This window comes from Bacillus sp. Y3 (genome assembly GCF_008123875.1).
GTDB lineage: Bacteria > Bacillota > Bacilli > Bacillales > Bacillaceae > Bacillus > Bacillus altitudinis.
The window spans coordinates 171,898-229,568 of the sequence record NZ_VSSC01000003.1 but is presented as its reverse complement, the minus strand read 5'-3'; the positions used below and the strand labels follow the sequence as shown (position 1 = coordinate 229,568).

Below are 57,671 nucleotides of genomic sequence, written 5' to 3'. Positions count from 1 at the left end.
CGCAGAAGCAGGCGGGGGTGATCTTGTGGCATTTATTAACTGGCTGTCACTTGCTTTGATTCCACTGATCATCGCAGGAATATTGATTGCAGGGACGATTAAAAAAGTACCGACGTACGAAACATTTGTAGAAGGCGGGAAAGAAGGCATTCAAATTGCCTTTTCAATCATTCCGTATTTAGTCGGTATGCTTGTCGCCATTACGATTTTCCGAGCATCAGGTGCCCTTGACTTTGTCATGGAATTATTGAAACCTGTGTTTACAGCGATTGGTATTCCTACAGAAGTGGTGCCGCTAGCTTTGATACGCCCTATATCAGGAACAGCGGCGCTTGGTATGACATCAGACTTAATTGCGACTTATGGTCCAGATTCTTTTATCGGCAAGCTTGCCGCCGTTATGCAAGGGTCAACAGATACGACCCTTTATATTTTAACCGTCTATTTTGGAGCAGTTGGTATTAAAAAAATGGGAGATGCACTGAAAGTGGGGCTGTTAGCAGACCTGATTGGGATCATTGCATCGATTATTATCGTCAGTTTGTTATTTAGCGGCGCCTAATCAGGTGCTTTTTTTATTTCGTGGATGGAAAACAGCTTTTTTGTTGAAATTAGACAGATGAAACGCTTATTTTTCCACGAATGCTTGTTTGTTTCAAGCCAAGCAAGTAAGATAGTACATGAGGTGAAAGACAAATGGAACGTTTACAGAAAGTAATTGCCCATGCCGGCGTCGCTTCTAGACGAAAGGCTGAAGAATTAATTAAAGAAGGACGAGTTACCGTTAATGGTGAAACAGTGACAGAGCTCGGAGTAAAGGTGGGCTCTTCAGATAAAATTGAAGTCAATGGCTTAAAGCTTGAAAGAGAAGAACCGGTTTACTTTATGCTTTATAAACCGCGCGGCGTCATTTCAGCTGCCGAGGATGATAAAGGACGCAAAGTCGTGACAGACTTCTTTGATGATGTTCCGCAGCGTCTGTATCCAATCGGCCGGTTGGATTATGATACGAGCGGTTTAATTTTGATTACAAATGATGGTGAATTTGCCCATAAGCTCATGCATCCGAAATATCAAATTGATAAAACGTATGCAGCGAAACTAAAAGGCATCCCTTCAAAAGAATTGCTTAGAAAGTTAGAAAAAGGAATCATGTTAGACCATAAAAAAACAGCACCTGCCCGTGCCAAAATGCTTTCGATTGATAAACGAAAGCAAACATGTATTGTGCAATTAACCATCCATGAAGGCAGAAACAGACAGGTTCGCCGCATGTTTGAAGCAATCGGCCACGACGTTCTAAAACTCAAAAGAGAGCAATATGCTTTCCTTCATATTGAAGGTATGAGACCAGGAGATCGCAGAGAATTGACGCCGCATGAAGTAAAACGCCTAAGAGCGATTGCGGATCATGGGAAAAGCGCTTTTTAATTTTCACATAAACTTCAAAAAATGAAGAAGCATCAAAAGAAGGAGAATGCTATAATTTACCTGAATGTCTATGGGGAAGGGGTACTTCAGATGAAGAAAAGACGATTTTTCATACGGACGGGCATTCTCCTCGTGATGCTTGCTGCACTATGTTATACGATGTATAACTCAGTATTTGCCAAACAGGATCAAGTCAAAGAAGGATCTATTGCGCCGAACTTTGTCCTTCAATCGGTAGATGGGGAACGGATTGAATTAAAGGACTTAAAAGGCAAAGGCGTCTTTCTCAATTTTTGGGGTACATGGTGCGGTCCATGTAAGCAGGAATTCCCTTATATGGCAAATCAGTATGAAGTGTTCAAGGATCGCGGTGTCGAAATTGTTGCCGTGAATGTGGGGGAATCCAATATTGCTGTGAAGAACTTTATGGATGCTTATGGCGTGAATTTTCCTGTTGCCATGGACAAAGATCGTCAAGTGACAGAGGCATATGATATTACGCCGCTGCCAACCACATTTTTAATTAATCCTGAAGGCAAAGTAATCAAAGTCATAAAGGGAACGATGACAGAACGTAATGTCTATGAATATATGAATTTGATTAAACCAAAGGGGTCATAGAATGAAAGAGGTAAAGTGCGAGTGTGGACATATTAATCCAATCGGTACTGTTCTATGTGAATCATGCGGGAATCCCATTGCAGCAAAAGAGAAAAATTCATCAAAGCTGCTTGATATGAGATATGACGGCAGTGCAAGACGCTCGCAAACATACAACAAAACGATTGTTGATAAAGTATGGAACTTTTTTTCTTCCGTAAAAGTGGGTGTGTGGCTCATTGTCATCACACTGTTGGCTTCTTCGCTAGGAACTATTTTTCCGCAGGAGCGGTTTATTCCGCCAGGTGCATCAGCTTCCACTTATTATGAGGAACAATATGGGTCGTTTGGCAAGTTATATTACATCCTTGGATTCCATGATCTTTATAATTCTTGGTGGTTTTTAGCCCTTGTCGCATCTATCGGAATTTCCCTTGTGATTTGCAGCCTTGATCGAGTGATTCCACTTTATCGCGCACTCAAAAATCAAGGGGTTGTCAAAAAAGAAGGCTTTATGAGAAGGCAGCGTCTTTTCAGCGAAACAAATCAAACATTAGATCAACATACATATGAAGGCATCGTTAGTAAAATGAAACAAAAGCGTTACCGCATAAGAGAAGAAGATGGACATATTTTAGCTGAAAAAGGCCGCTTTTCCCGCTGGGGACCTTACGTCAATCATATTGGATTAATTATATTTCTCATTGGCTCCATGCTTCGGTTTGTCCCGGGAATGTACGTGGATGAAACATTATGGGTAAGAGAAGGCGAAACGGCACCAATCCCAGGGACGGGAGGCCAATACTTCTTAAAGAATAATGCGTTTTCAATTGACCGCTATGAATCTGAAAAAGAAAAAGAAGTCTTTGAAAATGCGATTGAAAAGGCTGGCGATGGTCAAGTCGTCAAAAGTTATAAAACCGATGCCGTTTTATACAAACGTGAAGGGGAAGTTGTTTTTGGTGAAAAGCCCAAGCTGAAGCAGGTAACAGAACACGATATTAAAGTGAATGAACCGCTTAAGTTTGACAATTTCTCATTATATCAAGTGGATTTTAAACAAAATGAACTCGATCAAATGGTCTTTCAGCTGATTCGAAAAGATACTGAGAAATCTTTCGGAACAGTGAAGATTAATCTGCTGGAGCCTAAGTCAGAATACGATCTTGGTAGCGGTTACAAAGTCAAGGTGATGAGTTATTTGCCTGATTTTTATTTTGACGAAGATGGCACACCTAGTACGAAAACGAGGAATCCGAATAATCCTGCGTTCGTATTTGAAATGATCTCTCCTGAAAAACCAAAAGGTGAAAAAAGCTTTGTCGCAATTCAAGAGACAGTAGAGGGTTCTGATAACAATCTTTATAAAATGAAATTTGACCGGGTTGAAACAAAAAACGTGACAGGTTTAACGGTTCGAAAAGACTTAACACTCTGGGTACTTATTGTTGGCGGAATGATCTTTATGATTGGTGTCGTACAAGGGATGTACTGGCAGCATAGAAGAATCTGGCTATCGGCAAAGGATGGAAAAGTATTTGTGGCAGGACATACAAACAAAAACTGGTTCGGCTTAAAGTCTGATCTTAAGGTGTTACTGCACGGCAGTGGCATCAAACAGCCAGTGGATCAAAAAGAACTGCCTGATACAACAAGTATCAGCAAAAGCAAGGGGGAAGGGTTAGATGGCGGCAGTCAGTGAAAACCTGTTATTTGCAGCTTTTCTATTTTATTTAGCGGCAGTTCCTTTTTTTGGAGGAGCCATTAAAGGAAAAAAGAAGGAAGATGGTCCGCGCAAAAACAAGGCGGCACTTATCGGCATAACGCTCACCATTATCGGTTTTTTGAGTCAATTTGGCTATTTTATTTCAAGGTGGATCGCGTCTGGTCACGCACCAGTCAGTAATCTGTTTGAATTCACCACAGCCTTTGGCATGATGCTGGTGCTCGCATTTATTATTTTATATTTTGTCTATCAAGTGTCTGTGCTAGGTTTATTCACACTTCCAATCGCTTTATTAATCATTGCTTATGCAAGCATGTTTCCATCGGATATTTCACCGCTGATTCCTTCGCTTCAAAGTAATTGGCTATATATTCACGTCACGACAGCAGCGCTTGGTCAAGCCATTTTGGCGATCAGTTTTGTGGCAGGTGTGATTTTTCTTTTGAAGCATGTCGATCAAACAAAACCGGGGAAGAAAACCTTTGGCTTAGAGCTGGTCATGTTTATGATTGTGGTCACCCTTGCATTTATCGCTGTCACGTCCATCTTTAGAATGACAGGGTATGAAGCAAAATTTAATTGGGTAGATAAAAATAAAGAAGAGAGCGTCATGGTCTATGAGCTGCCTGCCTTAGTAGGACCTCATAAAGGAGAGCTTATCACAAAAGATCGTTTAGAGCCTGTAGTTGATCTGCCGCCTGTTTTTTCAGGTAGAAAGGTGAATACAGTGCTGTGGTCATTTGGCGTTGGGCTGATTATTTATGGATTGCTGAGATTGATCATTCGCAAACGACTAAGTGCGCTGCTTCAGCCGCTCGTAAGACAGGTGAATCTCGATTTAGTCGATGAAATTGGATACAGGGCTGTTTCCATAGGATTCCCTGTATTTGCGTTAGGCGGCCTTATTTTTGCGATGATCTGGGCGCAAATTGCTTGGACGAGATTCTGGGGATGGGACCCGAAGGAAGTATGGGCTTTAATTACATTTTTATTTTACGCCGCCTATCTCCACCTTCGGTTATCACGAGGCTGGCATGGTGAAAAGTCCGCTTGGCTTGCTGTAATCGGATTTGCGATCATTATGTTTAACCTCATCTTTGTCAACCTAGTGATTGCGGGGCTTCATTCTTACGCGTAATCGCATGAAAAAGGCCAACTTTTATGATTCGATTCGGCTTTTTGTTAAAATGTATGTAACAACGGAGAAAGCAGGAGGATTGTCTAATGGAACACACAACTCAAACGAAAATATTAGTCGTCGATGATGAGGCAAGAATTCGCCGCCTTTTAAAAATGTATTTAGAAAGGGAAAATTATGAAATTGATGAAGCGGAAAATGGGGATGAAGCCATTCAAAAAGGACTTCAAACCGATTATGACCTCATTTTGCTTGATTTAATGATGCCTGGGACAGATGGGATTGAAGTGTGTAATCAAATCCGAGATAAAAAAGCTACACCAATTATTATGCTGACAGCAAAAGGTGAGGAAGCTAACCGTGTGCAAGGCTTTGAGGCAGGAACGGATGATTATATCGTCAAACCTTTCAGCCCGCGTGAAGTGGTTCTTCGTGTGAAAGCACTGCTAAGAAGATCGTCTCAAACGTCATACCTTAATACTGGAACAACCACAAAAGATGTTCTTGTGTTTTCTCATCTATCCATTGATCATGACGCACACCGGGTCACAGCAGATGGAAAAGAAGTCAGCCTCACGCCGAAGGAATACGAACTTTTGTACTTCTTGGCAAAAACGCCGGATAAGGTCTATGACAGGGAAAAGCTTCTCAAAGAAGTGTGGCAGTATGAATTCTTTGGGGATCTGAGAACAGTGGATACTCACGTCAAAAGGCTTCGCGAAAAACTGAATAAAGTGTCACCAGAAGCAGCGAAAAAAATCGTGACAGTATGGGGTGTCGGGTACAAATTTGAGGTCGGCGCTGAATGAAGCTGTGGAAAAGTGTCGTAGGAAAGCTATGGTTAACCATTCTTTTCCTCGTGCTCATTGTTTTATCGATTTTAACTGTGCTTCTTTTAGAGTTCATTGAGAATTACCATGTGGAAGAAGCAAAGTCTGATTTAACACAAATGGCCAACAAAGTAGCAGTCATTTTAGAAAGCCATGAGGATCAATCACTTGCAAGATCGATTACATCAGAACTAGCTGATAAATTGACAAGTATCGCGATTGTTCAAGAGGATGGACTAGAATGGTATTCGTCTGAAAAAGGCGGGAAGCTTCCTGCGATCACAAAAGAACAAATTGAAGCAGACAAAGATTTGAACAAAGCACTGACACAACGAAAAAAAATCAGTAAACGAGCTGAATCTGATACAGGCAATCAGAAGGATGAACGCATTGTAGTAGGTGTTCCTTACGAGGCGAACGGAAAGAAAGGGATGGTCTTTCTTTCTCAATCCCTCCTCGCTGTAGAGCAGACAACAAAACATACGACGCGTTATATCTTCCTCGCAGCCGGAATTGCGATTGTGCTCACCACGATTTTCGCTTTCTTCTTATCCACTCGTGTCACCTACCCTCTCAGAAAGATGAGAGAGGGAGCACAAGATTTGGCGAAAGGGAAATTTGATACAAAGATTCCTATTTTAACGCAAGATGAAATTGGGGAACTGGCGATCGCCTTTAATCAAATGGGTAAGCAGCTTAAATTTCATATAACCGCTTTAAATCAAGAAAAAGAACATTTGTCCAACATTCTCAGCAGTATGGCAGACGGTGTCATCACGATCAATATTGATGGAACGATCCTCATGACAAACCCTCCTGCAGAAAGATTCTTGCAGGCTTGGTATTACGAGCAAAATATGAAGATCAAAGATGGGGATGAACTGCCGCCAGAAGCGCGTGAATTGTTTCATACTGCCGTCAGTACGGAAAAAGAGCAAATGATCGAAGTCACGCTGCAAGGGCGTACTTGGGTTCTTCTTATGTCTCCACTTTATAACCAGCAAGATGTCAGAGGTGCGGTTGCGGTGCTTCGCGATATGACAGAAGAGAGAAGACTGGATAAGCTAAGAAAAGACTTCATTGCAAATGTCAGCCATGAACTCCGCACACCTATTGCTATGCTGCAGGGCTACAGTGAAGCGATTGTCGATGACATTGCCGGATCAGAAGAGGAAAAGAAAGAGATTGCCCAAATTATCTATGATGAATCACTTCGAATGGGGCGTCTTGTGAATGATCTTCTCGATCTCGCACGTATGGAAGCTGGTCATATTACACTGAATCTTGAATCAACTGATACAGAAGAGCTGACTGAAAAAATCTACCGTAAATTCCTTGGAATTGCAAAAGAAAAACAAATCAACCTGACGTATGAAATTCAAGTAGAAGAACCGTATTTTGTATTTGATCCAGATAAAATAGAACAGGTTTTTACAAATCTCATCGACAATGCCATTCGTCATACACCAGAAGGCGGAGAAGTTCACTTCTCAGTTCAATCGGTGGAAAATGGGCTCAAGATGGATGTGAAAGATTCGGGAAGCGGCATTCCTGAAGAGGATCTCCCATTTATTTTTGAACGGTTCTATAAAGCAGATAAAGCAAGAACAAGAGGACGTTCCGGTACGGGGCTGGGCCTTGCGATTGTGAAGAACATCGTAGAAGCGCATCAAGGCTCCATTCATGCACATAGTAAAGCTGGAACAGGTACTCACTTCACTTTCTATATTCCGAAAAAAAAGCAGGAACTCGTCTAATCTTGACGAAGAATCTTGTTACATGAGAAACACTTCTTTTCGAAAGAAAATGAAGTGTTTTTTCTATTTTCATATTTTTAAGGAGAAGTTAAACAAAAAGCCCTTTCCAAATTGTCGATCTTGTAATATATTTGTCATAAAGTTGTAATGTAACGTTTTGTGAGAGTCACTCGACAAAAATAAGTGAACGGAGGGGTTTCCTATGCATGAAACCTTTCAAAAAATATATGATTCGTACCATCAAGATTTGTACCAATTTTTATTTTATATGGTAAAAGATAAAAATCAGGCAGAGGATCTCGTGCAGGAGGTTTACATTCGGGTACTTCACTCATATAAAACTTTTGAAGGAAGAAGCAGCGAGAAAACATGGCTGTTTTCAATTGCAAGGCATGTGGCAATTGACTGGTTTCGAAAACAGCAAACCATCAGACAACGGGTGCTCGGCACGTTTGATTGGGATAAACAGGATGTAAAAGATCCAGACCTGCTCCCAGATGAATTGGCTGTACAGGATGAAAATATCAAAGAAATTTATGCCGCACTTGATCATTGCACCATTGATCAACGAGCCATCATCATTTTAAGGTTTATCCAAGGCTACTCAATCATGGAGACGGCCAAGGCGCTAAAGTTCTCGGAAAGCAAAGTCAAAACAACGCAGCACCGAGGCCTGAAAGTGCTCCGAAAACATATGGAGCTTTTGAAGGAGGAGCTAGTGAATGAAAACGAACAGGTCCAATTGGAGCGAAGAACGAATTAAAGTATTACTCAGTCAGCTTCCAAAGGTGGAGGACAACCGTTCATCTAAGCAGATTTACCAGCAAATGCTGATGGCAAGCGGGAAGAAAAAGAAAAGTGCCAGATGGATCGGTCCAGCGGTCGCAACCGTTGTGGTCTTATTTATGGCGTTTTTGATTTCTCCTCATTTATTTCAGCCGGCTGCTCAAGATATAAAGAAAGTGAAAATGGACTCGAGTGCTGAAAAAGGACAGGTGAATGCTACATTAGAGGCGGTAAAAAACACAAATGATCCTTCACATGTTGCTTACGCATCTGACAAAGAAAAGTATATGACGATTTCATACATAGATGAATCGACTTCTCAAGTTGTCCCAATCAGTATTCAAAAAGAAAATAAGCATGATAATGTGCAGGCGCTTCTTGATACATATGAAAAACTGGAGCTGCCTGAAATGACAAAACCTCTTCAAGCCTATATGGATATGGTGGATGTGAGTGAAAAAGGGGATACACTGATTTTTCAGCTGAAAAATGATTTGTCTCTTGATACATTAAAAGAAGCCAATCGTTTTAAAGACATGGTCAAAGAAACGTTAAAATGGAGCCAATATAAACAAGTACAGGTCAAGTCTGTCAATGGCTCGCACCTTCAATTAGGGACGAATGGCCGTCTTGGTACCATTTCAATTAATAAACAAACAAAGCACGCTTACTACGTTTTAGAAAATAAGAGCGGGACATTTTTGGTGCCGTCAAAAGATGATTATCCTTCTTATAAAGATGCAGTAGAGGCGATGAAGCGGGCGAATGATGCAGGACTCGATCCACTCATTAAAGAAGAGCCTGTTCAAAAGGTGACAACAAAAGGAAAACATGCAACCATCACGTTTGGAGCATCAGCACAATTAACGGACTCAATTGATCATATTTTACTTATTGAAGGGCTGCTGCTCACAGCGAAAGATTTCGGTTTTACAGATGTCACGATACAAAATGCAGGAACAGATCAAGTAGGCCCATATGAATTAAAAGAACCGCTAGAGGTACCGGCACTGCCAAACCCAGTTGTTATCAAAGAACGCTAAAGGACGCAACTTATTGCGTTCTCAGCGTGTAGACAAACCCTCGCATTCTTTGTCAGTCCTGCGCTCCGGTGCTCGTCCTTCCTAGACTGCAAAGGTTTTCTATCACACTGAAAAGAACACAAAGGTCTAAAATCAAGTTCATTTTATCCCTTTGTCAACAATCTGAGGACGCAACTTATTGCGTTCTTTTTTCATGTATAGAAAAGGGCTTCCTTGAGGTATACTAAGCTGTCATGAAAAGAACTTCAAAGAAGGGAAGTCACTGATGAAAAGGTATTGCTACATATGTGCTAGCTGTTTCTTGTTCTTGACCTTATCACCGTTTGCCCATGCAGAGAAAACAACCGAGTGGGTGGAACCAATCAAAGGTGAAGTCACTGATTTGTTTGGGACAAGAGGTGGTTCGCATAAGGGGTTAGACATTGCTGCACCAGAAGGAGAATCCATTTTGGCTGCTAGCGAAGGTGTGGTTACTCGTTCCTATGTATCTGCTACATATGGAGAAGTTGTATTTATTCGGCATCCAAATGGATATGAAACCGTCTATGCGCATTTAAATGCGCGTTTTATGAAGAATGGTGACCATGTACAAACAGGGCAGCCGATCGGCATCATAGGCAACACAGGCGCCTCTAGGGGCACTCATTTGCATTTTGAGGTGCACAGGGGTAATTGGTCAGTTAGTAAAGAAGATGCAGTAGATCCGCTCACAATCATTGCAAGAGATCGTTTCCAAGAGCCAGCCCTTCATGTAGATGGATATGAGAAACATACATATGTCATACAACAAGGGGACACGCTCTGGTCCATTGCTAAAGCACATCAAATGACCGTTGATCAATTAAAGAAAATCAATGCACTGACAACGCATCTCATACGTACAGGTGAACGTTTAATCGTTTCAACAAAATAAACCTCATGCTTTTGCATGAGGTTTACCATTTTTTATAGGTCAATCAGACGTACAGAAAGAATATCGCTTACTTCAGTTAACGTTTGGACAATTTCATCTTCAAGGTGCTTATCAAAAGAAAGCATCATGATGGCTTCGCCGCCTTTTTCTTTACGGCCTACTTGCATTGTCGCAATGTTCACATCGTGGTCGCCTAAAATCTTTCCAACTTGACCGATCACACCAGGTGCGTCAGTATGCTGAATATAGACAAGGTGTCCATCTGGGTAAAAGTCAATATTGAAACCATTAATAGAAACGACACGTTCACCTAGATGCGGGATATACGTTGCTTTTAATGTAAAGGTGGAAAGGTCACCTTTGACTTCAATGGAAATGCTGTTCTCATAGCCAGATTCGCTTGAAGAAATTTTCTCGCTAAAGCTAATGCCACGTTCTTTTGCCACCATACCTGCATTGACTTCATTTACAGTCGAATCGACACGCTCTTTCAAAAAGCCAGAAAGCAGACTTTTTGTAATAAATGATGTTTCGAGTTTTGCGATAGATCCTTCATATGAAATGCTGACTTCTTTTACAGGTTCTCTCATCGATTGAGAAACAAGACGTCCAAGTTTTCCCGCAAATTGATGATAAGGCTGGATTTTTTTGAACTCGTCTTTTGTCATCGCTGGTAGATTAATAGATGACATAACCGGGAGTCCTTTTGCAAATTGAAGAACTTCTTCAGAGACTTGTGCCGCCACATTTAATTGTGCTTCTTTTGTAGATGCACCAAGATGCGGAGTGGCAATGACGTTTGGATGATCCACAAGTGGATTCTCAGTAGGTGGTTCTACTTCAAATACATCGAGAGCAGCCCCTGCGACATGACCATTTTCAAGTGCTTCAAGAAGGTCTCGTTCGTCAATGATGCCGCCGCGTGCACAGTTCACTAGACGAACACCTTTTTTCGTTTTTGCGATTGTTTCTTTATTGAGAAGTCCTCTAGTTTCTTTTGTTAAAGGTGTATGTACCGTAATAATATCTGATACTTCAAGCACTTCATCAAGTGATTTTGCATTGACACCAATTTTTTCGGCACGTTCTTTTGTGAGGAAAGGGTCAAATACGTTGACCGTCATGCCAAATGCTCTTGCACGCTGGGCGATTTCACTTCCAATTCTGCCTAAGCCAACAATCCCAAGAGATTTTCCGTAAAGCTCAGCACCAACATATGCGCCTCTGTTCCATTCTTTTGATTTCACAGAAATATTCGCTTGAGGAATATGACGCATGAGAGATGAGATCATCGCAAACGTATGCTCTGCCGTTGAAATCGTATTCCCATTTGGTGCATTGATGACAATCACACCGTGTTTTGTCGCTTCATCAATGTCAATGTTGTCGACTCCCACACCGGCACGGCCAACAATTTTTAATGAAGTCATTTTTTCATAAAGTTCTTTTGTCACTTTTGTGGCACTTCTGACAAGTAAGGCATCAAACGTGTGTAATTCATCTTCTGCTTCTGTTACATTTTTTTGAACAATTTCAACAAAATCTGATTCTAATAGTGGTAAAAGACCATCATTGCTCATCTTATCTGAGACTAATACTCGAAACATCGTAAGATTTCCTCCTAAAATAAACGTCATAAATATCTGATAATTTACCATATTCCTTTTCACTGTGTCAATCAAATTAAAGCAGTAAAGCGAAAAAGAAAACACGAACATTTTTTGGTGTCTTGATCAAGAATGGACACCTTTAAACAAAAGATAACCAATTTTTACGCATTTGTCATTATAAATTTTAGGTTTTTTACGATTTCTTAAAACTGATGAATTTGCTCAGGATTTTTATCTGTACAAATGCTCATATATCATATATAATGATGTCGAATTGAATAATGATCAATCTTCGGGGCAGGGTGTAATTCCCTACCGGCGGTGATGAGGCATAGTCTCTAAGCCCGCGAGCCTTTTTTGGCAGGATTCGGTGTGATTCCGAAGCCGACAGTATAGTCTGGATGGGAGAAGATGGAGGTTCGTAAACGTTGAAAACATGTCTGTTTATACGTTTATTTGTGTAGCCTAAATTTCCCGCTCCTGTGTATGTATTCAGAGCGGTTTTTTTGTGGCTAAAATTGAACAATCCTCTTTTCGAAAGATTTGATCGAAAAGGAGAGAGAATATTGAATCAAAGTAAAGTAAAACGTTTAGTTGTCATCAGCATGCTTAGCAGTATCGCATTTGTATTAATGTTATTGAATTTCCCTTTCCCTGGGCTTCCTGGGTATTTAAAAATTGATTTTAGTGACATTCCTGCGATTATTGCGATTTTAATTTATGGGCCAGGTGCTGGGATTGCTGTTGAAGCTTTAAAGAATCTACTGCACTACCTCATTCATGGTAGCATGTCCGGTGTGCCTGTGGATCAAGTAGCGAATTTTACAGCAGGTGTACTATTCATCTTACCGGTGGCTTTTATTTTTAAAAAGATTAAATCAGCAAGAGGGTTAGCGTGGTCCATGATTCTCGGAACATTACTCATGACAGTCATGATGAGCATCTTAAACTATTTCTTGTTCCTTCCTGCTTATACATGGTTTTTGAATGCACCCGTCCTGTCAGATCATGTGCTAAAGGCAACCATTACAGCAGGGATCTTGCCTTTTAACCTGATTAAAGGAATCATCATCACCATCGTCTTTAGTTTCATTTTTGTCAAAATGCGTCCATGGTTTGAAAATAAACGCCGACTTCAAAATAGTTAATATAAAAAAAGCCCCTTTTAAAGGGGCTTTTATCCTATTCATGCTTAAGTGGATCACCATCGAAAGTTTCGTCCGCAACTTTGATTGAGTCAGTTGGGCAACCTTCAAATGCATCAAGCATATCTTCTTCAAGTACTTCTGGAACTTCTACAGTCCCCTGATTGTCATCAAGCGTGACAAATGCAATGCCTTCATCATCATAATCATAAATGTCTGGAGCAGCTGCACCGCATGCGCCGCAAGCAATACATGTGTCTTTGTCTACAATTGTATATTTTGCCATGTTAAAAAAATACCTCCCAGATTGTTCGATGGAACAAATGGTTTAACCTTTTTAGTTTCACCGATAAAAAACCAATTTCCTCAAACCTTATTGTAATGATTTTAAATTCACATTTCAACTGTAAAGTGATTGAGAATGCTTATCACATAAGGGTTTGTTCATAACTTTCCCCCATTAATTGAGTTTAAACATTTCTTCTTCAATGAAATCTGTTAAAATAAAGGGAGAAAATATTCGAATTTTGTCAGGAAGACAGGTGCTTTGGTCAATGACGATTCATTACTTGGATGTCATGTTGATGGACAGCGTACATAAATTGAACGGCGAACGCTCCATTAGTGCTGTCTACCATCTTTTTAAAGGAAAAAAATCATCACAAACGATACAGGATGCAAGTTTGTTTCAGCTTTCTAGCTACTTCGGCTGCTATCCAGCTTTTACGAGGGATCAGTTGAACCACTCTGTACAAAGGCTAAAAGAGCAGCACTTCATCAGAAAGACAGGGAATACATTCATTGCCACAGATGCAGGAATAAGTATGCTCAGGCAGTGTTTCACTGAAAAACCGATGCCAGTTTATTTTGATGGTGCCAAGTATCATGATAAAGCAAAGGTGTTATGGATGAGACTGTCTTTACTTGTGCAGGTCCTTTCACATCATGCAGCGGGGTCACAACACTATGTGCCGATTCAAAGAGATATATCGGTTCAAAACTGGACAAAATCCTTCTTCTCGCAATATCACCAGAAGAAAAAGCTTTCTGAAGATATCCATCATGAGCTTGAAACACTTCTTGCTCATTTAACTGATCAAGAGGCACTGCTTTTTGTTTATTCATTGACTTCCAATGAAAGAATCGGACGGACGTACCAGCAAATGGCGGAATGGATGAAAGAAGATGTATGGTATGTTTACTTGCTTTTTTGGAATGTGCTCCATTATTTTATTCAATGTGCGCAAAAAGGTGAGGCACCGATCATCCAGCGAATGATAGATGATCTTCAATTCAAACGTGTGCTGACCACCTCTACCCATAAAACGCTTGAGCTTGTACAAAAAGGGTTCAGTATTGATCAAATTGCTCATATTCGTTCATTAAAAAAAGCGACAATTGAAGATCATATTGTGGAGCTCTCGATACATGAGCCGAGCTTCTCGATCGAACCATATGTCAGCAGTGAAGCTCAAAAGGCGATACATGAGGTAGCCGGTCAGCTCCAAACCAACAAGATGAAGCTGATCAAAGAAAGTCTCGAGCATTCATTTACTTATTTTCAAATACGATTGGCATTGACAAGGATGGTGAAAGCAAGTGGATAAGCTTCATCAGACGCTGATGCGATACTTTGGTTATGATGCCTTCAAAACAGGTCAGGAGGACATTATTCGAAGTGTACTTCAACAAAAAGATACGGTTGCCATGCTTCCTACTGGTGGCGGGAAGTCCCTTTGTTATCAAATTCCGGGCTATTTGACAGACGGGTTAGTGCTGATCATTTCACCTCTTTTATCACTCATGGAAGATCAAGTAGAACGCATGAAAATGCGCGGTGAAAAGCGAGTGGCTGCGCTTAACAGTACACTGTCCTTTCAGGAAAGAAGACATATTATTCGGCATTTGCCATCATATAAATTTTTATTTGTCGCACCTGAAGCGCTTATGTCAGAGGTATTGGTAGAGCAGCTCAAAGCGATGCATGTGGGTCTATTCGTTGTAGATGAAGCTCACTGTATATCGGAATGGGGACATGATTTCCGCCCGGAATACTCCAAGCTTGGAGAATGGAGAGAAGCGCTCGGCAATCCTGTCGCCTTAGCACTAACGGCAACTGCGACGAAACAAACCTTAAAAGATACTGTGCAAACGTTGCGGCTAGAGCATCCAGATGTTCATATTCATTCAGTCAACCGGCCGAATATTGCACTATTAAAAGAGGCGCATGAAACGAAAGAAGCAAAAGAGAAACGAGCACTTGAGCTTGTGGAAACCCTTCAAGGGCCTGGGCTGATTTATTGTCCGACCCGGCAAATGACAGAAGATATTTCACGTTTGGTGAAACAAAAAACGCATCAACGTGTAGAGTTTTATCATGGCGGAATGGAGTCAGGGGACCGCATGCTGATCCAGCAGCAATTTATCAGTGGTCAAATTGATCTCATTTGCTGTACAAGTGCTTTTGGAATGGGAATTGATAAAGCAAATATACGCTTTGTGATTCATATGAGTCCGCCTCAGTCAATTGAAGCATTTATGCAGGAAATTGGAAGAGCTGGACGGGACGGGAAAAATAGTGTGAGCGTTCTTTTATATACAGAAGAGGATGCGGATATTCAAAGTCATTTGATTCAAGCAGAAGGTTTTGATGATCCAGAAATTGATTTTTTCTTAGCCAGAGTATCACAAATGCCGATAAATGATGAAAAGAAATTACGTGAACAATTGATGGAAGCAGGGCTTCAGGAGACGCGTGCGCGAATGCTCTCGCATTATTACATGATGTACCAAACTGAACAGCCCCGTTTGCTCATGAAGAAGCTGAAAGAAAAGCTGCAGGATAGACAAACAGAGAAGCTAAAAAAAGTGTGGCAGTTTAAAGAGCATATCACTGGTCATCCCTGCTTTAGGCAATCTCTGTTATCATACTTTGATGAGCAGCTTGATCTAACGGAGGACGCTTCATTTGGGAACTGCTGCTCTTCATGCGGACTTGACCTATCAGATTACGAAAAAAAAGATCAACCATTGGAGCTGAATGAAATGAAACACTGGAAGACCGAGCTGGATCGTCTGTTTCACCTGACAAAAGAGGCGCAGCATTGATTGAACAACATCGCCGTATTATTGAAAAATTAACCGATCGACAAGTAGTAGAACAGTTGTATTTCACACAGCTGCTCATGCTGATTGTCTCTTTTTTACTAGGGATGTTTATGTTTGATCATTGGACTGATTTTACAGCCCTATGGCAGATCCGAGATATGCGTATCCTGACTTATGGAATTGGCGGCGCTTTGCTTGTGATTATTGTCGACGCTATTGTCATGAAGGTGTTTCCGGCTCATATGTATGATGATGGCGGATTAAATGAAAAAATGTTCAAAAACCGCAGCATCCCGCATATTGTTTGGTTAACGCTGCTCATTGCCTTTTCAGAAGAAATTTTATTTCGCGGGATCGTTCAGCAGCAATTTGGACTGGAGATTGCAAGCATTGTGTTTGCACTTCTTCACTTTCGCTACTTGTCAAAAATACTCTTGTTTATCCTTGTGGTTTCTATTAGTATTTTTTTAGGACTTTTATACGAGTGGACAGGGAATTTATTCGTTCCTGTCATGACACACTTTGTCATTGACCTAGTCTTTGCATGTCAAATTCGTTTTAAATATTGGGGGAGGGATGAACATGGAAGAAATGTCGAGAATGAAGAGAAAAAAGCAGCAGCTGACAAACATCCATGATGATGATGTAGAGGAAAATCTTGAAGAAGAAAAAGTGCATCCTTCAGATGACTCTCACTTTCCTACACGAGAAGATTTTCATGAATATAAAAAGCAGCGAACCAAAAAGGTGCGTAATCCATTGTTTACGACACTGGCTATTATCTTTCCTATTATTGTCGTCACGGTTTTCTTCCTGTTGATTTATTACACATCAAAGGAAATTAACGATAATAACAATCAAGGTGTATATATTGATAAAACATCGAGTGCTGACACAGATCCAGTCCCGTCAGCACTTGTTGAAACAAAAAATGATTCAAGCGCTGACAAAGCGGATGCATCTGATGACGAGAAGAAAAAGAAAGATGCTGATAAAGAAAAGCAGCGTTCAAAAGAAAAAGCAGAGCAAAAGAAAAAAGAACAAGCCGCTAAAGAGAAGGCTGAGCGTGAAAAGGCCGAAGCTGCAAAAAAGCGTGAGCAGCAGCAGCTCGCTCTTCAAAAACAGCAAGAAGAGAAAAAGCGAAAAGAAGCAGAAGAGAAGAAGAAGCAGGAAGAAAAGCCTGTTCGTGTCGTGCAGCATACTGTTGGACCAGAGGAAAACTTGTATCGAATTTCCATGAAGTATTATCAAAACCGATCAGGGGAAGAGAAAATTCGAGCTTACAATCATTTAAAAGGAAATAGCGTGTACAGCGGACAAGTATTGAATATCCCATTAGAAAATTAATATTTGACATGAATGAATCGAAAAGCACATACATATGTAGAAAAAAGGGACAAGGGTGTATGTGATGACATTGCACGCAATCAGCCGCTATATGGATCAGCCGACACAGAAAATGATTGAAACATTGATCAAAAGGAAGCGCAAATACGAGGGGTTTGCAAAACAATGCAAAAGGTGGCAATGGACAGCCCTTTTATCACTTGCGATTCTTCTGTTTTATTTTGTGATAACAGCTAATAGCGGGGGCTCCCTGCAGCCGGAAGCGATGATTGCCACATTGCTTGGCCATGAGGTGTTTCTGTTTTGGATCATGGCTGAAGTGTTTGCTTTTTACGCATCGTATTATTATAAGAAAAAAGAAGAAAAGGCTGAGGATGAATATCATAAGCTCAGATGTGAAATTATACAGAAAAGCACAGATTTATGGCCTCAATCAAATCAATGGAAAGAGCGCGAGGCCGTTTTCCACTTCATGCAGACGCAATATGATATCAATCTCTATTATGAAAGTAAATAAATGAGCAAAAGACGTTTAAACAGTTGAAACGTCTTTTTTCATTCAAGCGTCTTATAAAAGAAAGCTGATACAAGGGAGTCATTCATAATGAAATATGCCATCGGATTTACTGCTGCCATAGCGGCTGTGACAACAGGTGTGTGTGTAACAGCGAAAATGGTGAAAACGGCAAAACAAAACAACATCAAAAAGCATTACTTTACAATAGAAGGACTTCAGTCAGATCGACCTGCAGTCATTTTCTTTATTTCTGATACCCATCGCCGTCTAATTAGTGATACTTTATTAGCGGAAGTAAAAGAGCAGCAGCCTGATGTCATTATGATCGGCGGGGACTTAGCTGAAAAGGGAGTCCCTTATGCTAGAGTTGAAGAAAATGTGAAACGTTTAGCAAGGATTGCCCCGGTGTATTTTGTGTGGGGGAATAACGACCATGAGCTGCATCAGCAAAAACTCAAAGACATCCTCCATACCTATCAGGTGACGACATTGCAAAATGAGACGGCTGTGTGGAATTTTGAAGGACAGCCCATTAAAATAGGCGGAATCGATGATATCCGGCTTGAAAAAGCAGATTATGAAGCGATACGGCCGGAGTTTGTCAAAGAAGACGTGAATATCCTTTTATCACACAACCCAGATGTGCATCATTTGATGAGTGAAGAAGAGGGAATTGATCTTGTTTTGAGCGGTCATACCCATGGGGGTCAAATTCGTATTGGGAAATTTGGTCCGTATGAAAAAGGAAGAACAGGCCAAGTCAAAGGTGCTTTCTTTCTGATTAGTAATGGTTACGGAACAACAAAGATTCCGATGCGTCTTGGAGCAGAACCAGAAACCCATCTGATCTATTTAATGCCGCTAAAAACGCGCTAAGTTGATGCCCCATCAATATTTTCCATAAAAGTCACCGTAAGCATAGCTTCATGCTTGTCTTCCGTCTTGACACAGTGTAAACTGAATACAAAATTAAGAACCTATGACTCATCATCTCATATACTACAGTATGATGTGTGTTAGAAGAGGCAGGAGGGAACGTTATGCGGCTAGAGCGTCTGAATTATAATAAAATCAAAATTTTTCTCACACTAGATGATCTGACAGACCGAGGTCTTACGAAAGAAGACCTTTGGAAAGATTCGTTCAAAGTTCATCAGCTGTTTAAAGACATGATGAACGAAGCGAATCAGGAGCTCGGTTTTGAAGCGAATGGACCGATTGCTGTTGAAGTATTTTCTCTTCAGGCGCAGGGGATGGTCGTCATTGTGACAAAGAGTCAGCAGGAAGATGCTGATGATGAGTTTGATGAAGATTACATTGAGATGCAAGTCAAGCTCGACGAGAGCAAGCATGTGCTCTATCAATTTGCCTCGTTTGAAGATGTGATTCAACTGTCCCATAGTTTAAGTCGTATTGGACTTTTAGGGGGTACAGTTTACCACTATGAAGGTCAATATTTTCTCAGCCTAGATGATTTCGAAGAACTGTCTGCAGATACAGTCATTTCTATTTTAGCGGAGTTCGGTTCTCCGACGACATTAACCATTCACCGGTTAAAAGAATACGGAAAAGTGATCATGCAGGAAGATGCAGTGAAAACGATTCAACTGTATTTTTAATCACTTTTTTCTATTATATTTAATACTGTTGTGATGAAACAACAGTATTTTTTTATATCCATTTTTATATTTATAAACGCTGATATTTTATTTTGATAAAAAACGCTTTTTACCTTTGCTTTACCAGTACGAAGGTGTATACTATTGCTTGAAAGGGAGCAGTAGATCATGAAAGATTTCTAGGGGGTTTATTTTAATGGCAGCCGATCAAAACGCCGCTCATAACGCAGAAGATAAGCTAGATGTTTTAAAGTCAACTCAAACCGTCATACATAAAGCGCTTGATAAATTGGGCTATCCGCAAGAAGTGTATGAATTGCTGAAGGAGCCAATTCGCCTATTAACGGTCAAAATTCCAGTACGTATGGATGATGGATCGGTGAAAATTTTCACTGGTTATCGTGCGCAGCATAATGATGCTGTCGGTCCAACAAAAGGCGGAATTCGATTCCACCCGAACGTTACTGAAAAAGAAGTAAAAGCGCTTTCAATTTGGATGAGTTTAAAATGTGGTATTGTGGATCTTCCTTATGGCGGAGGAAAAGGCGGTATTATCTGTGATCCAAGAGAAATGTCATTTAGGGAGCTTGAAAAACTAAGCCGCGGCTATGTTCGCGCAATTAGCCAAATCGTTGGACCAACAAAAGATGTTCCAGCACCAGATGTGTTTACAAACTCTCAAATCATGGCATGGATGATGGATGAGTATTCTAGAATTGATGAATTTAACTCGCCAGGATTTATTACAGGAAAACCAATTGTTCTTGGAGGCTCACATGGACGTGATACTGCAACGGCAAAAGGTGTAACGATCTGTATCAAAGAAGCGGCGAAGAAAAAAGGAATTGACATCAATGGGGCTCGTGTTGTCGTTCAGGGATTCGGAAATGCAGGAAGTTACTTGGCTAAATTTATGTATGATGCCGGAGCGAAAATCGTAGGAATTTCAGATGCTTACGGCGGTTTGTATGATGAAGATGGTCTCGATATTGACTACTTGCTTGACCGACGTGACAGCTTTGGAACCGTCACTAAATTATTTAATGATACAATTACAAACCAAGAGCTGCTTGAGCTAGATTGTGATATCTTAGTACCTGCAGCCATTGAAAATCAAATTACAGAAGATAATGCGGCGAACATTAAAGCCAAAATTGTCGTAGAAGCAGCAAATGGACCAACGACATTGGAAGGGACAAAAATTCTTTCAGATCGTGGTGTACTGCTTGTTCCGGACGTACTTGCAAGTGCGGGTGGAGTGACTGTTTCTTACTTTGAATGGGTTCAGAATAACCAAGGGTTCTACTGGACAGAAGAAGAAGTAGAAACTCGTTTAGAAGATATGATGGTGAAATCATTTAATAATATTTATGAAATGGCGCAAAACCGCCGTATTGATATGCGACTAGCAGCATATATGGTCGGTGTACGTAAAATGGCTGAAGCTTCTCGATTCAGAGGCTGGATTTAAGCGACTTATTTGCATCGCGCCTTAAAATCTCCTATCCTTAAATAGGAGATTTTTTTATGGAATCATGCAAAGAATCAAACAGCCCAGCAATTGTTATTGCAGTGAAACGACAGGAGTGGAACAAATGAAACAAGAAAAAGCGATCATAATAGGAGGAGGCCCGTGCGGTCTATCAGCTGCCATTGCATTCAAGCAAATTGGGATTGATGCACTTGTGATTGAAAAGGGCAATGTGGTCAACAGTATTTATCATTACCCTACACACCAAACCTTCTTCAGTACAAGTGAAAAGCTTGAGATCGGTGACGTCGCTTTTATCACTGAAAATCGGAAACCCGTTCGTATTCAGGCGCTTTCCTATTACCGAGAGGTGGTCAGACGAAAAAGCCTTCGTGTGAATGCTTTTGAAAAGGTAAACGCTGTGACGAAAAAAGATGGCCGTTTTACGGTAAATACATCAAAAGACGTCTATACATGTGACTATGTTGTGATTGCGACTGGGTACTATGATCATCCTAACTATATGAATGTAAAAGGGGAAGACCTTCCTCATGTGTATCATTATTTTAAAGAAGGACACCCCTACTTTGATAAAGATGTGACGGTGATCGGCGGGAAGAACTCTAGTGTTGATGCTGCCCTGGAACTTGTGAAATGCGGAAGCAGGGTGACGGTTTTATATAGAGGAACTGAATATTCATCCAGCATCAAACCTTGGATTTTACCAGAGTTTGAAGCGCTTGTTCGAAATGGCACCATTCGAATGGAGTTCGGTGCAGAGGTGAAAGAAATAACAGAACAGGATATTGTCTTTACAAACCAGCAGGGCCAAACGGATCGAGTGAAAAGTGATTATGTGTTTGCGATGACAGGTTATCATCCTGATCATTCATTTTTAGAAAAAATGGGTGTAACAATCGATCCAGAATCAGGCCGCCCAGCATTTGATGAACAAACAATGGAAACAAATGTAGAAGGTATTTTTATTGCAGGGGTCATTGCAGCTGGTAACAACGCCAACGAAATTTTCATTGAAAATGGAAGATTTCATGGCGGGTTAATTGCAGAAGAAATCAACAAAAGAATCAACGGGTAAAAAAAGAACTGGGTCCTTCTAAGGGATTCAGTTCTTTTTTATGTAAATTGGGATTATATAGAAGATTATTTTTGGGAAAATGGGCTCGAGTCATATAAAAAAGGGGTGATTCGTGGTACGATAATAAAGGATAATGTAGGGAAAGAGGTCTGATTATGATCGCAATCATTTCAGCAGGTTTAGCTCCCGGCATCGCACTTTTAAGTTATTTTTATTTGAAAGATCAATACGACAATGAGCCGGTTCATATGGTCATCAGATCTTTTATGCTAGGTGTCATACTTGTGTTTCCAACCATGTTTATTCAGTATGTCCTCCAAGAGGAAAATATCGCTACGAATCCTATCGTGATTTCATTTGTGACATCGGGTTTTTTAGAAGAATCATTAAAGTGGTTTATTTTAATGGTCAGTGTCTATGCGCACGTACAGTTTGATGAACACTATGACGGGATTGTCTATGGAACAAGTGTCTCGCTTGGATTTGCGACACTTGAAAATATTCTGTACTTAGTGGGTCATGGGGTAGAGTACGCGTTTACACGTGCCTTGCTGCCTGTATCAAGCCACGCTTTATTTGGTGTGGTGATGGGATTTTATATAGGTAAAGCTCGCTTCTCTGATAAAAAAGAGCAGCGAAAATGGCTGATTCTCTCTTTAATACTTCCTATCCTTTTTCATGGCTTATATGATTTCATTCTTCTTGGCATGAAAAATTGGGGATATATTATGTTGCCGTTCATGATTTTTTTATGGTGGTTTGGTCTGCGGAAAGCCAAAAAAGCCCGTGCGGTGAAGATGGTACAAATTTAAATTGGAAAACGTCCTATACGTCTTTAGGGCGTTTTTTGTCTTTTCCATCCAATTCCCTCCTGTGATGAATGTATAAAAATAGGGATCGGAAGAAACATATATTCAAACATCAAAAGTACAGGAGGATCAAATATGGACAAAGCTCGTTTCATGAAACAAATCGTCCTTATCTTCTCAATTGTTCTGCTCGCGTCTTCATTGATGACAGCTGAAAAAAGTGAAGCTTTCACGAATCAAGTGATTCAGCGAGGAGCTACAGGAGAAGATGTCGTCGAGCTCCAGGCAAGGCTCCAATACAATGGTTTTTACAATGGAAAAATAGACGGGGTGTATGGCTGGGGAACTTACTGGGCCGTGCGCAATTTTCAAAGCCAGTTTGGTGTAAAGAAAGTCGATGGACTCGTAGGGGAAAAAACAAAAAGCCTATTAGTTCAAAAGACGAAATACTATAAAGAGTTTGTGCAACAGCAGTTGCAAAAAGGGAATCAGTTTACGCATTATGGTGGGAAACCTCTTGATCAGCAAACAAAGGCTCCTGCGCAAAGAAACACGCAAAAAAAGACAGCACAAGGTGCAAAAGAGAATCAAAAAAGTCAAAGCGGAGGAAACAGCTCGTCTGGGAAGTCTGGAAACCAGTCAGGAAATGGTCAAGCAAATCAAACGCCGAAACAAACAGCAGCCAACATGCCAGGTGGTTTTTCAAGCAATGACATTCAGCTTCTTTCACAAGCTGTTTATAGTGAAGCGAGAGGTGAACCTTATGAAGGACAGGTAGCGATCGCAGCCGTCATCTTAAACCGTTTAAACAACCCGACCTTTCCAAACACGATTGCTGGTGTCATTTTTGAACCGCTTGCGTTTACTGCTGTAGCAGATGGACAATTTTATATGGCGCCAAACGAAACCGCTAAAAAGGCAGTATTTGATGCCATTAATGGCTGGGACCCATCTGAAAGCGCCGTTTATTACTTTAATCCTGATACAGCGACAAGCCCATGGATTTGGGGAAGGCCACAAATTAAACGAATCGGGAAACATATTTTCTGTGAATAAAAAGAGGTGTAAATAAATGATCAGAGGAATATTGATTGCTATTTTAGGAATTGCTGTCATCTCAACAGGATACTGGGGCTATAAGGAGCATCAAGAAAAAGATGCAGTACTGCTTCATGCAGAGAACAACTATCAAAGAGCCTTCCATGATCTAACGTATCAAGTCGATCAGCTGCACGATAAACTTGGCGCAACACTTGCGATGAATAGCCAAACATCTATATCTCCAGCACTGGCAGATGTATGGAGAATGTCATCAGAAGCGCATAACAATGTCAGTCAGCTTCCGCTCACATTGATGCCTTTTAACAAAACAGAAGAGTTTCTAGCGAATGTCGGTGACTTTAGCTACAAATCGTCACTTAAATCTTTATCAGATGAACCATTAAACAAGGATACACACAAAACCATTACCACTTTATATGATCAAGCGGCAGATATTCAAAACGAGCTTAGACAAGTGCAGCATCTTGTACTCAACAAAAATTTAAAATGGATGGATGTTGAAATGGCACTGGCTGATGGAGATCGTAAAAACGACAACACCATCATTGACGGATTGAAAACCGTTGAGAGAAATGCTGATGCGTTTGCAGATGTTGATCTCGGCCCTACAAATGTGTCAACTGAATCAGAAACGCAAGGCTACAACCACTTAAAAGGCCAAAAGATTTCAAAAAAAGAAGCGATCCGCATCGCCCAGCAATTTGCGCCTGACCATAACCAAGATTTTAAGGTGAGAAAAAGTGGGAGTAAAACGAACCGTGATGTCTACAGCCTGTCAATGTCTGACCCTGACAACCGGGCAAACTTTTATTTAGACTTGACTGAAAAAGGAGGCCATCCTGTTTATCTTCTTCAGAACCGTGAAGTGAACAAACAAAAAATCAGTTTAAATGATGCCTCAGAAAAAGCACTAAGTTTCTTAAAGAAGCATGGATTCGATACTGAATCATTTCATTTAGATGAGAGTGCACAATTTGATAATATCGGCGTATTTACCTATGTCCCTTTACAGAATAACGTATTGCTTTATCCAGATAGTATTCGAATGAAAGTCGCTTTAGATGATGGAGAGGTTGTGGGATTCTCAGCGAAAGACTATTTAATGAATCACAGAAAACGTGACATAAAAGCACCAAAGATTTCTCAAAAAGAAGCTGAAAAGACCTTAAATAAACATGTGAAGATCGAGGATACACATGTAGCTCTTGTTCAAAATGATATGTCAGAGGAAGTTCTCTGCTATGAGTTTTTAGGAACCATTAAAAACGACACGTACCGAATGTTCATTAATGCAGATACTGGAAAAGAAGAAAGAGTAGATAAACTAAAAAATGCAGAACCTATATATAAAGACCTATAGAAAAGGAAGCGAGGAAAAGGCGAATAAGCCTTTTCCTTTTGTTTTATACATGGTTTAATATAAGAGAGGATACGATTTCACAGATGAAAAGAGTGATGAGGAATGTTACAAATAGGGGATGCAATCACAATTGAGTATGTCAATGAGAACAAAGAAGTGAAAACTGCAAAATCGAAAGTTTTGGAAAATAATAACGATGATATTTGCATTAATTATCCAGCTGATAAAGAAACGGGGCGCACGATCTATTTAAATCAAGAAACAGAAATCACCGTCTTCTTTTTCGATGAAAATCAAATTCCATACAAATGTACAAGCAAAGTCATTGGGAAAAGAAAAGAAGATATCCCGATGATTGTCGTTTCGATTCCGCCAAAAGAAGAAATGATTCGGCTTCAGCGAAGAGAATATCTTCGAGTGGATACGATGGTGAAAGCGTCCATTACGCAAAATGGTGAAGAAACCTTCGACACATTTATTGTCAATATGAGTGCTGGCGGTGTAGCAATTGCTGTTCCAGAAGGTGTCTCACTAAAAGAATATGGCGAGGTCGTCACAGAGTTTGAACTTTCACTGAAAGAACCAGTGAAAATTAAAGCGATTGCAGAAATGAATCGTGTTTATCAAGATGAACAGACGGGGAAAACAAGAGCGATCATGGAATTTACTGAAATCACAAACGACCACCAGCAGCACATCATGAAGTATTGCTTCCAGCAGCAGCTTCTAACACGTGTGAAAAAAGTATAAGAATAAAGGTTGTCAAAAGCTTCCATACTAGAGAGAAAGAATCTAGCGTTGGAGGCTTTTTGTATGAAAACAATGGAAAGATGGCTATTCAAAGCAGTGCTCATTCAGCTCATTCTGCTTTTGGTGGTTCAGGTCACCCTTCACTTGACGAAAGGAGAACTATTTTTGTCAAAAGTCGTGCAATATGAGGGTGTGAATAACATGAGCATTGAAGATTGGATTGAGACATTTAAGCAAAAGGATTGATAGAAAATTCCCCCGTTTGAGCGGTGATCGTGTTACAATTCATAAGGGAGATTCAATCAAGGAGAGGTATTATGAAAAAGAAATTATCTATCGCAATTGACGGTCCTGCTGCAGCAGGAAAAAGCACTGTGGCAAAAATTGTCGCAGCGAAAAAATCATATATTTATATCGATACAGGTGCGATGTACCGCGCAATTACACTTGCGGCACTCAATCAAGGCGTAGATCTTGAAGACGAACAGGCACTTGATGCGTTATTGAAAAAGACAGTCATTGAACTTGTGTCAACTGACGAAGGTCAAAAAGTACATTTAGACACGATCGATGTCACAGAAGACATCAGAACAGACCGCGTAAGCAATCAAGTCTCTGTTGTTGCAAAGCATCGAGCTGTCCGGGAAGAAATGGTCCGCAGGCAGCAAGAGCTGGGGAACCGAGGCGGTGTCGTCATGGATGGAAGAGACATTGGCACGCATGTTCTTCCAGATGCAGAAGTGAAAATTTTCTTGCTTGCGTCAGTAGAGGAAAGAGCAAAACGTCGTTTTGAAGAAAATCAGAAAAAAGGCTATGATGTCAATTACGATCAGCTGATCGAAGAGATTGCAAGACGTGACAAGCTTGATTCTGAGCGGGAGGTATCACCGCTGAAGAAAGCAGATGATGCCATTGAAATTGACACGACTTCCCTTTCTATTCAAGAGGTTGCAGGTAAAATTTTAGATGCAGCAGAGCGTGTAGAAAAACAGTAAGAAATTTTAGAAAACTTTTATAAGTTAGAGGTTTATCTCTTGACAAACAAGGTCTTTTATTAGAAGTTTATACTAATACTATTTTTATTGATCATTCAAGCAATTCTGTTGATTTGAATGTTTCTATAATACATATTCGGCTGGCAATCATCATGCTAAGGACACATATTCACCCAGTCGTTTTAACTAAGCTGTGTAGGTTTGGACCAAGGAGGTTATCGAAATGACAGAGGAAATGAATCAAATCGATGTTCAGGTACCAGAGGTTGGAGATGTAGTGAAAGGGATTGTTTCTAAAGTTGAGGACAAGCATGTCAATGTAGATATCGTCAATGTGAAACAACCTGGGATCATCCCAATCAGTGAATTATCAAGTCTTCACGTTGAAAAAGCATCAGATGTCGTGAAAGATGGCGACGAGTTAGAGCTTAAAGTAACAAAGGTCGAAGACGATGCTTTGATTTTATCGAAACGTGCTGTTGATGCAGACCGCGCTTGGGAAGACCTAGAGAAAAAGTTTGAAACAAAAGAAGTATTTGAAGCAGAAGTAAAAGACGTTGTCAAAGGTGGTCTAGTGGTCGACATTGGTGTTCGCGGATTTATTCCTGCGTCTCTTGTTGAGGCACACTATGTAGAAGACTTCACTGACTACAAAGGAAAAACACTCTCGCTTGTTGTGGTAGAGCTTGACCGCGAAAAAAACCGCGTGATTCTATCGCATCGTGCAGTCGTTGAGCAAGAACAATTAGACAAGAAGCAAGACTTCCTGCAAAAGCTTGCAGTAGGCAGTGTGATTGATGGAAAAGTGCAGCGCCTGACTGACTTTGGTGCATTTGTTGACATTGGCGGCATTGATGGATTAGTTCACATTTCTCAACTATCCCATGCGCATGTCGAAAAGCCATCTGACGTTGTTGAAGAAGGACAGGAAGTAAAAGTCAAAGTTCTTGCTGTTGACCGTGATAACGAACGTATCTCACTATCTATTAAAGAAACATTACCAGGACCTTGGAGCCAAATTGGTGAAAAGGTAAAACAAGGTGATGTTCTTGAAGGAACCGTTCAACGTCTTGTGAGCTTTGGAGCATTTGTTGAAATTCTGCCAGGTGTAGAAGGACTTGTGCATATTTCCCAAATTTCACACAAACATATCGGTACTCCTCAAGAAGTCCTTGAAGAAGGGCAGACTGTGAAAGTGAAAGTGCTTGATGTCAATGAAGATGAAGAGCGCATTTCACTTAGCATTCGTGAATTAGAAGAGAATCCTGAAAAACAAATCGAAGAGGATTACCGTCAATATCAGGCGAAAGAAGAAAATACAAGCGGATTCCAGCTTGGTGACCTGATTGGTGATAAACTCAATAAACTAAAATAATTTGGTGATCAAAATTGACGCGAGCAGAAAGAAAGAAACAGCATATTGAGCATGCTTTGTCGACTGGCCAGCATGCTGCAACAGGTTTACAAGATGTTTCCTTCGTTCACGCCAGTTTACCAGATCTTGCGACATCACAAATTGATACACATACGACAATTGGCGGACTGACTTTCGGTTCGCCAATTTTTATCAATGCAATGACTGGTGGAGGCGGAGAATCGACCTATGAGATTAATCGCTCTTTATCTATCGCAGCGAAGGAAACCAATATTCCAGTAGCAGTCGGATCACAAATGGCTGCATTGAAAGATGCAGACGAACGTCGTACGTATGAAGTGGTTCGAATGGTGAATCCAGATGGACTCGTTTTTGCCAATTTGGGCAGTGAGGCGACAATTCAGCAAGCACGGGATGCCGTTGACATGCTGGAGGCAAACATGCTCCAAATTCACTTAAACGTGATTCAAGAGATCGTCATGCCTGAAGGAGATCGTGATTTCAGAGGTGCTGTTGAGCGGATCGCAGCCATCACTGAATCAATTGAGGTACCTGTTGTCGTCAAAGAAGTTGGATTTGGGATGAGTAAGGAAACAGCAAAGAAATTATTTGATGCTGGAGTTGCTGCTGTTGATGTAGGTGGATTTGGGGGAACGAATTTTTCTAAAATCGAGAACCTGCGCCGTCAAAAAGCACTTCGCTATTTTGACCAGTGGGGAATTCCAACTGCAGCGAGTCTGGCTGAAGTACATACAGCCTTTCCAGATCAAACCGTCCTAGCTTCTGGAGGCATTCAAGATGCACTTGATGTGACAAAATCAATTGCTCTTGGTGCGTCTGCCGCTGGATTAGCCGGCTTTTTCTTAAAATCCCTGACGAGTGGAGGAGAAAAGGGCCTCATTTCTGATATCATTGATCTACAAGATGATGTGAAGATGTTGATGACAGTACTTGGCATGAAAACAATTGAGGAGCTACGGCAAGCTCCAATTGTGCTTACAGGGGAAACAAGTCATTGGCTGAAAGAAAGAGGCGTGGATACTACGTACTATAGTTTAAGAAATAAGAAGACAAAGGACTAAATGAAATTTTAGCCCTTTGTTTTCTTTTCAGTGTGAAAGAAAACTTTTTTGTCTACGAAAGACAGCTGCTTTTTGCGGAGCGAATTTGACATTCATGAGCACCAATGCGCAGGACTGACATTGAATGCGCAGGACTGACATTGAATGCGCAGGACTGACATTGAATGCGAGGGTTTGTTTGCACGCTGAGACATGTGGTGATCACATGTCTTTTTTTATTGATTTCTTTTGCGAGCGTCTTCCGGGCCTTCTAAAGTTGTTGCCCCTTTGTGATGAATGGATTGATCGCGGTCAGATTCAACTCTTCTTGACGCCTTTAGGCGTTTTTCCTGTCTATCCTTACCCATTATACATCCCTCCTCAACTATTAGGGTGTCACCTCTTGTTTATTTCATGCAAATCCCGCACCTTCTCATACGTTTAAAAACTGGAGATTTTCCCATAATGTAATTGAGGTGATGAGGGTTGGAGGCATTGTACTATTATTGGTCAATATGGTTCGTTTGGATTATGGTGACATTTATCATGGAGAAAAGCACGTGGCGCAATGTGCTAGGCGTATGTGTTCTCATTCATATTATATGCAGTCATGTCATGGTTTCTATTTTAGACATTAGGATCAATGCAGGATTTTTGATGACCTTTTTATATGCTTGCATGTCATTCGTAATCTTTCGGCCTGCTCATCGAATCATGCGATTCATGCAATTAGGTTCCATGGTCAGTGCGTATGCCTTTTTTATGATTTTTGCATTATATGATCCAGTTTGGTTCACGATAATAAAGGTGGACTGGGTTGTATTTGCCTTGCTGATCTTGATGTGTTTAACATATGGGCATCAGTTAACGGAACGGATCACTTTATGGATGATGGCTATATGTCTGGGGGAAGCCCTTTATGCGCTTACGATTCATCGCCTCACATCTTCCATTGTCATAGGAGATCTCTCGTTTCTTTCCATGGCTGTTCAAGGAGCTGTTTTTCTATTAGGTGTAGGTCAGCTTGAAAAACTCTTGAACACCCGTTCATCTAGAAAACCAGTAAAAGGGGCTGCAAAATCAACATGACGGATTACACGTTTCCTGTGATTATTGGTGTCATCTTTGGGATGGCGGCTAGGCTTTATATGCTAAGAACTGATTATCGGCAATATCCCACATATATTCATGGACAAGTGATTCACATTGCGCTTGGTTTTATCGCATCAGGGCTTGGTGCTATTATTATGCCTGCACTGATCCAGGAAGAATTCACTGCTATTACCTTTCTGACGCTTGCAGCCACGCAATTTCGTGATGTGCGTAATATGGAAAGAAATACATTGACCCAAATGGATTCGTATGAGCTTGTCTCACGAGGCAGTACATATATCGAAGGCATTGCGATTGCCTTTGAAAGTCGAAATTATATTGCCATTCTTACTGCCCTTATTACAACGACCGCCTGTATTTTCTTCTCACTCGTCGTTGGGACAGTGGTCGGTATTCTTTGTTTTTTCATGGCAAAACTATTAATGTCAGGGAGCCAATTAAAGGATATCGTGAATATTCAAAAAGGGGAACTTCGCTTTGACGGCGCAGGACTTTACGTAAATGATATTTACATTATGAATATCGGGCTGCCTGAAAAGCAAAAATTGATTTTAGAGCACGGAATGGGGTTCATCTTGACTCCAAAGAATTTTAACTCGGCCACAACCATCGCAAACCTTGGGCAGCGGCAAGCCATCTTATTTGATTTATCCAACGTGCTTGGTGTATACCGAGATTCTGGTGAACCATCGCTTTGTCCGCTCGCAAAACGTGATCTGAATAATGGCACACTTGGCGTATTCATTTTACCGCAATGGCAGCGTGAAGATTTGGCTGTCCGTGTATTAGAAGAGGTGCCTATTTTAGAAAATGCCATTAGAATGCCGACAGATTTCATTAAAAAGAAAGTGAGGTAATAGGGCATGGCGAACACCATTGAACAATTTATATTGGCTGTGGCGACAACAAATAAAGAGCGGGTCATTGGCGGAACAGCCGTTTTTTTCTGTGAAAATAAAGAAGAGCTCGACATGTATGCCATGAATTTAGAGGCCATTTTAGATGGAATTGCACACGGCATTGGAGAAGATCTTTATTTGATTGTCAAACATTTTTAAGTTATTCATTGTGGTCTGATTAAAAATTGATATAATATATAAGTTGAACCCTTCATGTTTGAAGGGTTTATTTCATAAAACTGAATGAAAATTATAAATCCCGGTTGAAACATGATGATGAACATATTGAATCGCGGCTGGATTGAAAGGAAGGGTACTATGGGTAAACCTGTCGTAGCCATTGTTGGAAGGCCCAACGTTGGAAAATCTACAATTTTTAATCGAATCGCAGGCGAAAGAATATCGATTGTAGAAGACACACCTGGTGTAACAAGAGATCGAATCTATAGCTCTGCTGAATGGTTAAATTATGACTTTAATTTAATAGATACTGGTGGAATTGATATTGGAGATGAGCCGTTTTTGGCGCAAATTCGCCATCAGGCTGAAATCGCAATGGATGAAGCGGATGTTATTATCTTTATGGTCAATGGAAGAGATGGCGTCACATCTGCGGATGAAGAAGTCGCAAAAATTTTATATCGCACGAAAAAACCTGTCGTACTTGCTGTCAATAAATTGGACAACCCTGAAATGAGAAGCGACGTGTATGACTTTTATGCACTTGGATTTGGTGAACCGTATCCGATTTCTGGAACGCACGGACTCGGTCTAGGTGATCTGCTTGATGCTGTCGCAGAGCATTTCAAAAACTTACCAGATACACAGTATGATGAAGAAGTGGTACAGTTCTGCTTAATCGGCCGCCCAAATGTAGGGAAATCCTCTTTGGTGAATGCGATGCTCGGTGAAGAACGTGTCATTGTCAGCAACATCGCTGGTACGACAAGAGATGCTGTAGATACAATGTTTACGTACAACCAACGTGACTTTGTCATTGTCGACACAGCAGGTATGAGAAAAAAAGGGAAAGTTTATGAAACAACAGAGAAATACAGTGTACTCCGTGCGTTGAAAGCCATTGATCGATCGGATGTTGTCGCTGTTGTTCTTGATGGTGAAGAAGGCATTATTGAACAGGATAAACGTATTGCCGGCTACGCACACGAAGCGGGTAAAGCCGTTGTGATCATTGTGAACAAGTGGGATGCTGTTGAAAAAGACGAGCGTACAATGAAGGAATTTGAGCAAAACATTCGTGAGCATTTTCAATTCCTTGATTATGCACCTGTCTTATTCATGTCTGCTCTTACGAAAAAGAGAATTCACACGTTAATGCCAACAATTATTACCGCTAGTGAAAATCATGCGATGCGCGTTCAAACGAACATTCTAAACGATATTATCATGGATGCTGTAGCGATGAACCCAACGCCGACCCATAACGGACAGCGTCTGAAAATTTACTATGCAACACAAGTGGCGATCAAACCGCCGTCCTTTGTTGTGTTTGTAAATGATCCAGAACTTATGCACTTTTCTTATGAGCGTTTCCTAGAAAACCGAATTCGAGATGCATTTGGTTTTGAAGGAACACCAATTAAAATATTTGCGAGAGCGAGAAAATAAAAAGGGTGAGCAGGATGAAGAAAATTTCAGTACTTGGAGCAGGGAGCTGGGGAACAGCTCTTGCGCTTGTATTAGCTGATAATCATCATGATGTACACATGTGGGGACATAGACAAGAATTAATTGATCAAATCAATGAGAAACATGAAAATCATGATTACTTGCCTAATGTTGCATTGCCAGCATCTATTCAAGCGACAACAGATATGAAACAGGCACTAGAAGGGACAGATGCGATTATTGTCGCTGTGCCAACAAAGGCCATTCGAGAAGTATTGAAACAGGCAAATGAGTTCATTACGTCAAAGGTGCCATTTGTTCATGTCAGTAAAGGAATTGAACCAGATACGCTTCTTAGAATTTCTCAAATGATTGAACAAGAAGTCCCAGAAGCAAAAAGAGAAGCAGTTGTTGTCCTGTCAGGACCAAGTCACGCTGAAGAAGTTGGCTTGCGTCATCCGACAACTGTTACAGTTTCATCAGAACATATTGAAGCGGCTCAATTTGTTCAAGATTTGTTTATGAACAACAACTTCAGAGTGTACACAAACCCTGATGTGATTGGGGTGGAAATTGGCGGGGCGCTGAAAAACATCATCGCTCTTGCGGCAGGGATCACAGACGGACTCGGATATGGCGATAATGCGAAAGCAGCGCTCATCACAAGGGGTCTTGCTGAAATCGCCCGCCTCGGCACAAAAATGGGAGGAAACCCTCTTACGTTTGCCGGGTTAACAGGTGTTGGAGATTTGATTGTCACATGTACAAGTGTTCATTCACGTAACTGGCGCTGCGGGAATTTACTCGGTAAAGGATATAAGCTCGAAGAAGTGCTTGAAAAAATGGGGATGGTTGTCGAAGGCGTCCGCACAACAAAAGGCGCTTATCAGCTCTCCAAAGAATACAAGGTCAGCATGCCGATTACAGAGGCTCTTTACGGCGTCCTATTTGAAGGGAAAAAGGTAGACGATGCTGTAGAATCCTTAATGGCACGTGTGAAAACACATGAGATGGAAGACCTTGTGAACATGTTCGAAAACCAAACAAAGTAATTGGAAGACTGAACTTAGGCGTGTAGAGGATGCAAGAAGGGGCAGACTTGCATAACATAACAATGAAGTTTGAATAGAGCTTTGCCTCTACAGAATGAGGAAAAATAGTCGACCTAATGACTGAAGCAGAGTCCCCCTCTTTGCTTCAGTTTTTTTATGCACTTTTTTCTGAATGATTGGAAAAATGATTGATATTTGACTTAATTTTGGTTTAGAATGAAATATAAACGCTTACAATTCGTTTGTATTAAAGGGGGACAGGCACGATGAGTTTTGCTTTAATCAAGATGTGGTTTGCGCTTGGTTCAATGGGGCTCATGTTTTTAGCCGTTGTAACCATTTATCTGAGTAGATTTAAGCTGAAGAGCCGGTTTCTGAAAATAACAGCCTCAACTGTCGCGTACAGCTTAATGCTCATATCAGGTGTCATTGTGTTTTTAGTTGTATTTAGCGGGCCGGTCAATGAATAAAGAAAAAGGAAGAATGTGATGATCAAAGCAAAAATCAGTGTCATGCTGTTAACACTTATTTTACTTACGGGGTGCCTCTATCCAGAGAATCGCAAAGCTGAAAACCGCGTGCCATATAAAGAGCAGCTGCAAAGTGTGCAGACCGCAATTGAAGATTTTCAAAAAGCGACAAATGGCCTTTTACCGATTGAAACAAAAGAAGGCGACACACCTATTTATCAGAAGTATGTCATTGACTTTAAGCGTCTGTCACCAAGATATTTACACGATGTACCGTCGACATCTTTTGAAGGCGGGGGCGAATATATCTATGTCCTCACAGACGTCGAACAAAATCCAACGGTGAAACTGCTTGATGTCAAAATGACACAAACGATCAGTGAATTACGTCTAAGGATTAAAATATATCAAGATGAACATACATATCCGCCATATGGCAAAGTAGTATCCAAAGATTTATATACGTTAAATGAAAAAAAACTAGGGTTAAAAGCACCGCCTACAGTGACGAGCCCTGTCACGGGTGAATCACTTCCATTACTGATTTCCTCAAATGGCGAAATCTATGTTGACTATCGCAGTGATTTTGCCCAGATTTTGAAAAATACGAAACAAAAGCTGAAACCAGGTGAAAATATTCAAGATGTCTATTGGCAGGAAACCCCGTTTGTACCAGCGTTTTCTGTTCCATATACGATCAACAAAAAAGGTGAGCCGGCTTTTTTAGAAAAAAAGACGTCATAAACAAGAATGAACCTTTCTCCTCTGCATATAAATGAGGAGAAAGGTTTTTTTATGGCTAAACATACTCTCAAAACAAAAAAGGTGTCATATTCAAATAGGACAACGTCATACACATATATTGTCCTGACACCTTTCAAGCACCGTTTGATTGAAGTATAGAGTATTTTATTTGAAAACGAGGATAGCAAGTCCGGGAGGGGATCACTTGGAAAAAGTCGATATTTTCAAGGATATCGCTGAACGAACAGGAGGCGATATATATTTAGGAGTCGTTGGAGCTGTTCGTACAGGGAAATCTACGTTTATTAAAAAGTTTATGGAGCTCGTGGTGCTCCCGAATATCAATAATGAGGCAGACCGTGCAAGAGCACAGGATGAATTGCCGCAAAGCGCAGCAGGAAAAACCATTATGACCACAGAACCAAAATTTGTGCCAAATCAAGCGGCATCCATTCACGTGAGCGACGGCCTGGATGTCAACATTAGGCTTGTCGATTGTGTAGGCTACACCGTGCCTGGTGCACGCGGGTATGAAGATGAAAATGGTCCGAGAATGATTAATACGCCGTGGTATGAAGAGCCAATCCCGTTTCATGAAGCAGCGGAAATTGGTACACGCAAGGTCATTCAAGAGCATTCAACCATTGGTGTTGTGATTACAACAGATGGATCAATTGGGGAAATCCCAAGACATGACTATATTGAATCAGAAGAACGTGTCATTGACGAACTCAAAGAAGTTGGAAAGCCGTTTATTATGGTGATCAACTCTGTGAGACCTTATCACCCTGAAACAGAAGCACTGCGGCAGGAACTTAGTCAAAAATATGATATTCCTGTACTCGCGATGAGTGTCGAAAGTATGAGAGAACAAGACGTTCTCAGTGTACTTCGTGAAGCATTATATGAATTCCCAGTGCTTGAGGTGAATGTGAACCTGCCAAGCTGGGTCATGGTACTAAAAGAAGATCATTGGCTAAGAGAGAGTTATCAGGATTCAGTGAAAGAAACCGTCAAGGATATTAAGAGATTAAGAGATGTTGACCGAGTGGTAGGTCAGTTCAGTGAATTCGATTTTATCGAAAGAGCGGGCTTAGCAGGCATTGAAATGGGTCAAGGGATCGCAGAAATTGATCTGTATGCGCCGGATGATCTATATGATCATATCCTAAAAGAAGTGGTTGGTGTGGAAATTAGGGGCAAAGATCACCTTCTTGAGCTCATGCAAGATTTTGCACATGCGAAAACGGAGTATGATCAAGTGTCTGACGCTTTAAAAATGGTGAAGCAGACTGGTTATGGAATTGCGGCACCAGCTTTGTCAGATATGAGTTTAGATGAGCCGGAAATCATTAGGCAAGGATCAAGATTCGGCGTCAGATTAAAAGCAGTCGCGCCATCTATTCATATGATTAAGGTAGATGTAGAAAGTGAGTTTGCGCCGATTATCGGAACAGAAAAACAAAGTGAAGAGCTCGTCCGATACTTAATGCAAGACTTTGAAGATGATCCGCTTTCGATCTGGAATTCCGATATATTTGGACGCTCACTCAGCTCGCTTGTCAGAGAAGGCATTCAAGCAAAACTCTCGCTGATGCCGGAAAATGCAAGGTATAAACTAAAGGAAACGCTTGAACGAATTATTAACGAAGGATCAGGCGGTCTGATCGCGATTATTCTATAGGATGTGAGACCTCTCATTGATGGGGGTCTTTTTTTGCGTGCGGGTGAAGTCATAAAAAGACAATTGTATAAAGATTAGTCAGATTCAGGCTGAAATTAGGAATATTCGTTCGCAAAAGTGCCCTTAATCCTTGACGAATAAGGATTCTTCCCTTTAAAATGCTTGATATGGTATTTCATATGTGTTAATCTACTTACAGAAAATCTTCACTTTGTTGGACAAACATTCCTTCAAAGAGAAGTTTTCTAATGAAAAGCCATGTATGACGCTTTCTAGACGCTCTTTTTTTCAAAAAAAGTGTATAGAAAGAAGATGAATTGTGAAGAAATGATAACAATCTATTGAATGCATATTTTTGGGAGGAGGTGAAAGGCATGAACAAGACAGAACTTATTAACGCGGTTGCTGAAGCAAGCGAGTTATCTAAAAAAGACGCGACAAAAGCAGTTGATTCTGTTTTTGATACAATTTTAGATGCACTTAAAAATGGTGACAAAATCCAACTTATTGGTTTTGGTAACTTTGAAGTACGTGAGCGTTCAGCTCGTAAAGGACGTAACCCACAAACTGGTGCAGAGATCGAAATCCCTGCAAGCAAAGTACCTGCTTTCAAACCAGGTAAAGCACTTAAAGACGCGGTGGCAGGTAAATAATCGTTATGTGTAATGATCCTATTGAAGGAGTTATACATATACAGTTTCACACTGGTCTAGAAAAGCCCCTTTGATAAGGGGCTTTTCCTTTTGAATCAAATGGTTTGTTTAGAACGCTCTCCTTTGCTTTTAGGATCTGAAGTGTGCTAGAATCTGAATGAAATGTAATCGCCTTTGGAGGATATAATACATGAGTGAAATAAATAAAGAATTAATCGAACACGCTGTACGCGATATATTAAAAGCGATTGGAGAAGATCCAGATCGTGAAGGACTTCTTGATACCCCAAAACGAGTAGCAAAAATGTATGAAGAAGTGTTCTCGGGATTAAATGAAGATCCAAAAGAACATTTTAAAACCATTTTTGGTGAAGATCACGAAGAACTCGTTCTTGTCAAAGATATTGCTTTTCATTCAATGTGTGAACACCATCTTGTGCCATTCTATGGCAAAGCCCATGTCGCTTATATTCCGCGCGGCGGAAAAGTAACGGGACTCAGCAAGCTGGCAAGAGCAGTAGAAGCCGTGGCAAAGCGCCCGCAGCTTCAGGAGCGCATTACATCAACGATTGCAGATAGTATGGTGGAAACTTTAAATCCACATGGTGTGATGATTGTCGTTGAAGCAGAGCATATGTGTATGACGATGCGCGGAGTGAAGAAGCCCGGCGCTAAAACAGTCACTTCAGCCGTACGCGGTACATTTGCAAATGATGCGGCAGCAAGAGCAGAAGTGCTTTCCTTTATTAAAAACGACTAATCCATAGATGGAAGGTGAACAGATTGAGTGAAAATAAAGCATCTGATTTTGTGGTGATTAAAGCCATTGATAATGGTGTCAATGTGATCGGCTTAACTAGAGGTTCCGATACAAGATTTCACCATTCCGAAAAGCTCGATAAAGGTGAAGTCATTATCGCACAATTTACTGAGCACACATCAGCCATCAAAGTGCGGGGCGATGCTGTTATTCAAACAAGCTTCGGTGAAATTCAAAGCGAAGCAAAGAAATAACGCTCGACTATGCACTTGATAGCATGAAAGTCAGGCCTGATATGATATAATAAATCTCTATACAATGTAGAGAGCTACATATGAAACTGTAATTTTTGGGACAAGGGTGATATCTTTGCAAGACATCTACGGAATTTTATCTAATCTGAATATAAAATTAAACAAAAAGCTTTCTCATCCTTACTTGGCGAAGCATTTGCGTGCGCCGCTCATCGATGAAGATAAGCTCCTTCTTTTTCATGCAATGTTTGATGAAGCTCAAATCGATGCTGAGAAAAAAGAAAATTATATTTTAACGGCGATGCTTGTGCAAATTGCCCTTGATACCCATGACGAAGTCACAACTGCTGCAGCCATCAAACAAGACGAGTTCAAAAATCGTCAGTTGACCATCCTAGCAGGAGACTATTTCAGCGGTCTCTATTACTCTCTTCTCTCTGACATGAAAGACATTTACATGATCCGCACTCTCGCCACGGCGATCAAAGAGATTAATGAACATAAAATTAGACTATATGATCGATCCATTCAAGATGCAGCCCACTTTTATAAAAGTGTTGCTACAGTGGAATCTGCGCTATTCCAAAGAATTTCTGAGCACTTTCAATTGACGCATTGGAATGAAATTGCAAGTCACTTCCTTGTTTATAAACGTTTTATGAAACAAGCAGAAGACGACAAACATTTAAAACTTTTTTTGAACGATAGCTATACGGACGCCTATACATGTTTTGACAACTTTGAGAATGAAGGCTATGAAAAGGCCAAACGATCAATCAAGGAGCATCTTGTTTCATCTCCGATCGTTCAAAAAGAGCTATTAAATCGCTTGGATCATATGAAAAATGAACCTGCGTACCATCAGAAAGTGGAAGAAGGGTAAGTCATGCAGCAATCAAAAGAACAGCGAGTACACGGTGTATTTGAAAAAATTTATAAAAACTATGACCAAATGAACTCTGTCATTAGCTTTAAACAGCATAAAAAATGGCGCGATAAAACAATGAAGCTCATGAATGTTCAAAAAGGAGCCAAAGCACTAGATGTATGCTGTGGAACTGCCGATTGGACGATTGCGCTTGCAGACGCTGTTGGAGAAACTGGCGAGGTCAAAGGTCTTGACTTCAGTAAAAATATGCTGAGTGTTGGCGAAACGAAGGTGAAAACAGGCGGCTACAATCAAATTGAGCTGCTCCACGGCAACGCAATGGAGCTTCCTTTTGAGGACAACTCATTTGATTATGTCACAATCGGTTTTGGACTTCGAAATGTCCCTGATTACTTAACAGTGCTAAAGGAAATGACACGAGTGGTAAAACCCGGTGGAATGGTTGTCTGCCTTGAAACATCACAGCCTGAGATGATTGGGTTTAAACAAGGGTATTATGTCTATTTCAAATACATCATGCCGCTCTTTGGCAAGCTGTTTGCCAAAAGCTATCAGGAGTATTCATGGCTTCAAGAATCAGCCAAAACATTCCCTGGCATGAAAGAACTGGCGTCTCTTTTTGAAGAGGCTGGTCTGTCTGATGTCTCGTATCATCCATTTACAGGCGGTGTAGCAGCAACACATATCGGAAAGAAGCTTTGAATAAACGATATTTGGGTGAAAATAATGAAACTAAAAGCAATGATTTCTTTTCTAAATCATGATATCGATATAATTGAAAAAGAGCTTGAACAAACCGTTCGCTCTGATTATGCATTATTAAGTGAAGCCGGTCTTCATTTGCTGCAAGCGGGCGGAAAACGAATCCGCCCCGTTTTTGTTCTCCTTTCAGGCATGTTTGGTGACTATGATATTAATAAAATTAAATATGTAGCCGTAGCGCTTGAATTAATTCATATGGCATCACTTGTCCATGACGATGTCATTGATGATGCAGAACTGAGAAGAGGAAAACCGACGATTAAAGCAAAATGGGACAACAGAATTGCGATGTACACGGGGGATTACTTATTTGCAAGGTCACTCGAGTACATGACGAAAATCAATCACCCAATGGCACATGAAATTTTGTCAAAAATGGTCGTCGAGCTCTGTCTTGGGGAAATAGAACAAGTCAAAGATAAATACAACATGGACCAAAACCTTCGTACATATTTAAGAAGAATTAAGCGAAAAACAGCCTTGCTTATTGCAGGCAGCTGCCAATTAGGTGCGATTGCAGCTGGAACAGATGAAAAAACACATAAAGCCCTTTACTGGTTTGGGTACTATGTTGGTATGTCGTACCAGATCATTGATGATGTCCTTGATTTTACATCAACTGAAGAAGAATTAGGCAAACCTGTTGGCGGGGACCTTTTACAAGGAAATGTCACACTTCCCGTTTTATACGCGCTTCAGAACCCGACGTTAGAAGGTCAGTTGAAGCTGATCAATAGTGAAACGACGGAAAAGCAGCTGAAACCTGTGATTGAACATCTCAAACAAACAGATGCGATCGACCGTTCCATTCGAGTGAGTGAAATGTATTTGAAAAAAGCATTTGAACAGCTCGATCAACTTCCGCGCGGGCGGGCTAAATCTTCATTAGCGTCGATTGCAAAATATATAGGTAAACGAAAATTCTGATCAACGTTTCGTTGATTGGTTTTTTTGTGAAATTTTTTGTCAAAAATTGATTATTATAAAAAAAAATGATACGATCACTTTGTAACAATGTAAGCCTATACATACATAACGACGGGGTGGAAAACGTATATGGACAAAACATTTCTTATGGTCAAACCTGATGGTGTGGAAAGACAATTAATCGGTGAAATTGTGTCAAGATTCGAAAAAAAGGGGCTTCAGCTTGTTGGAGCAAAGCTCATGAGCATTCCAAAAGAAGTAGCAGAAACACATTACGGAGAGCATAAAGAAAAACCATTTTTCGGTGAATTGGTTGACTTTATTACGTCAGGACCTGTATTTGCGATGGTATGGCAAGGTGAACAAGTCGTAGACGTAACAAGGCAGATAATTGGAAAGACAAATCCGAAGGAAGCGCTTCCGGGAACAATAAGAGGCGACTATGGATTAACTGTTGGCAAAAACATTATCCATGGCTCAGACTCACCAGAAAGTGCCGAAAGAGAAATCAACCTTTTCTTTAAACAAGAAGAACTGACAAACTGGGATCAAACGATCTCAAGCTGGATTTATTAATGTTCAAGCCAAAGTGTTCATCAAATGATCACTTTGGCTTTTTTATATTGAGATTTCTATACGAATTTTCGCATGAGATGATACAAATTTATGATAAAAACAGCTATACTAGGACAAAGATAGATGAGACAGGAGAGGACATTGATGGATCAGTATCAAGTATTTGTTGGAAAATGGAAAAAACTAACTGGGGTAGATCTGAACTTATATAAAGAAGCACAAATGAAACGAAGATTAACATCCCTTTATGATAAAAAAGGATATAAAGATTTTGAGGCATTTGCGTCTGCTCTTGAAAAGGACAAAGCGCTATTAGATGAAACGATGGATCGAATGACGATCAATGTGTCAGAATTTTACCGAAACTATCAGCGCTGGGAAGTACTTGATCAAAAAATCCTGCCGCTGCTTTCAAAAAACAGTGGCACCCTAAAAATATGGAGTGCAGCTTGCTCAACTGGAGAAGAGCCGTATACACTCTCAATGTTGCTATCAAGCCATCCGCTTGTGAAGGACTTCCAAATTATTGCAACGGATATAGATGATAAAGTCCTGCAATCTGCGCAAAAAGGAAGATATCATGAACGATCTTTGCAAGAGGTGCCAGATCAAATCAAGCAAAAATATTTCACCAAAGAAGATTCTTCATTTTACACGGTGAAGGATGAGATTCGAAAGCACATTCAATTTAAGAAACACAACCTTTTAGCAGATCCATATGAAAAACAGCTGGATCTCATCGTGTGCAGAAATGTCCTCATCTACTTTACAGAAGAGGCGAAAGAAGAAATTTACTTAAAAATGAGCAGCAGTTTAAAGCAAAACGGCGTATTATTTGTTGGTTCTACAGAACAAATTTTTCACCCAGAAAAGTTTGGATTAACCTCTGCTGATACTTTCTTTTATCAAAAGAAGGGGTAGTAGCTGACTTTTTAGTAGGAAGTGTGTTATCATAGTTTTACTTAAAAGCGTTAATGCGATGAAGGGAGAATAAGTCATGAGGTACTTAACAGCAGGTGAATCACATGGTCCACAACTGACCACAATTATTGAAGGAGTTCCAGCGGGACTTTACATAGAGCAGGATGACATCAATTATGAACTGGCTAGAAGACAAAAAGGTCATGGCCGCGGAAGAAGAATGCAGATTGAAAAAGACCAAGCGAAAGTGTTAAGTGGTGTCCGCCACGGGAAAACATTAGGTTCTCCTATTGCACTTGTTGTTGAAAATAATGATTGGAAGCACTGGACAAAGGTCATGGGTGCAGAGCCGATTACTGAAGAAGAAGAGAGTGAAATGAAGCGTCAAATCTCTCGTCCAAGACCAGGGCATGCGGATTTAAATGGTGCGATTAAATATGGTCACCGTGATATGAGAAACGTATTAGAGCGCTCATCAGCACGCGAGACAACGGTTCGTGTAGCAGCAGGTGCAGTAGCGAAACAAATTTTGGCTCACCTTGGAATCAAAGTGGCTGGTCACGTCCTTGAAATTGGTGGAGTAAAAGCTTCCCATACCGCTTATGAATCTATTGAAGATTTGCAAAAAGTAACAGAAGAATCACCTGTTCGCTGCTATGACAGTGAAGCTGGTCAAAAAATGATGGATGCCATTGACGAAGCGAAGCAAAACGGCGATTCAATTGGTGGTATTGTCGAAGTCATCGTTGAAGGGATGCCAGTTGGGGTCGGCAGCTATGTGCACTATGACCGCAAACTGGATAGCAAGCTTGCAGGCGCAGTACTGAGTATCAACGCTTTTAAAGGGGTTGAATTCGGTATTGGCTTTGAGGCGGCTTCTAAAAATGGCAGTGAAGTTCATGATGAAATCATCTGGGATGAAGAAAAAGGCTATACGAGAAAAACAAACCGTTTAGGTGGTCTTGAAGGCGGAATGTCAACTGGCATGCCAATCGTCGTAAGAGGGGTTATGAAACCAATCCCAACCTTATACAAACCATTGCAAAGCGTGGATATTGAAACAAAAGAACCTTTCTCTGCAAGTATTGAGCGTTCTGACAGCTGTGCTGTTCCAGCCGCAAGTGTTGTGGCAGAAGCAGTCGTTGCATGGGAAATCGCCAATGCAGTGGTTGAGCAGTTTGGTCTTGATCAAATTGACCGCATTAAAGAAAATGTGGACAAAATGCGCCAGCTTCAGAGGGAGTTTTAATGAAAACACTGGAAGTGAAGACGTCTTCAGCTACTTATCCTGTATATATCGGTGATGGGATTAGACAAAATATCGTAGACTTGATTACTTCCACTGGGCGATCCTACACGAAGCTCTTTATCGTGACAGATTCAGCCGTCGATGCCCTTTATGGAGATGAAATGGTTCAATTACTGAAACAGAAATGGTCTGTACAAAAAGTAGTGGTGCCAAACGGAGAACAATCAAAATCTTTTGCACAGTTTGAGCAGATTCATACGAAAGCCATCCAATTTCAACTCGACCGCTCCTCATGCATCATTGCATTAGGAGGCGGGGTGATTGGAGACTTGGCTGGCTTTGCTGCTGCCACTTATATGAGAGGCATTGATTTTATTCAAGTACCGACCACGCTGCTTGCACATGATAGTGCAGTCGGCGGAAAAACCGGAATCAATCATCCGCTCGGCAAAAATTTAATTGGTGCGTTTCATCAACCGGCCGCTGTCATCTATGATACAAGTATGCTAGAGACACTCTCACCAATAGAGCTGAGATCAGGCTTTGCAGAAGTGATAAAACATGCACTGATTTCAAGTGAAGTCTTTTTATCAGAACTGATGTCCATTCGTTCGTTGACAGAATTATCAAAGGATGAACTGGCACATATGCTTTATCAAGGGATTCAAGTGAAAGCATCCATTGTTCAAGAAGATGAAAAAGAACAAGGTGTGCGGGCATACTTGAATTTAGGTCATACACTAGGGCATGCCATTGAAGCGAAGTATGGATACGGTGCGATCACGCATGGAGATGCCATTGCAATTGGCATGCAGTTTGCTTTATATGTCAGTGAAAAAGAGCAAGGACTCAGCCTAGATCGTGAGAAACTTAAAGTGTGGATGAAAGAACTAGGGTTCCCAGTACAAGTCACACAAACGATTTCAACCAAAACATTTGTCGATCGCATGATTGGTGATAAGAAGGCAAGAGGTGGGAGTGTTCAATTTGTTTTGCTAAAACAAGTTGGAGACGTCACCCTGCAATCTTTCACAAAAGATGAGCTGTATCACTGGCTTGAAGAATGGAAACGGGAGGAGGGCTGTCTATGATGTTTCGCGGGATACGCGGGGCTACAACTGTGACAGAAGATACAGAAACAGAAGTGTTAACCAAAACGAAGCAGCTGCTAGAAGCGATCATTTCAAAAAACCAAGTAGATCCAGAGCGTGTCGTGCAGATCTTGATTTCAGCTACACAAGATATTCACTCTGTTTTTCCAGCAAAAGCACTCAGGCAGTTTGAAGGATGGACCTATGTGCCTGTCACTTGTATGCAAGAGCTTGACATTGATGGAGGTCTAAAGAAGTGTATTCGCGTTTTAATGACCGTTCAGACAGATGTCAAGCAGGAAGACATACAGCACGTATACTTGGAAGAGGCTGTCACGCTTCGGCCTGATTTACAGTTGACAAAAAACAAGGAATTATAATACGATATGAACAGCGGAAGTTTACACACAGGTGTGAACGGCATTGCAAGCTTAGAGAAGATGAGAATGAGACTAGGGTAGTTGAGATGAGTAGAGTTGAGCAGAGATACGATACTTCTATTTAATCATACTGCCTAAAAGAGCGAAGCCTCTTTTAGGCTTATTTCGTATACTTAAACAAATCCTCAAGATGTCCCCTCATTCTCCTTAATTCCATTTAAGGAGTGTGCTTATGAAATCCCAATCAAACCTTACCCAATTTTTAAGAGACAGTCAGTTTTACAAAACCATCCCGATTGTTGAAACCATTACAGTTGATACGCTCTCACCCATTCAAATTGTTGAGAAACTGAAACAGGATATTGTGTATTTGCTAGAAAGCAAAGACGAATCTTCTAGCTGGTCGAGATATTCCTTTATCGGATTACATCCTTTTTTAACATTACATGACGAGCAAGACCATTATATTGCTCGTGACACTGCGGGAAAGTCAGTGATGCAAAAAGCGGAGCTGAAAGAGTTGCTTGACTGGATGAAAGAGCAATATCAAATCAAGACACCTGAAATTGATATTCCATTTACTGGCGGAGCCGTAGGGTACTTAAGTTACGACCTCATTCCCAACATTGAGCCGTCTGTCAAGCCGCATCCGAATGCATCAACAACAGATAATTGCACATTATTTGTATGCCAAACAATGATCGCATTTGATCACGAAACAAACCAAGTTCATTTTATTCAGTACACGCAGCTGAACGGTCATGAAACAGAGGAAGAAAAAATTCGGGTTTATCGAGAAAATCAAAAGCAGCTTGAACTGATGATACAGCAGCTTCATACAAAAATTGATATGAAAGAACTGATTATCTCAGGGAATATGAATGAACCCCCTTCGTTTGAACAGGTGACGTCTACCTATGAAAAAGCAAAATTTTTAAAGGATGTCGAAAAAATCAAGGAGTATATTCGAGCGGGTGATATCTTTCAGGGTGTGCTTTCTCAGCGTTTTGACATTCCAGTGACAGTGAGCTCATTTGAATTATATCGTGTGCTTCGGATCGTCAATCCATCACCGTATATGTATTTTATGAAATTAAAAGATCGAGACTTAGTCGGAAGCTCGCCAGAACGATTAATCCATGCGAAAAACGGACACTTAGAAATCCATCCAATTGCTGGTACAAGAAAACGAGGAATGACAAAAGAAGAAGATGATGCACTAGCAAGAGAGTTGCTCGATGATGAAAAAGAAAAAGCAGAACATTACATGCTAGTGGATCTGGCTCGAAATGATGTGGGGCGTGTAGCAGAATACGGCAGTGTGTCTGTCCCAACTTTTACAAAAGTCGTGAACTTTTCGCACGTCATGCACATTATTTCTATTGTGACAGGGAAGCTGAAGCAGGATACACATCCAGTAGACGCGCTTATGTCCGCTTTTCCAGCAGGCACATTGACAGGCGCCCCAAAAATTAGGGCGATGCAATTATTAAACGAAATGGAGCCTGAGCCAAGAGAGACGTATGGCGGCTGTATTGCCTATATTGGTTTCGACGGCAATATCGATTCCTGTATTACCATTCGCACAATGAGCGTCAAACATCAGACTGCTTCTATACAAGCAGGTGCCGGCATTGTCGCTGATTCCGTTCCAGAAAACGAATGGGAAGAGACGTGCAATAAGGCAGGAGCACTTCTAAAAGCCATTCAGCTTGCTGAACATATTTTCTCAGAAAAGGAGAGTGTGCCAAATGAATCAACGACTATCAGCTCTTGTTAATGGAGGAAAACTATCAGAAAAAGAAGCGAATGGCCTGATGCATGATATGATGAGCGGCTCGTTAACAGATGCTGAAGTCGCTGCTAGTCTATCTATTTTAGCGCATCGAGGAGAAACCGCTGAAGAAATGACAGGCTTCGTGAAAGCCATGAGGCAGCATGCAGCACCAGTAGAAAGGTCACTTGATGTCGTTGATACGTGCGGGACAGGAGGCGACGGTTTATCAACATTTAATATATCAACAGCCGCTGCCATCGTTGCTTCGGCTGCTGGGGCGAAAATCGCCAAGCACGGAAATCGTTCCGTCTCCTCTAAAAGCGGGAGTGCTGACGTGCTAGAATGTCTTGGTATTCAAATTCAATCCACACCTGAAGAAACAAGACGGCAAATACAGCAGAAAAACATGGGCTTTTTATTTGCACCGCTCTATCATTCTTCTATGAAACAAGTAGCCGCCGTACGCAAGCAGCTCGGATTTCGGACGGTATTTAACTTATTAGGACCGCTTTGCCATCCGATGCAGGCCAAAAAGCAAATCATTGGTGTGTATGCAAAGGAAAAGGCAAAGCTCATGGCGAAAGCTCTTGCTCCTTTAGAGCCAGAACATGTCCTGTTTGTTTGCGGAGATGATGGGCTGGATGAATTAACCATTACAGCAAATTCATACATCATTGAACTCAAAAAAGGTGTCATGACAGAATATACGTTAAACCCAGAAGACTTCGGACTTGAAAAAGGGCATTTATCAGACATTCAGGTCCAATCACCAGAAGAAAGTGCCAAATTGATTCAGAATATATTGAATTATCAAGCGGGTGGAGCACCGCTTCATATTACAGCGCTTAATGCTGGGGCCGCATTATATGTGGCAGGAAAAGCAGAGAGTCTGATGGCAGGAACAATGAAAGCATTAGAAACGATCAAAAACGGATCAGCTAAAGAACAATTAGCCCGTCTAAAACAAAAAACGAAAGAGGAAGAGATCTATGCTTAATCAAATTATCGCCCGTAAAAAAGAACATGTGAAAACCTTGCAATTACCTGAGGATGGACATTATGAAAGACGATCATTTAAAGAATCCCTTATGAATCCTCACCGCTCGATTGGACTGATTGCTGAGGTGAAAAAAGCGTCTCCTTCCAAAGGAATCATTCAGCCTCATTTTGATCCTTTACAGACAGCAAAAGCATACGAGGCATCGAATGCAGATTGTTTATCTGTCTTAACGGATGAACCGTTTTTCCAAGGGAAAAACGAATATTTGTCTCTAATTAAAGAACACATCACACGTCCTATTCTAAGAAAAGATTTCATTATTGACTCTATACAAGTAGAGGAATCGAAACGGATAGGGGCAGATGCCATTTTATTAATTGGAGAGGTGCTTGAGCCGCAAAAGCTGTATGAGCTCTATACAGAAGCGAAAGAAAAAGGACTGGATGTCCTCGTTGAAGTACATGCAGCACATACACTAGAAAAGATCTTACACCTATTCACTCCTGAGATCATCGGTGTGAACAACCGGAATCTCAATACGTTTACAACAACTGTTGAACAAACAAAAGAGATCGCGCCACTTGTTCCAAAAGACGTATTACTAGTAAGTGAAAGCGGGATAAAGACATTTGATGATCTGACCTTTGTGAAACAGCACGGAGCAAACGCCGTTCTTGTTGGTGAATCTTTAATGAGGGAACAATCACAGGAGAAAGCCGTTCAGGCATTGTTCGGAGAATGAATAGGATGAAACCTTATTTAAAATATTGCGGGGCTGTCTCACAAGAGGATGTCGCATGCATCTCGCAATCACAAGCGGATGCCATCGGTTTTATTTTTGCCCCGAGTAAAAGACGAGTTCATCCAGATCAAGTGAAACACTGGCTGTCACAAGTAAAATGTAAAAAAGAGATAGTGGGGGTATTTGTGAATGAAAAAACACCAAAAGTGTGCGAGATCACAAACAACCTCCCCTTAGATATTGTGCAACTTCATGGCGATGAGACGCCAGAAGTTGCAAATGACATTAAACAGCAAACGAAGGCGCTCGTTTGGAAAGTGTTCCATCACGACCCCGATGTAAACGACACACTTGAACATATGACGGCATTTGCTCCAAGTGTCGACGGTTTTCTCATTGATGCGAAAGTGAAAGGAATGAGAGGCGGTTCTGGAACAGCTTTTGCATGGGAGGCAGTGCCTTCATATGTTCAGCATGCAAAACAACTGGGGAAAACTTGCGCCATTGCTGGCGGGATCACGCCAGATACCATAATAGATCTGCTTGCTTTTGGTCCAGACGCCATAGACCTTTCAAGCGGTATAGAAGAAAACGGGAAGAAAAGCAGTACAAAGATGAAAGTGCTCGAAGAAAGGATGTTGAACCATGTACGCATATCCAAATGAGATTGGCAGATACGGAGAATTTGGAGGGAAATTCGTTCCTGAAACGCTCATGCAGCCACTAGAAGAGATCGAACAAGCTTTTCGTGAATTAAAAGAAGACCCTGCTTTTCAAAAGGAATATATATCGCTTTTGAAAAACTATTCAGGCAGACCAACTGCACTCACATACGCTGATCAATTATCGGCATATCTCGGTGGTGCTAAAATCTATTTAAAAAGAGAAGATTTAAACCATACAGGCGCTCATAAAATTAACAATGCGCTTGGGCAGGCACTGCTAGCGAAAAAAATGGGGAAATCAAATATCATCGCCGAAACAGGAGCAGGTCAGCACGGTGTAGCTGCTGCAACAGTGGCCGCAAAATTCGGTTTATCCTGCACTGTATTTATGGGAAAAGAAGATGTGGAAAGACAATCACTCAATGTGTTCCGAATGAAACTGCTCGGCGCTGAAGTCATACCTGTTACTAGCGGGAATGGAACATTAAAGGATGCAACCAATGAAGCCATCCGCTATTGGGTCCAGCATTGCAGTGACCACTTTTATATGATCGGCTCAGTCGTTGGACCTCATCCGTATCCTCAAATCGTCAGTGAATTTCAGCGGATGATCGGAGATGAGGCAAAAGCACAGATACTTGAAAAGGAAGGGCAGCTTCCTCATAAAGTCGTTGCCTGTGTTGGCGGCGGAAGCAATGCGATAGGAATGTACCGGGCGTTCTTAGATGAAGAGGTCGATATCATTGGTGTAGAAGCTGCTGGGAAAGGAATCGACACTCCGCTTCATGCAGCAACCATCACGAAAGGGACAAAAGGTGTCATACATGGATCTTTGACATACTTGATCCAAGACGAATTTGGTCAAATTATTGAGCCTTATTCGATTTCAGCTGGATTAGACTATCCGGGGATCGGACCAGAGCATGCGTATTTGCATGCGAGCGGCCGGGTTCAATATGTGAGTGCGACAGATCAAGAAGCACTAGATGCGTTAAAGCTGCTCACAGAAAAAGAAGGAATCCTGCCAGCAATCGAATCTGCACATGCTTTAGCCAAAGCGTTTGAAATGAGCCAGAACATGAGTGAAGACGACATTGTCCTTGTCTGCTTGTCAGGCAGAGGAGATAAGGACGTGCATACATTAATGAATGTGCTTGAAAGTGAGGGTGAAACAAAATGATCACATTTCAATTAGAGCAAGGTCAGAAATTATTTATTCCCTTTATTACAGCGGGTGATCCATCAGAAGAGATCACCATTGATTTAGCCCTCGCACTTCAAGCAGCAGGGGCACATGCGATTGAACTAGGTGTTCCGTATTCCGATCCGTTAGCGGACGGTCCTGTCATTCAAAGAGCTTCTAAAAGAGCACTTCATCATGGTATGAATATCGTAAAAACGATAGAATTAGCAGGAAAGATGAAAAAAAACGGCGTAAAAATTCCTGTAATTCTATTTACGTATTATAATCCTGTGTTACAATTAGACACAGAATACTTTTTCGCTTTACTGCGCAAAAATCATATTTCGGGACTCTTAACACCGGACTTGCCTTTTGAAGAGAGCAGCGAGCTACAGAAGAACTGTCAAGCACACGACATTTCATATATATCACTCGTTGCACCAACAAGCAAGGAACGATTAGAAAAAATTGTAGAGCAGGCAGAAGGTTTTGTGTATTGTGTTTCATCTCTCGGCGTCACAGGTGTCAGACAATCTTTCGACGCATCGATTACAGATTTTATTCAACAAGTGAAACAGTTGAGTCAAATACCAGTTGCTGTAGGTTTTGGTATTTCAACAAGAGAACAAGTAGACTCAATGAATAAAATTAGTGATGGTGTCGTTGTCGGCAGTGCGCTTGTCAAAAAAATTGAAGAGCTTCAAGAACAATTAGTAGCAAGTGATACACGCCAAGAGGCTTTAAGAAAATTTGAAACATATGCAAAAACATTTAGTCCCCTCTATTCATTCAAATGAGGTGAAACATTTTGCAAATCAAAGATCAATTAAAACAGCTAAAACCGTATCAACCTGGGAAACCAATTGAAGAGGTCAAAAAAGAATATCAATTAGACAAAATTGTGAAATTGGCTTCAAATGAAAACCCTTTTGGATGTTCCACACATGCAAGAGAGGCTATACAAGCTGAACTTGAACATTTAGCGATTTATCCAGACGGATACAGCGCAAGTTTAAGAACGGAACTGGCTGAGTTTCTTCAAGTAAATGAAAAACAATTAATATTCGGGAATGGCTCAGATGAACTTGTGCAAATTATTGCTAGGGCATTCCTTGATCAACATACAAATACGGTGATCCCATCTCCGTCATTCCCGCAATACCGTCACAATGCAGTGATTGAGCATGCAGAGATTAGAGAAGTACCACTTCTAAATGGTGGAGCTCATGATCTAAAGGGAATGCTGGATGCGATGGATGACAACACAAAAGTCGTTTGGGTGTGTAACCCGAACAATCCGACAGGAAATCATTTGTCAGAATTTGAACTCGTATCGTTTTTAGATCAAGTGCCTGCTCACGTTCTTGTCGTTTTAGACGAAGCATATTTTGAATATGTTCGCGCTGAAGACTTTCCGAACAGTTTATCTCTACTAAAAGCCTATCAAAATGTCATTGTATTGCGCACATTCTCTAAAGCATATGGACTTGCGGCACTTCGAGTAGGTTATGGAGTTGCTTCAGAGGAGTTGATTACCGCCATTGAACCTGCGAGAGAGCCCTTTAATACAAGTCGTATCGCTCAGGCAGCTGCACGTGCAGCCATTAAAGATCAAGACTTCATTCAATCGTGCAGACAAAAAAATGAAGCAGGTCTCAAGCAATATCAAGAATTTGCGGAACGTTTTGGACTATTTATCTATCCATCTCAAACAAACTTTGTGCTGATCGACTTTAAAAGAGATGCAGATGAGCTGTTCAATGCACTTTTGAAAAAGGGCTATATCGTTCGATCTGGTAAAGCTCTCGGATTCCCAACTTCTTTACGTATTACTGTTGGAACAAAGGAGCAAAATGAAGAAATCTTAACTACACTTGCCGATTTATTACAAGGCATCCGTGCGTAGCATAACAATGAAGTCATATCCTGTTTATGGGATATGGCTTTCGTTGTAACTCATCCAATATACATATAAGCTATTGAAACAGCTTGTTTAATTTTCGCGAAAAATCAGGTGATGAACATGAATGAAGCAAACGAAACCATATTAATCGCTGGACTTGGTTTAATTGGTGGTTCTATTGCACTGTCGATTAAAAAAGAATTTCCACATAAAAAAATTGTAGGCTATGATGTCTCTAAAGAACAAATGATTGCTGCAACAAAACTAGGGATCATCGACGCGACTGCCGAGTCCTTTATAGAAGGCTTAAAAGCATCAGCAACGATTATTTTGGCAACGCCAGTACAACAAACCGTCAAAATGTTAAGTGATATTGCAGCATCTGGAATTGAAAGAGAGCTCACGATTACGGATGTAGGGAGCACAAAGCAAAAGGTCGTTCACTTTGCTGAAAAAACGTTGCCTGATCATTACCAATTTATTGGCGGGCATCCGATGGCAGGGTCTCATAAATCAGGTGTCATTGCAGCGAAAGACTTTTTATTTGAAAATGCATTCTACATTTTAACGCCAGCAAAAGTAACAAGTCGTCAGGCTGTTGACCGTTTGAAGGATCTGTTGAAGGGAACCAATGCTCATTTCATTGAAATGACACCCGAAGAACATGATGCTGTGACAAGTGTGATTAGTCACTTTCCACACATCGTTGCTGCCAGTCTTGTGCATCAAGCGCATCATTTTGAAGAAGAATTTCCTCTTGTAAAACGGTTTGCTGCAGGAGGCTTTCGAGATATTACCCGTATTGCATCAAGTAATCCTGCAATGTGGCGCGATATCCTTTTGCATAATAAAAACAAGATTTTAGACCGATTTCATGAATGGAAAAAAGAGATTGACCGCATTGAATCCTTTGTGCAACAAGAAGATGCTGAGGGGTTATTCTCTTATTTCCAAGAGGCCAAGGAATATCGCGACGGCCTGCCTCTAAGGAAAAAAGGAGCTATCCCTGCTTTTTATGATCTTTATGTCGATGTGCCTGATCATCCTGGTGTTATTTCGGAAATTACAGGATATCTAGCAAATGAAAACATTAGTATTACAAATATCCGTATTATTGAAACGCGAGAAGACATTAACGGGATTTTACGCATCAGTTTTCAAACAGATGACGATCGAAAGCGGGCAGAACTCTGTATAAAAAATAGAGCAAATTACGATACATTTTATGCTGATTGAGGTGAGGAACATGAAAATTCATAAAAGTGCTCCTATGAATGGAGAAATTCATATTCCAGGAGATAAATCCATTTCTCATAGATCTGTGATGTTTGGCGCTATTGCTGACGGGACTACAGTAGTAAAAAACTTTCTTCCTGGCGCTGATTGTTTAAGCACGATTGATTGTTTTAGAAAAATGGGTGTCGACATCGAACAAAAAGGGACAGATGTTGTCATTCATGGCAAGGGACTAAAAGGACTTAAAGAGCCGAGCGATATTCTCGATGTTGGTAACTCAGGCACGACCATTCGTTTAATGATGGGAATCTTGGCTGGCTGTGAGTTCCACAGTACACTGATCGGAGACGAAAGTATTGCCAAAAGACCGATGAAACGGGTAACAGGTCCGTTAAGACAATTAGGAGCCAAGATCGATGGTAGAGCAAATGGTGAATATACACCGCTTTCTATTCGTGGGGGCAATTTAAAAGCTATCTCTTATGAGTCTCCAGTTGCCAGTGCCCAGATTAAGTCGGCTGTCCTTCTAGCTGGACTGCAGGCAGAAGGAACAACGACGTTAACTGAACCGCATAAATCAAGAGACCATACCGAAAGAATGTTATCAATGTTTGGTGTCTCGCTACATGAAGATGCACAAAGTGTTTCAATTGAAGGTGGACAAACGTTAAAAGCAACAGATGTATTTGTCCCTGGAGATATTTCTTCAGCTGCATTTTTCTTAGTGGCTGGATCTATCGTTCCAAACAGCCGGATTGTATTGAGAAATGTCGGTTTGAACAAAACGAGAACTGGTATTATAGATGTGCTAAAACAAATGGGTGCAGACCTTGACATTCAAGAAGTGGATGCTAAAGGCGGAGAACCGTACGGTGATTTAACGATCTCTACCTCTTCATTAAAAGGGATCGACATTTCAGGCGATATGATCTCTAGACTGATCGACGAAATTCCTATTATTGCGCTCCTAGCTACTCAAGCAGAAGGAACAACGATCATTAAAGATGCCGCTGAATTAAAAGTGAAAGAAACCAATCGTATTGATACAGTCGTTTCAGAACTTAAAAAACTAGGTGCTCATATTGAAGCAACAGATGATGGAATGAAGATTCATGGTAAAACAAGCCTTAAAGGCGGTGCAGTCGTCTCAAGCTACGGAGATCATCGAATTGGTATGATGTTAGGAATTGCGGCATGTATAACAGAGCAAGCAATCGAGATTGAAGATACAGATGCAGTACGTGTATCTTACCCAAATTTCTTTGAACACATTGAATACCTAACGCAAACAGTCTGAGGATTTCCTCAGGCTTTTTCTTTCCTTTTGCATATTTGAAAGAACTATAGCATAGCTTGTCTCAAGGTGAAACCTTGAAAAAGAGCATTTTGCTGATTCAAAAACAATTTTTTAGCGTATTCGGTTTACAAATCGTCAGTTTAGTAAAGTATTGATTGAAAAAGAGTCTTCAAAACACAAAAATGGCTTCATGTTAAAAGAGCAACATATTTGCTGGATATGCAGCTGTCGATTATGATATGAAGTAACAACAGTTTAGGTTTTTGGAAACAGAAAGGAACGGTTTGATTTGAATAGTTCATTACAAGAAGCCATAAAATTAGTTGAGGCGGGTGAGACTGAAAAGGGACTCCAAACACTTGCTCAAGCAGAGAAGCATCTTCATGATGAAGAAAAAGCGCAGGCAGCTCAGTTATATTATGACTGGGGAGATATTGATAAAGCACGGAATCTCATTAGTGATTTACATGATTTATACCCAGAAGAAACAGGATTAACCTGTTTTTATGCAGAGCTGTTAATAGACTCTGATGAAGAAGAGAAGGCAATAGCAGTTCTTGAAACGATTCCTGAAGATGACGATGCGTATCCAGAGAGTTTATTGTTAATGGCAGATTTGTATCAAATGCAAGGACTATTTGAAGTCAGTGAACAAAAGCTTTTAAAAGCGAAAGAGTTACTACCTCATGAAGCCGTCATTGATTTTGCTTTAGGGGAATTGTATTTTTCTCAAGGTCTTTCAAAGAAAGCAGCCGACTATTTCTACAAAGTGGCCGATCAACAAAATGAAATTGGCGGTGTCAATGTATATCAGCGGCTCGCTGAATCATTAAGCACAGCTGGAGAATTTGAAGATGCCCTTGAATGGTATGAAAAGGCTGTAAAGGATCAAGTGGATCCAAATACACTTTTTGGCTACGGATTTACAGCGATGAGGGCTGGCAGAACGAAAACGGCTATTCAGCAGCTCTCTGAACTAAAAGATATTGATCCTTCGTATTCGTCACTTTATATGCCTTTAGCCAAAAGCTATGAGGAAGAAGGACTATATCATGAAGCTTTAGAGATAGTAAAAGAAGGAATTAAAGTGGATGAGTATAACAAAGAGTTATATTTATATGGGGCAAAGATTGATTTGAAAAATGGCCATTCGGAAGATGCGAAAAAATTGCTTCAAGAAGCACTTGCTCTTGATCCAGGATATATTGAAGCGGTTCAAACGCTGCTTGCGATCTATTTAAATGAAGAGATGTTTGATGAAATTCTGGATGTGATTAAAGAGGTTAAAAGCTTTGGGGAAGAAGATCCAAAATGGAATTGGTATGCAGCTTCTGCTTCTGTCGGAAGAGAAGAATACGATGAAGCCGCTGAGTATTTCAAACTTGCTCTGCCTGATTTTGATGAGGAACGTGACTTTTTATATGAATATGCTTCGTTCCTTTTAGAAGAAGGCAGACAAAAAGAAGCCTTGCCGTTATTACGAAAAGTTCTTCAGAAAGATGGCACGAATGAAGAAATTGAAGAAACGATTTTAAGAATTGAAGACGAAATTTCCTTATAGTTTGCAGGAATGAAGAACTGGTTTGTTGAATAATTCATGTATAGCAATTTAATTTACGATAGAGGAGGGAATAACATGCAGACCCCTGTTTCTGTCAATGAAAAGAAGGAATTTATCCGGTGGTTCTTAAACCATTATCAGTTAAAGCGAAGAGAGTGTGTTTGGATATTAAATTATTTAATGAGTCACGACTCTTTGATGGAAAAGGTTCATTTTGTAGAGCAAGCAGAATTTTGCCCAAGGGGAATTATTATGTCAACACACTGTGTGGATGAAGTTCCCTTTAGATTTTATAAAGAAAATATCATGACGACAGATGCAGAAAAATCATTTCATGATATTCGTTTGAATAAACAGCAAGATTTGTTTATTCAATTGAATTTCCGATCTGCATATCGTTCGCCGGAATATGCCGCTGTACTTGAAACAAATCCTCATATTCCTAAAGATCTTTATGAAAATGAAAAAGATAAAGATCTTGCTGAGAAAGTGCTAGAGCATTCTATCGCTACTTTCCAAAAAGAACGGCTGATGAAAGAAATCGATGAAGCGCTTGACCGTCATGATCAAGAAACATTTAATAAGTTAGCAAAAGAATTAAGCCTATTATCATAAACCAAGCCAATAAGCCTTGCCCCATACAGGCAGGGCTTATGTGATGAAAGAGGGGAACTAGATGAAGTTTCAGGCGGAGGACGCGGATCT

63 protein-coding genes and 1 riboswitch (2 of these 64 only partly in view) are annotated in these 57,671 nt (G+C 40.8%); of the genes, 60 read left to right on the top strand and 3 right to left on the bottom strand.

The window, feature by feature from the left end; all coding sequences use genetic code 11:
• From FXF70_RS06120 to FXF70_RS06070, 11 genes are all read left to right on the top strand, one after another.
• Positions 1 to 21, top strand: the 3' end of a protein-coding gene (locus FXF70_RS06120) for a nucleoside recognition domain-containing protein (protein ID WP_007501015.1). The gene continues 567 nt to the left of window position 1, outside the view; 21 of the gene's 588 nt are visible here — the last part of the coding sequence; its start codon lies beyond the left edge, outside the window; the stop codon is at positions 19 to 21.
• A 4-nt stretch (positions 22 to 25) separates the two neighbouring features.
• Complete coding sequence (locus FXF70_RS06115; RefSeq protein WP_019743084.1) at positions 26 to 562, top strand: spore maturation protein; 537 nt, start codon at positions 26 to 28, stop codon at positions 560 to 562.
• Between the two features lie 134 nt (positions 563 to 696).
• Entirely contained in the window at positions 697 to 1,431 is a 735-nt protein-coding gene (gene rluB, locus FXF70_RS06110) for a 23S rRNA pseudouridine(2605) synthase RluB (RefSeq protein WP_008344472.1), read from the top strand.
• 90 nt (positions 1,432 to 1,521) lie between these two features.
• On the top strand, positions 1,522 to 2,052 hold the full coding sequence (resA, locus tag FXF70_RS06105; RefSeq protein WP_008344474.1) for a thiol-disulfide oxidoreductase ResA: 531 nt from the start codon (positions 1,522 to 1,524) through the stop codon (positions 2,050 to 2,052).
• A gap of 1 nt (position 2,053) precedes the next feature.
• A complete protein-coding gene (gene resB / locus FXF70_RS06100; RefSeq protein ID WP_148779996.1) occupies positions 2,054 to 3,733 on the top strand; it encodes a cytochrome c biogenesis protein ResB in 1,680 nt (559 codons plus the stop codon).
• Positions 3,717 to 4,895 carry a c-type cytochrome biogenesis protein CcsB gene (gene ccsB / locus FXF70_RS06095; protein WP_148779995.1) on the top strand — a complete coding sequence of 393 codons (1,179 nt, stop codon included), beginning with the start codon at positions 3,717 to 3,719 and terminating at the stop codon, positions 4,893 to 4,895. Before resB ends, ccsB begins: the two co-directional genes overlap by 17 nt.
• Positions 4,896 to 4,981: 86 nt before the next feature.
• On the top strand, positions 4,982 to 5,704 hold the full coding sequence (locus FXF70_RS06090; protein WP_003215596.1) for a response regulator transcription factor: 723 nt from the start codon (positions 4,982 to 4,984) through the stop codon (positions 5,702 to 5,704).
• The gene (locus tag FXF70_RS06085) at positions 5,701 to 7,482 is read left to right on the top strand and encodes an ATP-binding protein (RefSeq protein WP_008344481.1); all 1,782 of its coding nucleotides are present in this window, start codon (positions 5,701 to 5,703) and stop codon (positions 7,480 to 7,482) included. Before FXF70_RS06090 ends, FXF70_RS06085 begins: the two co-directional genes overlap by 4 nt.
• Before the next feature lie 202 nt (positions 7,483 to 7,684).
• Positions 7,685 to 8,245, top strand: a complete 561-nt coding sequence (gene sigX / locus FXF70_RS06080; RefSeq protein WP_148779994.1) for an RNA polymerase sigma factor SigX — start codon at positions 7,685 to 7,687, stop codon at positions 8,243 to 8,245.
• The gene (locus FXF70_RS06075; protein WP_148779993.1) at positions 8,205 to 9,311 is read left to right on the top strand and encodes a sigma X negative regulator; all 1,107 of its coding nucleotides are present in this window, start codon (positions 8,205 to 8,207) and stop codon (positions 9,309 to 9,311) included. Before sigX ends, FXF70_RS06075 begins: the two co-directional genes overlap by 41 nt.
• Before the next feature lie 265 nt (positions 9,312 to 9,576).
• The gene (locus FXF70_RS06070; protein ID WP_148779992.1) at positions 9,577 to 10,224 is read left to right on the top strand and encodes a M23 family metallopeptidase; all 648 of its coding nucleotides are present in this window, start codon (positions 9,577 to 9,579) and stop codon (positions 10,222 to 10,224) included.
• 32 nt (positions 10,225 to 10,256) lie between these two features.
• Here the strand turns inward: FXF70_RS06070 and serA are convergent, their stop codons facing one another.
• Entirely contained in the window at positions 10,257 to 11,831 is a 1,575-nt protein-coding gene (gene serA / locus FXF70_RS06065) for a phosphoglycerate dehydrogenase (RefSeq protein ID WP_017359773.1), read from the bottom strand.
• Positions 11,832 to 12,118: 287 nt separating this feature from the next.
• A riboswitch (FMN riboswitch) is annotated at positions 12,119 to 12,251 on the top strand.
• 149 nt (positions 12,252 to 12,400) lie between these two features.
• On the opposite strand from serA, the gene fmnP reads away from it, so the two are divergent.
• Positions 12,401 to 12,982 carry a riboflavin transporter FmnP gene (fmnP, locus tag FXF70_RS06060; RefSeq protein WP_008344490.1) on the top strand — a complete coding sequence of 194 codons (582 nt, stop codon included), beginning with the start codon at positions 12,401 to 12,403 and terminating at the stop codon, positions 12,980 to 12,982.
• 34 nt (positions 12,983 to 13,016) lie between these two features.
• Here fmnP and FXF70_RS06055 read toward each other — a convergent pair whose 3' ends face one another.
• The gene (locus FXF70_RS06055; protein ID WP_008344492.1) at positions 13,017 to 13,265 is read right to left on the bottom strand and encodes a ferredoxin; all 249 of its coding nucleotides are present in this window, start codon (positions 13,263 to 13,265) and stop codon (positions 13,017 to 13,019) included.
• A 268-nt stretch (positions 13,266 to 13,533) separates the two neighbouring features.
• Here FXF70_RS06055 and FXF70_RS06050 point away from each other — a divergent pair, with 268 nt between their 5' ends.
• The 17 genes from FXF70_RS06050 (at position 13,534) to fni (ending at position 29,570) form a co-directional block, all read left to right on the top strand.
• Complete coding sequence (locus tag FXF70_RS06050) at positions 13,534 to 14,586, top strand: YpbB family protein (RefSeq protein ID WP_065460647.1); 1,053 nt, start codon at positions 13,534 to 13,536, stop codon at positions 14,584 to 14,586.
• Positions 14,579 to 16,087: a RecQ family ATP-dependent DNA helicase gene (locus FXF70_RS06045; protein WP_008344495.1), complete on the top strand. Its 1,509-nt coding sequence runs from the start codon at positions 14,579 to 14,581 to the stop codon at positions 16,085 to 16,087. Before FXF70_RS06050 ends, FXF70_RS06045 begins: the two co-directional genes overlap by 8 nt.
• A complete protein-coding gene (locus FXF70_RS06040) occupies positions 16,084 to 16,725 on the top strand; it encodes a CPBP family intramembrane glutamic endopeptidase (protein WP_008344498.1) in 642 nt (213 codons plus the stop codon). Before FXF70_RS06045 ends, FXF70_RS06040 begins: the two co-directional genes overlap by 4 nt.
• On the top strand, positions 16,670 to 17,434 hold the full coding sequence (locus tag FXF70_RS06035) for a LysM peptidoglycan-binding domain-containing protein (RefSeq protein WP_019744027.1): 765 nt from the start codon (positions 16,670 to 16,672) through the stop codon (positions 17,432 to 17,434). The genes FXF70_RS06040 and FXF70_RS06035 overlap by 56 nt, the downstream gene beginning before the upstream one ends.
• A gap of 64 nt (positions 17,435 to 17,498) precedes the next feature.
• Positions 17,499 to 17,951: a DUF2663 family protein gene (locus FXF70_RS06030; RefSeq protein ID WP_007500988.1), complete on the top strand. Its 453-nt coding sequence runs from the start codon at positions 17,499 to 17,501 to the stop codon at positions 17,949 to 17,951.
• A gap of 87 nt (positions 17,952 to 18,038) precedes the next feature.
• Positions 18,039 to 18,827: a metallophosphoesterase gene (locus FXF70_RS06025; protein ID WP_017367513.1), complete on the top strand. Its 789-nt coding sequence runs from the start codon at positions 18,039 to 18,041 to the stop codon at positions 18,825 to 18,827.
• A 164-nt stretch (positions 18,828 to 18,991) separates the two neighbouring features.
• Positions 18,992 to 19,570, top strand: coding sequence for a genetic competence negative regulator (locus FXF70_RS06020; RefSeq protein ID WP_007500984.1), 579 nt, complete (start codon positions 18,992 to 18,994; stop codon positions 19,568 to 19,570).
• 196 nt (positions 19,571 to 19,766) lie between these two features.
• Positions 19,767 to 21,041: a Glu/Leu/Phe/Val family dehydrogenase gene (locus FXF70_RS06015; RefSeq protein WP_007500982.1), complete on the top strand. Its 1,275-nt coding sequence runs from the start codon at positions 19,767 to 19,769 to the stop codon at positions 21,039 to 21,041.
• Positions 21,042 to 21,165: 124 nt separating this feature from the next.
• Positions 21,166 to 22,137 (top strand): YpdA family putative bacillithiol disulfide reductase, encoded by a 972-nt coding sequence (locus FXF70_RS06010; protein WP_035702895.1) that lies wholly within the window; start codon positions 21,166 to 21,168, stop codon positions 22,135 to 22,137.
• A 155-nt stretch (positions 22,138 to 22,292) separates the two neighbouring features.
• A complete protein-coding gene (gene prsW / locus FXF70_RS06005) occupies positions 22,293 to 22,949 on the top strand; it encodes a glutamic-type intramembrane protease PrsW (protein ID WP_008344507.1) in 657 nt (218 codons plus the stop codon).
• Between the two features lie 132 nt (positions 22,950 to 23,081).
• Positions 23,082 to 24,002, top strand: a complete 921-nt coding sequence (sleB, locus tag FXF70_RS06000; protein WP_045034327.1) for a spore cortex-lytic enzyme — start codon at positions 23,082 to 23,084, stop codon at positions 24,000 to 24,002.
• Positions 24,003 to 24,018: 16 nt separating this feature from the next.
• A complete protein-coding gene (ypeB, locus tag FXF70_RS05995; protein WP_148779991.1) occupies positions 24,019 to 25,368 on the top strand; it encodes a germination protein YpeB in 1,350 nt (449 codons plus the stop codon).
• 102 nt (positions 25,369 to 25,470) lie between these two features.
• Positions 25,471 to 26,118 (top strand): flagellar brake protein, encoded by a 648-nt coding sequence (locus FXF70_RS05990; RefSeq protein ID WP_007500975.1) that lies wholly within the window; start codon positions 25,471 to 25,473, stop codon positions 26,116 to 26,118.
• A gap of 63 nt (positions 26,119 to 26,181) precedes the next feature.
• Entirely contained in the window at positions 26,182 to 26,364 is a 183-nt protein-coding gene (locus FXF70_RS05985; RefSeq protein ID WP_035391644.1) for a DUF5359 family protein, read from the top strand.
• A gap of 71 nt (positions 26,365 to 26,435) precedes the next feature.
• On the top strand, positions 26,436 to 27,113 hold the full coding sequence (cmk, locus tag FXF70_RS05980; RefSeq protein ID WP_007500974.1) for a (d)CMP kinase: 678 nt from the start codon (positions 26,436 to 26,438) through the stop codon (positions 27,111 to 27,113).
• A gap of 223 nt (positions 27,114 to 27,336) precedes the next feature.
• The gene (gene rpsA / locus FXF70_RS05975; protein WP_008344519.1) at positions 27,337 to 28,488 is read left to right on the top strand and encodes a 30S ribosomal protein S1; all 1,152 of its coding nucleotides are present in this window, start codon (positions 27,337 to 27,339) and stop codon (positions 28,486 to 28,488) included.
• A 14-nt stretch (positions 28,489 to 28,502) separates the two neighbouring features.
• Positions 28,503 to 29,570 (top strand): type 2 isopentenyl-diphosphate Delta-isomerase, encoded by a 1,068-nt coding sequence (gene fni, locus FXF70_RS05970; protein WP_035391645.1) that lies wholly within the window; start codon positions 28,503 to 28,505, stop codon positions 29,568 to 29,570.
• Between the two features lie 215 nt (positions 29,571 to 29,785).
• On the opposite strand, the gene FXF70_RS05965 is transcribed toward fni, so the two are convergent.
• Positions 29,786 to 29,917 (bottom strand): YpzI family protein, encoded by a 132-nt coding sequence (locus FXF70_RS05965; protein ID WP_008344525.1) that lies wholly within the window; start codon positions 29,915 to 29,917, stop codon positions 29,786 to 29,788.
• Between the two features lie 118 nt (positions 29,918 to 30,035).
• Between FXF70_RS05965 and FXF70_RS05960 the strand changes: the two genes are divergently transcribed.
• The 31 genes from FXF70_RS05960 to FXF70_RS05810 form a co-directional block, all read left to right on the top strand.
• Positions 30,036 to 30,638 carry a YphA family membrane protein gene (locus tag FXF70_RS05960; protein ID WP_430623132.1) on the top strand — a complete coding sequence of 201 codons (603 nt, stop codon included), beginning with the start codon at positions 30,036 to 30,038 and terminating at the stop codon, positions 30,636 to 30,638.
• On the top strand, positions 30,635 to 31,519 hold the full coding sequence (locus FXF70_RS05955; protein WP_007500964.1) for a YIEGIA family protein: 885 nt from the start codon (positions 30,635 to 30,637) through the stop codon (positions 31,517 to 31,519). The genes FXF70_RS05960 and FXF70_RS05955 overlap by 4 nt, the downstream gene beginning before the upstream one ends.
• A gap of 6 nt (positions 31,520 to 31,525) precedes the next feature.
• Positions 31,526 to 31,720, top strand: coding sequence for a capping complex subunit for YIEGIA (locus FXF70_RS05950; protein ID WP_008344527.1), 195 nt, complete (start codon positions 31,526 to 31,528; stop codon positions 31,718 to 31,720).
• 159 nt (positions 31,721 to 31,879) lie between these two features.
• Positions 31,880 to 33,190, top strand: coding sequence for a ribosome biogenesis GTPase Der (der, locus tag FXF70_RS05945; RefSeq protein ID WP_008344528.1), 1,311 nt, complete (start codon positions 31,880 to 31,882; stop codon positions 33,188 to 33,190).
• 14 nt (positions 33,191 to 33,204) lie between these two features.
• Positions 33,205 to 34,242, top strand: a complete 1,038-nt coding sequence (locus FXF70_RS05940) for an NAD(P)H-dependent glycerol-3-phosphate dehydrogenase (protein ID WP_008344529.1) — start codon at positions 33,205 to 33,207, stop codon at positions 34,240 to 34,242.
• Between the two features lie 266 nt (positions 34,243 to 34,508).
• Positions 34,509 to 34,712, top strand: coding sequence for a DUF2768 domain-containing protein (locus FXF70_RS05935; protein ID WP_017367508.1), 204 nt, complete (start codon positions 34,509 to 34,511; stop codon positions 34,710 to 34,712).
• 18 nt (positions 34,713 to 34,730) lie between these two features.
• Positions 34,731 to 35,456: a hypothetical protein gene (locus FXF70_RS05930; RefSeq protein WP_007500961.1), complete on the top strand. Its 726-nt coding sequence runs from the start codon at positions 34,731 to 34,733 to the stop codon at positions 35,454 to 35,456.
• A 205-nt stretch (positions 35,457 to 35,661) separates the two neighbouring features.
• Positions 35,662 to 37,140, top strand: coding sequence for a stage IV sporulation protein A (spoIVA, locus tag FXF70_RS05925; RefSeq protein ID WP_008344534.1), 1,479 nt, complete (start codon positions 35,662 to 35,664; stop codon positions 37,138 to 37,140).
• Between the two features lie 374 nt (positions 37,141 to 37,514).
• Positions 37,515 to 37,793 carry a non-specific DNA-binding protein Hbs gene (gene hbs / locus FXF70_RS05920; protein ID WP_003215863.1) on the top strand — a complete coding sequence of 93 codons (279 nt, stop codon included), beginning with the start codon at positions 37,515 to 37,517 and terminating at the stop codon, positions 37,791 to 37,793.
• Between the two features lie 190 nt (positions 37,794 to 37,983).
• Entirely contained in the window at positions 37,984 to 38,553 is a 570-nt protein-coding gene (gene folE / locus FXF70_RS05915) for a GTP cyclohydrolase I FolE (protein WP_003215789.1), read from the top strand.
• Positions 38,554 to 38,576: 23 nt separating this feature from the next.
• Complete coding sequence (gene mtrB / locus FXF70_RS05910; protein WP_008344541.1) at positions 38,577 to 38,807, top strand: trp RNA-binding attenuation protein MtrB; 231 nt, start codon at positions 38,577 to 38,579, stop codon at positions 38,805 to 38,807.
• A 115-nt stretch (positions 38,808 to 38,922) separates the two neighbouring features.
• Positions 38,923 to 39,690 carry a heptaprenyl diphosphate synthase component 1 gene (locus FXF70_RS05905; protein WP_008344543.1) on the top strand — a complete coding sequence of 256 codons (768 nt, stop codon included), beginning with the start codon at positions 38,923 to 38,925 and terminating at the stop codon, positions 39,688 to 39,690.
• 3 nt (positions 39,691 to 39,693) lie between these two features.
• On the top strand, positions 39,694 to 40,398 hold the full coding sequence (locus FXF70_RS05900) for a demethylmenaquinone methyltransferase (RefSeq protein WP_007500957.1): 705 nt from the start codon (positions 39,694 to 39,696) through the stop codon (positions 40,396 to 40,398).
• A gap of 24 nt (positions 40,399 to 40,422) precedes the next feature.
• Positions 40,423 to 41,385 (top strand): heptaprenyl diphosphate synthase component II, encoded by a 963-nt coding sequence (gene hepT, locus FXF70_RS05895; RefSeq protein ID WP_007500951.1) that lies wholly within the window; start codon positions 40,423 to 40,425, stop codon positions 41,383 to 41,385.
• 129 nt (positions 41,386 to 41,514) lie between these two features.
• A complete protein-coding gene (ndk, locus tag FXF70_RS05890; RefSeq protein WP_003216015.1) occupies positions 41,515 to 41,961 on the top strand; it encodes a nucleoside-diphosphate kinase in 447 nt (148 codons plus the stop codon).
• Between the two features lie 144 nt (positions 41,962 to 42,105).
• Complete coding sequence (locus FXF70_RS05885) at positions 42,106 to 42,882, top strand: CheR family methyltransferase (protein WP_008344547.1); 777 nt, start codon at positions 42,106 to 42,108, stop codon at positions 42,880 to 42,882.
• A 76-nt stretch (positions 42,883 to 42,958) separates the two neighbouring features.
• Complete coding sequence (gene aroC / locus FXF70_RS05880; RefSeq protein WP_008344548.1) at positions 42,959 to 44,131, top strand: chorismate synthase; 1,173 nt, start codon at positions 42,959 to 42,961, stop codon at positions 44,129 to 44,131.
• On the top strand, positions 44,131 to 45,222 hold the full coding sequence (aroB, locus tag FXF70_RS05875; protein ID WP_148779990.1) for a 3-dehydroquinate synthase: 1,092 nt from the start codon (positions 44,131 to 44,133) through the stop codon (positions 45,220 to 45,222). The genes aroC and aroB overlap by 1 nt, the downstream gene beginning before the upstream one ends.
• Positions 45,219 to 45,602, top strand: coding sequence for a chorismate mutase (gene aroH / locus FXF70_RS05870; protein ID WP_008344549.1), 384 nt, complete (start codon positions 45,219 to 45,221; stop codon positions 45,600 to 45,602). The genes aroB and aroH overlap by 4 nt, the downstream gene beginning before the upstream one ends.
• Positions 45,603 to 45,834: 232 nt before the next feature.
• Positions 45,835 to 47,382, top strand: coding sequence for an anthranilate synthase component I (trpE, locus tag FXF70_RS05865; protein ID WP_148779989.1), 1,548 nt, complete (start codon positions 45,835 to 45,837; stop codon positions 47,380 to 47,382).
• Entirely contained in the window at positions 47,354 to 48,376 is a 1,023-nt protein-coding gene (gene trpD / locus FXF70_RS05860; protein ID WP_017359755.1) for an anthranilate phosphoribosyltransferase, read from the top strand. The genes trpE and trpD overlap by 29 nt, the downstream gene beginning before the upstream one ends.
• Positions 48,369 to 49,121, top strand: a complete 753-nt coding sequence (gene trpC, locus FXF70_RS05855; RefSeq protein WP_148779988.1) for an indole-3-glycerol phosphate synthase TrpC — start codon at positions 48,369 to 48,371, stop codon at positions 49,119 to 49,121. Before trpD ends, trpC begins: the two co-directional genes overlap by 8 nt.
• Entirely contained in the window at positions 49,118 to 49,786 is a 669-nt protein-coding gene (locus tag FXF70_RS05850; RefSeq protein ID WP_148779987.1) for a phosphoribosylanthranilate isomerase, read from the top strand. The genes trpC and FXF70_RS05850 overlap by 4 nt, the downstream gene beginning before the upstream one ends.
• Positions 49,767 to 50,966 carry a tryptophan synthase subunit beta gene (gene trpB / locus FXF70_RS05845; RefSeq protein ID WP_007500937.1) on the top strand — a complete coding sequence of 400 codons (1,200 nt, stop codon included), beginning with the start codon at positions 49,767 to 49,769 and terminating at the stop codon, positions 50,964 to 50,966. Before FXF70_RS05850 ends, trpB begins: the two co-directional genes overlap by 20 nt.
• Positions 50,963 to 51,766: a tryptophan synthase subunit alpha gene (gene trpA, locus FXF70_RS05840; RefSeq protein WP_148779986.1), complete on the top strand. Its 804-nt coding sequence runs from the start codon at positions 50,963 to 50,965 to the stop codon at positions 51,764 to 51,766. The genes trpB and trpA overlap by 4 nt, the downstream gene beginning before the upstream one ends.
• A gap of 11 nt (positions 51,767 to 51,777) precedes the next feature.
• Entirely contained in the window at positions 51,778 to 52,875 is a 1,098-nt protein-coding gene (gene hisC, locus FXF70_RS05835; protein WP_148779985.1) for a histidinol-phosphate transaminase, read from the top strand.
• 117 nt (positions 52,876 to 52,992) lie between these two features.
• A complete protein-coding gene (locus FXF70_RS05830; protein ID WP_025207544.1) occupies positions 52,993 to 54,108 on the top strand; it encodes a prephenate dehydrogenase in 1,116 nt (371 codons plus the stop codon).
• Positions 54,109 to 54,118: 10 nt separating this feature from the next.
• Positions 54,119 to 55,405, top strand: coding sequence for a 3-phosphoshikimate 1-carboxyvinyltransferase (gene aroA / locus FXF70_RS05825; protein WP_024718513.1), 1,287 nt, complete (start codon positions 54,119 to 54,121; stop codon positions 55,403 to 55,405).
• A 289-nt stretch (positions 55,406 to 55,694) separates the two neighbouring features.
• The gene (locus FXF70_RS05820) at positions 55,695 to 56,966 is read left to right on the top strand and encodes a tetratricopeptide repeat protein (protein WP_061419484.1); all 1,272 of its coding nucleotides are present in this window, start codon (positions 55,695 to 55,697) and stop codon (positions 56,964 to 56,966) included.
• 75 nt (positions 56,967 to 57,041) lie between these two features.
• Positions 57,042 to 57,581 carry a ReoY family proteolytic degradation factor gene (locus FXF70_RS05815; protein ID WP_008344562.1) on the top strand — a complete coding sequence of 180 codons (540 nt, stop codon included), beginning with the start codon at positions 57,042 to 57,044 and terminating at the stop codon, positions 57,579 to 57,581.
• Between the two features lie 61 nt (positions 57,582 to 57,642).
• Positions 57,643 to 57,671 carry the beginning of a YpiF family protein gene (locus FXF70_RS05810; RefSeq protein WP_148779984.1) on the top strand. It continues 418 nt past the right edge of the window, so 29 of the gene's 447 nt are visible here — the first part of the coding sequence; it begins with the start codon at positions 57,643 to 57,645; the stop codon falls past the right edge of the window.

Coding starts and splice junctions, on each gene's coding strand:
- FXF70_RS05955 (WP_007500964.1), top strand. CDS start 30,635: ATGACGGATTACACGTTTCCTGTGATTATTGGTGTCATCTTTGGGATG.
- FXF70_RS06085 (WP_008344481.1), top strand. CDS start 5,701: ATGAAGCTGTGGAAAAGTGTCGTAGGAAAGCTATGGTTAACCATTCTT.
- FXF70_RS06035 (WP_019744027.1), top strand. CDS start 16,670: ATGGAAGAAATGTCGAGAATGAAGAGAAAAAAGCAGCAGCTGACAAAC.
- trpD (WP_017359755.1), top strand. CDS start 47,354: ATGAATCAACGACTATCAGCTCTTGTTAATGGAGGAAAACTATCAGAA.
- trpC (WP_148779988.1), top strand. CDS start 48,369: ATGCTTAATCAAATTATCGCCCGTAAAAAAGAACATGTGAAAACCTTG.
- FXF70_RS06055 (WP_008344492.1), bottom strand. CDS start 13,265: ATGGCAAAATATACAATTGTAGACAAAGACACATGTATTGCTTGCGGC.
- ndk (WP_003216015.1), top strand. CDS start 41,515: ATGGACAAAACATTTCTTATGGTCAAACCTGATGGTGTGGAAAGACAA.
- FXF70_RS06015 (WP_007500982.1), top strand. CDS start 19,767: ATGGCAGCCGATCAAAACGCCGCTCATAACGCAGAAGATAAGCTAGAT.
- der (WP_008344528.1), top strand. CDS start 31,880: ATGGGTAAACCTGTCGTAGCCATTGTTGGAAGGCCCAACGTTGGAAAA.
- aroH (WP_008344549.1), top strand. CDS start 45,219: ATGATGTTTCGCGGGATACGCGGGGCTACAACTGTGACAGAAGATACA.
- serA (WP_017359773.1), bottom strand. CDS start 11,831: ATGTTTCGAGTATTAGTCTCAGATAAGATGAGCAATGATGGTCTTTTA.
- hepT (WP_007500951.1), top strand. CDS start 40,423: ATGAAACTAAAAGCAATGATTTCTTTTCTAAATCATGATATCGATATA.
- FXF70_RS05830 (WP_025207544.1), top strand. CDS start 52,993: ATGAATGAAGCAAACGAAACCATATTAATCGCTGGACTTGGTTTAATT.
- folE (WP_003215789.1), top strand. CDS start 37,984: ATGAGTGAAATAAATAAAGAATTAATCGAACACGCTGTACGCGATATA.
- rluB (WP_008344472.1), top strand. CDS start 697: ATGGAACGTTTACAGAAAGTAATTGCCCATGCCGGCGTCGCTTCTAGA.
- FXF70_RS06020 (WP_007500984.1), top strand. CDS start 18,992: ATGCGGCTAGAGCGTCTGAATTATAATAAAATCAAAATTTTTCTCACA.
- FXF70_RS06050 (WP_065460647.1), top strand. CDS start 13,534: ATGACGATTCATTACTTGGATGTCATGTTGATGGACAGCGTACATAAA.
- FXF70_RS05935 (WP_017367508.1), top strand. CDS start 34,509: ATGAGTTTTGCTTTAATCAAGATGTGGTTTGCGCTTGGTTCAATGGGG.
- FXF70_RS05930 (WP_007500961.1), top strand. CDS start 34,731: ATGATCAAAGCAAAAATCAGTGTCATGCTGTTAACACTTATTTTACTT.
- FXF70_RS05850 (WP_148779987.1), top strand. CDS start 49,118: ATGAATAGGATGAAACCTTATTTAAAATATTGCGGGGCTGTCTCACAA.
- rpsA (WP_008344519.1), top strand. CDS start 27,337: ATGACAGAGGAAATGAATCAAATCGATGTTCAGGTACCAGAGGTTGGA.
- FXF70_RS06010 (WP_035702895.1), top strand. CDS start 21,166: ATGAAACAAGAAAAAGCGATCATAATAGGAGGAGGCCCGTGCGGTCTA.
- cmk (WP_007500974.1), top strand. CDS start 26,436: ATGAAAAAGAAATTATCTATCGCAATTGACGGTCCTGCTGCAGCAGGA.
- sleB (WP_045034327.1), top strand. CDS start 23,082: ATGGACAAAGCTCGTTTCATGAAACAAATCGTCCTTATCTTCTCAATT.
- trpE (WP_148779989.1), top strand. CDS start 45,835: ATGAAATCCCAATCAAACCTTACCCAATTTTTAAGAGACAGTCAGTTT.
- FXF70_RS05940 (WP_008344529.1), top strand. CDS start 33,205: ATGAAGAAAATTTCAGTACTTGGAGCAGGGAGCTGGGGAACAGCTCTT.
- aroA (WP_024718513.1), top strand. CDS start 54,119: ATGAAAATTCATAAAAGTGCTCCTATGAATGGAGAAATTCATATTCCA.
- FXF70_RS05965 (WP_008344525.1), bottom strand. CDS start 29,917: ATGGGTAAGGATAGACAGGAAAAACGCCTAAAGGCGTCAAGAAGAGTT.
- FXF70_RS06070 (WP_148779992.1), top strand. CDS start 9,577: ATGAAAAGGTATTGCTACATATGTGCTAGCTGTTTCTTGTTCTTGACC.
- trpB (WP_007500937.1), top strand. CDS start 49,767: ATGTACGCATATCCAAATGAGATTGGCAGATACGGAGAATTTGGAGGG.
- trpA (WP_148779986.1), top strand. CDS start 50,963: ATGATCACATTTCAATTAGAGCAAGGTCAGAAATTATTTATTCCCTTT.
- FXF70_RS05990 (WP_007500975.1), top strand. CDS start 25,471: ATGTTACAAATAGGGGATGCAATCACAATTGAGTATGTCAATGAGAAC.
- aroC (WP_008344548.1), top strand. CDS start 42,959: ATGAGGTACTTAACAGCAGGTGAATCACATGGTCCACAACTGACCACA.
- ypeB (WP_148779991.1), top strand. CDS start 24,019: ATGATCAGAGGAATATTGATTGCTATTTTAGGAATTGCTGTCATCTCA.
- aroB (WP_148779990.1), top strand. CDS start 44,131: ATGAAAACACTGGAAGTGAAGACGTCTTCAGCTACTTATCCTGTATAT.
- hbs (WP_003215863.1), top strand. CDS start 37,515: ATGAACAAGACAGAACTTATTAACGCGGTTGCTGAAGCAAGCGAGTTA.
- FXF70_RS06090 (WP_003215596.1), top strand. CDS start 4,982: ATGGAACACACAACTCAAACGAAAATATTAGTCGTCGATGATGAGGCA.
- FXF70_RS06025 (WP_017367513.1), top strand. CDS start 18,039: ATGAAATATGCCATCGGATTTACTGCTGCCATAGCGGCTGTGACAACA.
- FXF70_RS05815 (WP_008344562.1), top strand. CDS start 57,042: ATGCAGACCCCTGTTTCTGTCAATGAAAAGAAGGAATTTATCCGGTGG.
- FXF70_RS06030 (WP_007500988.1), top strand. CDS start 17,499: ATGACATTGCACGCAATCAGCCGCTATATGGATCAGCCGACACAGAAA.
- FXF70_RS05985 (WP_035391644.1), top strand. CDS start 26,182: ATGAAAACAATGGAAAGATGGCTATTCAAAGCAGTGCTCATTCAGCTC.
- prsW (WP_008344507.1), top strand. CDS start 22,293: ATGATCGCAATCATTTCAGCAGGTTTAGCTCCCGGCATCGCACTTTTA.
- FXF70_RS05900 (WP_007500957.1), top strand. CDS start 39,694: ATGCAGCAATCAAAAGAACAGCGAGTACACGGTGTATTTGAAAAAATT.
- resB (WP_148779996.1), top strand. CDS start 2,054: ATGAAAGAGGTAAAGTGCGAGTGTGGACATATTAATCCAATCGGTACT.
- FXF70_RS06075 (WP_148779993.1), top strand. CDS start 8,205: ATGAAAACGAACAGGTCCAATTGGAGCGAAGAACGAATTAAAGTATTA.
- FXF70_RS05885 (WP_008344547.1), top strand. CDS start 42,106: ATGGATCAGTATCAAGTATTTGTTGGAAAATGGAAAAAACTAACTGGG.
- sigX (WP_148779994.1), top strand. CDS start 7,685: ATGCATGAAACCTTTCAAAAAATATATGATTCGTACCATCAAGATTTG.
- FXF70_RS05950 (WP_008344527.1), top strand. CDS start 31,526: ATGGCGAACACCATTGAACAATTTATATTGGCTGTGGCGACAACAAAT.
- resA (WP_008344474.1), top strand. CDS start 1,522: ATGAAGAAAAGACGATTTTTCATACGGACGGGCATTCTCCTCGTGATG.
- ccsB (WP_148779995.1), top strand. CDS start 3,717: ATGGCGGCAGTCAGTGAAAACCTGTTATTTGCAGCTTTTCTATTTTAT.